The following is a 53,315-nucleotide window of genomic DNA, read 5'->3' as shown; positions in this document are numbered from 1 at the left end:
TTTTGCATCAGCATTGCGCTGATCTCGTGCCATTGCTTGCGCTTGAGGGAACGTCCATTATGCGGGACCCATAGCCTCTCGTTATCCAGCAAGGTAACCCATGTCCCTTTCGTTAGCGGGTCGTGCTGATAGGTGCGAATCAGGAGCACTTCAGTGGATTCCAAGTCGCTGTGGCGCGTTTGGGCTTTTTCTTCCGGCTGCGTGGTGCCGCCTTTCGATAGCCCATGCAACGCCAGGCGTTCAAGCCGGGCTCGCATGACCTCCACCTGGTGCAGGTGCCGGGCCATATGCTCGCCCTCCTCTTGCGCGGCATAGGTCGCTTCGATCAGCTCGCGAATCTGGCTTGGCAAACGAACTTGATTAATGCCCTGCCAGACTGCCAGGCTGCGGCAAAGCACATATGGTGCGTAAATCTTCGACGTCGCGCCAAATGCCAGTTCGGGGGATATGATTGCCTCTGCCAGATCGGGCGAGAGTATCCAAGCCTCGCACTGGGCGCCGTATGGGCGCCGGGTTTCCATGTGTCGCCATAAACGCCCCAGCCTTTGCAGAAGCATGTCGGTAGGGGCGATACGGGTAACCAGGAAATCGACGTCGATATCCAGAGATTGTTCGAGCACTTGCGTGCCGACGAGAATGCGCCCCTGCCGTGTGCGGGCCTCGGCACCGCCTTTGCCAAAACAGTTAACCCATGCATCTTCATTGGCGGCCCGATCGGTTTTGGTAAAGCGCGAATGCAACAGGCCGCACTTCACCTCCATTCCACTGGTGCGTGCGGCGAGCTTCCGGTAGAGATCCTGCGCCTCCTTTACGGTGTTTTCTATCCACAGTACTTGCTGGCCTTCTTCAGCCCGACGCAAAACCTCATCAATAGCGTCGGTTTCGAAGCGATGAGCAATGGTTACTGAAATATCGGGAATTCGTTCCACGGATATTTCTGTGAAACCACCATCCTTAGGCTGTGCGGTAATCAAAGGGTAAGGACTCAGAGGGCAAGCATTACCCTGTGGCGCGATGCCCAGCAATTTGGCCCTGCGCTCCTGCGTCAGCGTGGCGCTCAGGATAATGACGGTGCATCCCAGTTGGCGCAGCGCTCTAACGAGCGCATCCAGAATCGTGCCGGTAAAGCTGTCGTATGAATGCACTTCATCCAGTATCACCACTTTGCCTGCCAAGCCGAAGGTGCGGACAAAGCCGTGTTTGACATTCATCACCGCCATGAGGGCCTGGTCAACCGTACCCACGGCAAATGGCGCCAGAATGCCACGCTTTCCTTGCGCAAACCAAGCGCCGCCGGGGTTACCCTCCTCGCCCATTTCGAACTGCTTCAGCCATGCGTTGCCGTGGACCAGCAAGGCCTGCTTATGAGGCGAGTCGTCCTCCAGAATTTGGCCCAGGAATGCATTGACCCGCTCATGGATTTTGTCCGAAGTAAGTTGGGTAGGCAGCGCGAAATAAATGCCCGTGGCCAGTTTTTTTTGCAGTAATTGATAAGCCGCATACAGGGCAGCCTCGGTTTTTCCCAATCCCATCGGGGCTTCGAGCACATACACGCCAGGCTGATCCGCCGCCTCGATCAGCCTGATTTGAGCGGCTTTAGGTGCAAAGCCGAATACTTCGAGGAAACTTGAACCGGATTTCAGCTGTGGCTGCATAAATCCGGCGGAATCCAATGCTTGTTCGATTTTGAGCCGCCAATCGCCGTCGGGGTCTTCAAATAGCGAGCCTGATCCGATCCAGTCGGAGACCGTGGTGAGCCCGGCGAGCACGCGCGCCTGCAACGCATCCTTCACGATAGGAAAATTGGTATTCAGTGTCTGTTTGAGTTGCGCCAGCAATTCGATGCGTTGCGCTTGCCAGGACTCGCCGCCAAATACTTCGCTGACAGCTTGGTAAGCAGCTAAATTTGGCGAAAATCCATGATGCTGGCCCAGGATTTCCGGAATATATTTTCCAACGTTCCGAGCTTCCGCTGTCGCTTGGCTGACGCCGCCGTGCCCTCCCCAGCATTTCTCGGCCTCAGCGTTATGCGCCTTCACCGATGAAAGCACGGCATCATCTTTTCGAGAAAGCGCGGAATAAATTTTCTTCTGAAAAGTCGGGCTGACCTTTCCGATATCATGGGCAGCAGCGATCAATTCAGCGCCATCTGGAAACAATTCCGCCCGCAACCAATTCGGCATTCGCATCATCATCGCCCGCGCCACTTCACCCACGATGTTGCAATGGCTCAGCACCAGCCTTCCGGGTAATATGGCGCCTTCATCCGTTTTTCGTGACTTTGCCAGGCAACGGTTTAAAGGCAAAGGTAAGGAATCAGATGATTCAGATGATTTTTGAATACGGGGCCCACGCATTTATTCGTCCTGCAGGAGACAAACGGTCGGGCTGAACGCGAATGGGAAACCCGGTCGTTTTGCCCATCTTGACACCAGGTCACATCTCCAAAGCATGAATGGATCCCTTGAATAGAATTCAATAGCATTGAAATACGCCTCCCATTTTCAGCGAGAGGGACCATCCAGCCAGTCTGCCACGCTTTTGCGAAGCCTCATCTTACGTACTTCGAAGATAATGACTATTGGACTTTGGTACACCTGCCGAGCTAAGGGGGATAGAGATAATGCTGACTTGCAAGCTGAACGGCGGAGCAGGAGCTGCTATTGCTATCGAGGTGGGAACAAGGTAAGCGACAAAGTGAAGCAAACCTAGGCAATACAATGATTTTTGGGTGTGATAAAATCAAACGCGTTTTCAGTTGAAGGCTTTCCTTTTGTATCGTCATATAGCGGGAACGCAGGGGGAAAGTTCAATCAAACTTTGTCTGGAAATAATGAATAAAATCTATTGCCCGGATGGTGAAATTGGTAGACACAAGGGACTTAAAATCCCTCGTAGAACGAGTATCCATGCGGGTTTCAGCGATTACTGCCCAGAAAATGCACCGACTTCCTTATTTTCTCTGTTAAAAACCCTCGAATTTCGAGGGAATTAGAACGCCTTCTCAGATGGCCCTGCTCATCCTCTTCTTCATCGCATTCCTCGCCCTGGTAGCGATAGCCCCGCACCAGTTCATGCAGATACTGTTGGCGCTGACATGGTTCGGCATGGGGCTATCGGTCATCTATACGCTACTGGCGGGCCTCTTGTCGTAACTCCTTTACTCGAACGTTAAAGCCCGTCATGAGCTTCGTAATGCGTTCCTCAACGGCTTTCACTTGTTCATTGGGCGCGTCTTTCTCAATCAGTTCCGATTTCATCTTTCGCTGCTTGGATACCAGTCGCTCGATCAGATTGGCGCGCACAACAAGCCGATGCTCCGGATTCTCGGCTTTAAACTCATCGATCGGCAAACGATCCTTCCGCCTTCCTTTAAGTTCAGCTTCTAGTTCATTGATTCGTTTAAGGTTGGAGTAGAAGGCGTTGCCTTGGCTAGATGAGTTTTCACTGTTCCCATAGAAGCGCCCGACCAGCGGGATCTTGTGCGGCGGCAAATCCTCACCGGTCAGCACAGCCGCAACCGATTGCTGCGCCTTCCCTGATTCGCGCCCTACTCCACCGGTTACCTGCCCAGCAAGATAATCAATTTGATCTGCAGTTGGACTGAATACACCCGGTACATACTTATTTCCGCCGGAGATAGTATTGATCGCTTCCGCTATCCATTTTGCCGGATCGCTGGCGGTATTTTTGTTTCGAGAAAATCCGGGTGTCGGGGATAGCTTGTTGAAATCCTCCTTGGCTATCGGCTTCCCGGTCCAATCCTTGTTTTCGGATAGTGCGACAAGCGAATCGATCGCGGTAGGCGCGATGGTCTGAATAGAGAATCCCGCGCTACCGATTGGATTGAACGCTTCAGCGAATACCGCGGCGAGTCGCATAGTATGGTCTGCCGGCTTCTTGAAACCGCCCATGGCAAACTCGGTACTAATGCGCCCTATGTTCGGGATAGCGTGAAAGCCGAGCGGCATTGGAATGGTTACATACTTCTTGTCACCTATCGGAATGATCAGGCTGCGCTCGCGCACGAACTCAGGCGGCTCGTCATCATCGAATCCAGCGGCAGCGAGTGCAAGCGCTTGAACCGCGCCGAGCGTGATCCCACCAGCGATGATTTGCTTCCCGGCCTTATTGAAGCGGAATGTTTTAATATCCCCTTTTTCCATGGTCGTCATGGTCTCGCCGATGCGCGCGGTTCCTTGCATGGCAGCATTGAAGAATGCATACAAGGCCCCGGCTTGCTGGCCAGAAGAGCCTTTCCGATTGAAATTAACTGAAATATTTTTTGCAATGCTCGCCGCCCGCGCCTTGCTCAAGCCTTTATCGATCGCTACCTTATAAACCGACAGCCGCATTGCCCCTTCCAGCGTTTGGTTGTAATCAGATAGCCAGTCGAACAACCACCCTGCCCGCTTCTGAGCGATGGCCAGCGGAACTTTCAGGGCCCCGCCGGCGGTAAATATCTTTCCCAAACCGCTATTCATCCAGGCAGTCGGATCCAGTTCGCGCTTGATTGCATTTGCCCGATCCTCGCTGGTTTTGAACAGGTCGCGGTAACCGGTCATGCCGCCTTCTTTCTGCATCTCATCCCATAGGGCGGCCATGGTAGACGTTGACTGATTGCCTTTGCGTTCGCCCCGGGAGGATGCATAAATAGCGCGAATGGCCGGGAGGATATTGCCGAGCACCGCAGCCTTGTGTCCGGCGATAGGCGTAGACGAAAGATTGAGCAAAGAAGCCTGCAAGTCGCGCGTCAGGTTAACGATACCAAAGACCGGATTGTACTGAGTGTTGATCGCGGCAAAGTAGCGCGTGACCTTGGCAGATACGCCCATCAGCCCCTCGAGCTGCGAAGCATCCAGATTCTTGATTGCCTGGGCCATGCGCATAGCTCGTTCGTCGTTCTCGTTGAAGATCACGGCTCGCTCAGTTACCCGCCCCTTGCTATCGACAATCTTGGATACCACTACATTCGCTCGTTCTTTATATCGAGGGTCGGCGCGCTCAACCACCTGCCCGGTCTTTTCGTCGTAATGACGCTGGGGAACGTTTTCTGTGGTCCAGAATTCATCATTCGGATTCAGTTTCGCCAACCCGTAGAGCGAAACGGCAACCCTGTTCTTTTCCCCGCGCACAATCGCCCTCTCACGCTGCAAAGCGATGTTGGCCAGAATATCAACCACGGCACGTTTCGAACCGGTCCGATGCTTTGCCTCTTTCCCTTTAATGGAAAAGCCCTGCCCGATACCCATGCCGCCATCTTTATCCTCGCGCATGAGCGGCACATAAAACTTGAACATCTGCGCCCAGCTATCGGCCTCTGCCTGGCTGATGAGCCCATAGGAAACGTACAGGTCGCGGGTCTGGGAAATGATGTCATCGACCTTCTTCGCGGTCTGCTCGAGCTTACGTTTCTTATCGGCTGGCAGATTGGCAAAGTAATCCCTGGCCTCCTGATTCGTCATGCCCGAGCCGCCGTCGGGCATATTGGGGTCACGTTGAGCGATAAGCGCGTTAGCCTCTTGCGCGTGCCGAGCGTGCAGGTACTTATCCAGTTCATCGATCGACAGGCCGCGCAGCTTCAGCCCGGCGATGAGCGGCTTGAGTTCGCTGTTTACGAAATCCTTGGTGCGCTTCGCCGATCTTCCATGGAATAGCTCTTCTTGCAAATAGGCGTCAAACTTCTCGGCGAGTTGCTGTCCAGACTCACGCACGGACTCCATAACGCGCTTCATGTCGATATGTTTATTCTGGAGTGAGTAGATTAGGTTATCGAGCTTTGAGGGCTCTGGCGCGTCCCATGATGCGTTGCCGCCGGGCTGGGGTGGCATGCGGCTGAACATCGTGCCATCCGACGCATCCCTATAAACCTCCGCCTGTTTCTCATCGAACAGCGATACCTCGTTCTCCGCCATGCCCACAACTTCCGCCCCGGCCACCAATTGCTCTACCATGGCATCAGTAAATGTAATGTCGAACTTTTCCGAGATCCACTGCTGAATGAAGCGCACGAGCTTCTTCCATCCGTTGAGCGCCCTCACCCTGTCAATGGACATATCGGCGAGAACTTCCTCGACAGCCGTTTCCTTGGACATGCCAGCATGTGCTTTCATCATCCTATCGGCGGCATCGCGCACGCGCTTATTCGTGGCGTATATTTGCCGCATGATCGGATCAACGTCCGCACCGAACATCTTTCTCAGGCCCCGGTGACGCGCCTCATGCATGGTAACCATAGCCACTTCAAACGCATCATTTAGCTGATCGGCAACCAGCCAGATTTCATCCGTTGTCGGGAGATAAACCCCGCGCACGCCTCCTGCTTTCTGAGACTTGATCTGTTCCTTTATTTTCTGAGGGAGATCATTCTGAGTAGCGGCAATATTGATCTTCTTGAACCCGGCTTGTTGCAAGGGCTCAATGAATTTCTTGACGTCAGAAACAGAAAGGCCACCTTGTTTGGCGGCCTGTTTGGATTTAGCGGATGCTGCTTTTAGTCGATTACGGGTTTCTGCTATTTGAGCTGCATCGCGGCTGAACTTCGGAGATTCGCTTTTCCTCGCGCTCTTTTCCTTATACGCCTGCAGGCGAGATTTGAATGACCTTGTATCTACGCGACTGAAAGAGACCTTTCCTCCCAAGGGGTCGGCCTTGAAGACACGCCAGATAGATTTACGTAGTCTTCCCAGTTCGGCTCTTTGCCCACTTTGAGAGATTCCTCCATTCCCAGATACATCCTGTCCACTTGCCCCGTGTTCGCTGCCCAACGGTGGACGCCCTCCGGCAAAGGACCAAAGGCTTCGTGATATTTCCCCAGTAACTGGGTTAATTGAGAACCGGAATATTTCATTGAATGCTCCATAAGCTGTTGGCAAATAGCGCTGCATCCTTGCAGGCTCACCGAAATATAGTACAGCAAGCCGCGCAAAAAGTTCAGCTTTTTTAACCGAGTCGGACAAACTGTTGTCGCCAAGAGGGTAAGATAGAAATTCCGTATAAGCGCTTTTATCGTCGTAATGGCTAATGACCTCCTGAGCTATATCGCCAGTCTTTAAATCCAGTCGTTTACTGGATGCGCTCAGCGTCCGGTCGCCCGACAAGACATCAACGGCATGGAATAGCTCTTCTGCCAGATACTGGGCGCCCTCAGACCTTGGGTATTTCCAGTCCCTCGAAACCTCCAGCGTACGACTTTCTGGCACAAATCGAGCCGGGTTGCCAGCCCTGAGTTTCACATAAGCAATTTGCAGCCCAAGGCGCAGCCCGGTTATTTCTTCTGCATCGGCCAGCGCTTGCTTTGCAGTCCCAATCTCATGCCCGAGTGCGGCGAAGCGTTCAAATGACGAACTGGCGGCCTGAGTCTCAAGCGCCTTCGGCTTCACCGCCTCCGCAATCTTCCGCAAAATCTTAGCTGATTCCATATCAGCCTTCTCGAACGCCTTGGCGTGCAGGCGGAAATATCTATGCTCGACAGTTGATGCCTCCCGCTTACCTTCCATTACTTCTTTGGCGCGCTCAATTGCTTTGGACAAGTCTTTCCCGCCCTGTTTTGCAGGGGCGCGGCGTTTGATTAACGATTCCAGATGGGCGCGAATAGGATGTGATTCTTGCGCATTTATTTCGCTAGAAGAATCTGCACTTCCCGGTTCTGGATGAATCACTGGATGACGCTCAACCACAATATCTTTATCGAACGAGGGAAACGTTCTATGCGTACGCGGTGCCTCAGTGTTTACCCAATTTCCGGCGGCATCCTTTTTTACTGTTTGGACAGTAACAGACCAGTTATTGTCGCTCTGATTGAACGATAAGACCCGCTCATGATTTCTCCAATAACTATTTCTGATGATATTGCCGGGCCGGAAATGATCTTCCAGGTTTGCTCTAATTTCCTTCTTCTTAGGCTTTAGAGCCTTCTTTGCAGGCTGTACAGCTCCGGCTTCCTCTGATACGCTTTCATTCCCTGCGGGAGATTGCGCCTCACGTGATTTATCTTCGATAGAAGGTTGTTGCGTGGGGCGGGTTTCCCTTGCAGGACCGATGGCTTGCGTTACGGGGATTCCCGTATCGGTCGTAACTGATTGATTTTTATTCGATGTCGGAATCACGACATCGGCCTGGGTTTTAATTCCATCGAATTCTCGGGAATTAGCCGCCCGCTCAGCCATCGCCTCACCAACCGGCCTGACCTCAACGGATCCATGCTCCCCCGCCACGCCAGCCGCAGCCTGCTCCACTTCCGGCCTTCCATCGGTAGCCACGTCCTGGATCACGGTGCCGTTCGCGTCCCGCGCAGTGACAACCTGATCCGTTCCCGGCTTCTCATCGATGCCATAGCCCAGCGCCTCGCCCATGCGGTTATCGAGGGCGGCTTGTAGCGTAGCGTCATCGCGATACAGAAGAGTGCCCCGGCCCGGTATCTCGGCGGCTTGAACGCCTTCAGGCAGGGAATGCGGCATAGGTTCGCCGGGTGTCAGCAACACGCCAGGCTTACGGCCTTCTGCGAGGGCATCCATTTGCGCGTTGAGCGTTTCGATGCGCTCGGGAGTGGGGGCATCAACCATATTAATGGCGTCGTTAACATGGCTTGGCTCATCAAACACGCCATCCTGAATCGCATCAGAAGCCGCCTGCCGCGTTTCCCGTATTTCGTCTGCCTTATCCCGTCCGGTAGAAATGATGCGGTCTACGGCTTCGCTGGCTGATTCTGGGGCATCCGCAACGGAAGGATCAACGCCTTCAGTCGCGCGACGATTCAATTCAGTTTGAGCCGCAGCCTTCGCGCGTTCGCCGCCACGGTTCGAGGTGTATTTTAGGACGCCATCGGAGACTTCGGTTACTGGTTTGCCGAGGATTGTTTTAACGTGCTCAGCATTTTCCTGTCGGCGAAATACCGCGCCCGTTCCACCGCCAAGAACCCCGCCGCCAATAGCACCCATGGCGCCACCGAACAGCGTTTCATCTATATTCTCTGGCGTAGTCGGGTTTTCGAATGAGGCAAGTTGCTCAACGGGATTCTGAACAAGCTCTTCAGCGCCTTCGATTGCGGCACCCTTCACTATCCCTTTGCCGATCGATCCCTTCAGCGTGGTAGCCGCAAACTTCTCAGCCAGCTTCGCCCTGCCCTCTTTCGTCATCGCAGCAAGTGCCCAATTCTGCGGACCAAAGCGGGATTCGATAGCGCCTACGGTTGCAGCGCCCAGCGCAGCAACGGCCTTGGATTTAGCTGAATCCTGATTGTCTGGATCAGCCAGAATCTGCTTGTCACGGATTCCACCAAAGGAAGGCAGAGCGGCAATAGCGGCAGGTCCAAGCCATGACACAACCTGTCCGGCAGCGGCAACCAGTGGCGCAGCGGGACCGGCCAATGGAGATAATGCGGTGATGCCCTGCCCTACTGCCCTTGCCCCGACAATACCGGCCATCGATGAGGCGGCATTGCCTGTTGCTTCAGCCACGGCGGTACCGGGCTTGTCGGCAATATCCTCAAGGCTATTTACTGCCGTGGGATTGGCGTCGATGATTCCCTGCCCAGCGCGCTTGAGAGCGTTATCTTGGCCGACTCCGGGGATGAAGTCGGCCGCGGCTTGGCCAGCGCCTTTGATGCCAGCGCCGGCTGCACGCTTGGCAGAGGCGATAAAACCGCCTTGTTCATTGGGTATGGCCGGTTTCTCGGGTTCAGCAGGCGCTCCATACTTGGACGAAAAAAAACCGCCCAGGTCGGCGGTTTCATCTTCGGTTCTGATAGCGGAATTTCCAGCGCCACCGTACTTTTTAGCAAACAGATTGCTGAACTCGTCTAAACCTTCTGGCATATCATTATCCTTTTATCTACTAAACGCTTGATCTCAATCTAAGCGTTCCTCGCCACAATGGCTTGAATCTCAGCCTCAAGTTTTTCTCTGTCGCTTGGCGTAAGGTTCGACGCGGTAACCTCGTGATGCAATTCTTTCAATCGAAGTTGATCCATGGGGTTAAACCTTGCTTGGTGAATCTGCTCTTGCTGTGGGGTGCGGCGTTGCGCAATCCCGCCGGGACTTGGATTCACTGCCGGAGACTCCCTTGATTCCCCAAGCGGCGCGGCGTTGGCTTGCGGTGCCGGTCGAGGCGTATCAAGTCTGCCCTGAGGTTTTGCCGTCGGTTTGCCGCCGCCGAAGCGCTGTTGCAACTGCTTTGCCCATTGGCTCATCGCCGGTCCATTACCAAGCGGAGCGGTGCGTATCATGTCAGTTAGCGCATGTTGCTCTCGTGCCGTTAAGTCGCGGCCGCCGAGCATATCCGATACTGCTTGTTCGGCATCAACCGAAAGGCTTGAATATGTCATGCGTTTCTGTGGGTCAACGAACGGCTTTCCATCATCGCCCGTAACAGAACTTAGCGCGTCCAACGCGGAATCTCTGCGCTTGATTGCAGCGTCTATTTTTTCCGGTTTGTCGCTACCAACGCCCATGCGATCATAACGACCTGCCCGCGCCGCGGCTTCATTGGTTTTTGCTCCCAAGTAGTAAGCGCCCATCGCCCTATTCTTTAATGCGCTCGCGTCATTGTCGCGCGCACTGGCATCATAGTTCCGAACCTGAGCATCAGATACACCCCTTCGCCCCTCTGATTCATTCCGCTTCAGTTGGTGTTCGAGGTATTTCTCAGGGTCAAAGGTCGTTTGCAACAGGTCTCCCAGGTCCATTTCTTGCTCACCCACGCCAGCAATATTTATCTTCCACTTATTGCCATCTATTCTTGTAGGGCGATCTGCCAACTCTATGCCGCCCCTCTTCAAAAAAGGGATGGCTTCGTCCACTTGCCCGCGCATCAAATGCATAACGCCATCCGCCAAGCCGCTCTTTTTCGCTGAGTAAGCACGCTCCAGCCACGGCGTCATTTCTTTGCCGATACCCATTTGATGAAAGACCATGCTGATCTGGTCTAACTTGTCGGCATCAAGCGTGCCACTTACCATCGCCTTCATCAGTTTTTTCTGCGGGCTGAGTTGTTCTGGCTCTTGAGCCTGCTGGCTTTGTTGTAGCTGCTGGCGCTGTGCCTTTTGCTGGCGGTCAAAATCCCCTAGGCTCATGCTTGACGGCTGCTCGCTGTTAAGCGACTGCATCTGCCTGGGAGTTCCTAGCCCCGCTTGCGCAAAAGCCGCATCTGGTATTCTTGCCACACCTCCTTCAGCAAACCCCTTAGGCTTGGACGATGAAAGCCCGCCCCCCATATTCGCGTTTTTGAATATTCCGCCATTGACATACCTTGAGTCCAGCATTGCCAGCCCGCCACTGGCGAAACCTCTAATTCCATAATCTGGGCGCTGCTCTGGCGGAAGTAGAGCCGATGACTGCTGCGGGTCAGCTATCTGCCCGCTTCCGTCCGTCTTGAATTGAAGCGCCGCCCCCCCTCCTGCCGGAGTGAGCAGATCGCCAACCATTTGCCATCCGTTCTTTATCTTGTCCTTATCGAACTGAAATTTCTCCTTATCTAATTCATATCTTTTATTCTCCAAATCCATCAAACCGCCTTGGTGTTTGATATTCCGCCCAATCTGGAGCCCGCTCGCCAGTCCGTTTGCCATTCCACCTGCTAATGCGCCAAAATTCATGGTTTATTCCCCTTTAGTGTTTAGCCAACATTGACAGCCCGCCCCTGGACCCACCCGCGCCCCGCCCCGCCGCCCTGCCCTTGCTTTTTTCCAGCATCATCAGGCCGCCAGCGTTAAGTCGATGCACCGCATCTTCTCCGATCAACCCCACGGCTTCCTTGTTCAGCACCGCCTCACCATTCGATAAGCGGATAGGCTGAACGCCTTCGATACTTGCCGGAATGGAATCGCTTGTCCCGGTACCCGGCCCCTCGATCATGCCGCCTTCTGCGTACCCACTGCGCCTCAGCATGCCCAATCCGCCAGAAGAGGCGTTTGGTCTGGAGAGCGGTTTCCCGGACAAGCCGTGCGCTGAGTTGTTTTTGATCACGCCGCCCTTGCGCAACATCATGGCCGCCGCACCGCCGGCGGTTCCGAGCAGACTTCCTATTCCCGCCATTGATTGAGCCTTCATCTGCTGGTCCTGGCTCCAGGCGTTCAGTTGATTTCCATACAGGTTATTCATCAATCCGCCCGCTGAATTATTCCCTGCTTGGGCGCCTCCAAACCAATTCACCGCAGCATTGGTGCCGGCATTGTTTATATTCGCGCCAGCGGCCATATTTCCAACGGCAGAGTTTCCGCCGTTCAGAGCGAGCGAGTCCGCAGCAATTCCCGTATTTGGCATATTCCTCCCGAACTGCGCTGCGCCGGTACGTAGTGCCACCCCCTGCTGTTCAGTGGCGCGCCGTGCGCCGTTCATCGCGCCCGCTGCATCCCTTGCCAAACCAAGGTTAGTTTCATTTTGTATCGCTTGGAATCGGCCAGAATTGGGATTGATCCCCATCCGCTCCATTCCGCGCTGGTTTGAGTCGAGCGCACCTTGGTAGCTCTTCCTCACATCTCCAGCCGCTTGACTGGCCATGCGTTCCTGCCGCTCCGGTGAGTCCCAATTGTTAGCATCGTCCACCATTTTCTCTTCGATGGGAGCGAAGAGGTTTTTGTATATATTCCACTGACTTTCAGCGCGCGCCGCGTTCGTGTCCGCAGAGTCGATCTGCTGCTGCACCACTTTCTCTATTAATGGATCTTGTTGCGCCGCACGGTCTTTATTCCAAGCTAAAGTGTCCCGCGCAACTCCCGCCATTTCTTTCGATATTTCTGCGTTTGCCATTGCGGACTGCCCCACAAGTGGATCGGCCTTCGGTGGCTTCGAACTACACATAACTATTTCTCCTTTTTTAGGCATAAAAAAAGCCGCTAGTGGCGGCTTGGTGGTTTTTTGCGAGTTCAGTATCGGTACGGCCTTGAAACGTTGTTATTCATGCTGTCCCAATGTTGCTGCTGGCGCGTTTGATCTATGGATTGCTGCATTTGCTGTTGCTGCATCATTCGATCTTGATGCATGCGCTGCGCTTCCATTTGCTGCATTTGCTGCTGCTGCATCTCTTGTGTTCGCCGCTGAATGCTCGGATCAAACCCGTAGTTATTCCCATAAGATTGCGCGCTTGATGCAACAGGTAGCGCGAGCGCTACAGCCACCGCGGCGATTGCAATGATATTTCCCATTCTTCTCCTCCTTTGGTTAAATTCTGCGCAGGACAGGAATTATAAGGTTTCTCTGCAATCCAACTCCATTGGACTGAAGTACGTCCACTCCTGCTGACTGGGGCTCTTTCACTCAATATATCGTGGCTCCATAAGCCTCAAATATCTTATCTTCGTTCGCCTGAAGCATAGGCGAAACAACCAATGCTTTAAGATAATCCGGTTGGCCGATAAACCAATTCATGAATTTTTTTGACGCAAGAAGTTCGGCCCTACCTTCAGCCGTTTGGTGCGACGGAAACATATCTTCTATGTAGTCACCAAGCGAACTCCCACTCTTGCCACCATATTTATCCGCAAAGAACTCTCCGTAGTCTTTTCCTGTTCGGTTAGTTGGCTCTGAGCGTGCCGCAGGAATGGAGCGATCATATCTATAATTTTTGGCAACTCTCGCAAATCGCGCCCATTCACCCTTAAGTTCAGATAACTTAGGAAATTGCTTGCGGCAGCTTCTTATAAGAATGCCCATTCCTGCTTCTGTTTTTGCTTCTCTGGCAGCCTGATCGCGACATTCCTCAAAGGAACTAGGCCCCCACAAATTAAACCCCGTAAGCAAGAACACACTTAGCGCCCCCACACAAACCAATAAGCGCCGCATAGCAAAGCCCCCGCTGTTGAGTCTGTGTATTCTATCAGACCCAACAGGGAGGCAACTTAAACCTTAGTTGTGTTTCGATGCGCTCGTTGATCTTGGCTTCTTTAGAGCGGCGCCGCTGACCTCTGGCATTTCATCTTTCCCGTATTTCTCCGCGAGCCAGGTGATGCCTTTTGGCGTTACCCTCGTCTGGCGGAATCCGAAGCCGTCATTTTCCCCGGTCTTTACTTCAAACCTGCCGGCATTAATGTGCTCTTGGTACGGTAGCCAGACCCCGCGCATGAAGATCACGCCATCCTGCTCAAGCTGCTTCGTAAATGCACGAGGCCTCCATCCGATGATCTTGGCAACGTCTGTAATGCACTGGCTTGTTCTTGCGTCAACGTATCGTTCTACAAAATCGAGGGCGGGCTTGGCGGCTTCCAATTGAGCCACGGCAACTTCTCGGGCTTCGTACTGCTCCGCCCAGGCTCTTGCAGCTACTGCGGGCTTAGTGAAGTCTGGCAGCGATGGCGCATTCGCGGTTTTCTGCTCAAGCTCAGTCATCCGGTCGAATACTTTGGCCTGTAAGTCGTAGCTGTAGGACATGGCCATCAGGCAAGCCTCGCGCTTAAGGAAGCGATAGCAGGGCTTCTCACGATTCAGGCTGTCAAAATAGATGGACGAAAAATTTCGTTCATCTTTTCCAAGGACTTTAGGAACCTTCACCAAGAAATCCGCATGCCGCAATTCAGCTTCTTCCGGCTTACGCTGGCCGTTGATGAATTCCACAAGCTCAAGACTGGACATTGTGACGTCGGAACGTCCTTCAACTTTAATGAGTTCGTTCATGCCAGCACCTTTTTCAGTAATTTGGCCTTAAGCGTTTCAATCATGCCCAAACAGGACAACGTGGATTTTCCCGCTATTCCTATAGCCTCTGTACTAAACGTCTTGTTGCTGTTTATTTCGACATAAGCGAGGCCAATATTCTCTCCGCGCTCAGCTCGGCGCAGCAGCTCTCGCATCGAATCGACATAATCCGATTTGGGCGCTAGTGTGGAGGCTAGTTTTAAACTAGGTGTGGCGAGTTTCAGGGCAGGTTTTACGGCTGGCGCGGTTGCGCCTTTGGATTTGGACATGGTGAAACTCCTTGTTAAGCGGTTTGAGTTTTCCGCTCCCGACGTCAATCGGGTGGGCGGAATCGCATGGGTTGACGTGCCGGAACAAGGGAACCGGTGAGCATTTCTGCTCCCCACACGACCCGCCCATAAAGGGGTAGCCATGCTACAGGCGTAAAAAAACCGCTTTCCAGCGGTCGCCCGCCCTGTTTCCGAGACGTCAATCTCGACCGCTGAATGTTCAGCGGCAAGTGAACAATACATATTTGCATTCCTTATGTCAATGATTTTCGGAAATAAAAAAAGCCGCTTCATTGAGCGGCCTCGTGCTTTCAGACTCGGTACGTTTAATCCAGCACTTTCATCAATCCGTTTTCCACGTGTGAATACCCAAGCGCTTGAAAGAACCGGCCCGCTGTATTCACGGTCTTGACGGTAATATTGATTTCACGTGCTCCCAACTGTTTCAAAGCGCTTTCCACGTAAGCAACAAACTTGATTGCCGCCCTACCTCGGCGGGCTTCGGGCAACAAATACAGCGTGTCCTCAGTAGCGATGAGAGTTTGGGTATGTGCGCTCTTATCCAGATACATGGCGCAGTCGCCCAGCAATTCCCCATCCTTTCTCAGCGTGAAAAGAATGTAGCGCCCAGCGCGTTCATACCTAAAAAAGGTTTCATAATCCGGGTTGAAAGGTAGCCCATGCCGGTGCGCTTCAGTCTCATCCCAATGACATTTATGCAAAGGCTTGATCTCATCCGCAATATCCTCGATCCGCTCTACGGCAAAGGTGAATTCCCGGTACTCGGCAGGCTTGATCCGCTCGATAACATCGAAGGGAATAAGGGAAGGAATCTGGTTTGCAACCATGCAAATATCAGCGGCCAACTCAGGCGTGAGAGTCTGCCCAACATGAGCTTTTAAAAGTGACACAAGATCCATTAGCTATCCAGCCTCGTTAGAATGTCCTGAACCGAAGTCCGGACTTGGTTGACGTACTGATAAAGCGCCTCGCATTCGGCTTTCGTGGGCGTTGCAGAGAACTGTAAATCTTGAAATGCAGGTGGCGTAATCTTGTTTCCGCGGCGGCCAGCGATGGTTTCAAGGAAGGTTTTGAGCCAGGCCGGTGCGTCTACCGGGATGCCGGGTTTTTTTATCTTGTCGGTTGAGGTGATGCCGGTGGTTAGGGCGGCTTCGACTATCGTGCCGTTGTTGACAAGCCCGTATGCGGATACCGCGTCATTGGTGTTGGTTGTGAAGGACGAACCGACGACAGTTGTCGTGCCACTGGCATTCGCTATGTCGTCAATGTTGACGTAGGCTACCGTACCAACAATTGCGGTCGCTTCTACCGTGCCAGTTGCGGCGCAAATATCATCTGCATTTGTGGTAGCGGAAAAGCCAACGACGGTCGTTGTGCCGCTCGCGCTGCTGGTATCGTTTGCGTTCGATGCGGCTACCGATCCCGTTACAGTTGTCGTGCCTGAAGCCGACGCTGTATCATCAATGTTGGTGTAGGCGACTGAGCCAGTTACGGCTGAGCCAACTACGCCGCTTGCCGAGCAGGCGTCATTGGCATTGGTCGTGGCAGACGTTCCGACGATAACCGGTGAGCCTGTGGCGGATACGGTGTCGTTTGCGTTTGTGGTGGCCGAACTGCCGGTAACTGTGGTCGTGCCGTATGCCGCCGATGTATCGTTAGCGTTGGTTGCTGCGACGGATCCGGTGATAGTCGTTGTGCCTGATGCTGAAGATGTGTCGTTAACGTTGGTATAGGCTACCGTGCCAGTTACCGCCGCGCCTGCGCTTGCGATACTTCTTATGTATTGCGGGGCCCAGATATACGGAGTCTGCGTATCTTCTTCGTTTGTGCCGTAGGTTGTGCCAAAGCGGGTCGCAGTTTTGCCGCCTACGATGTCTATTATCGCCGTCGCACTCGCCGTTCTACCGTGGAGCAAGAACTTGATATTCGGCGCGAAATGCATTCCGAGAATGGGCGCCCCGTTGGCAAGTTCAACAGCTTGCGCTGCCGTTAGTCCCGACCCTGAGATAAATGATACCTGCCCCCAGCGACCTTTCCACATCCGATTTGCTGTTAAATCAGAACGCGAGCCGATATAGGGGCCAACAGACGAATCAGAAGAGCCGAAGTTCGCCGTTCCAGTGGACTCTATCGCGGACGAATCCCCCAAGCCAATCTGCCCCACATACATTTGCCCAGACCGCCTGGTGGCATACAGCCAATTCCATTTGTCATGCGCAACCGGGGTTGTCGTGGCTAGTTCTGGATACCCACTTTCAACCTTTAGCCCAGCCCCCTTACCTGCGGCAGTGTTGTAGACAAATAGATTGAAGCTCGCTGGATTTCCGTACAGTCCTGTGGAAATTAGGTATTTTATATCAGCCGTACTTTCTGGATATACCAGCGCTAACCAAGTCCAATCGGCATTCGGGAGCGAGAAATCGGCGTGATCCGCTAATGAGTGGTATCGAGTTGTATTACTCGATCCGAGATCTATTGCCATTTAAGTTGTCGTGTAGGTGAGCGAGATTGCCCAGACCGCCATGTCGCCTGTTGCGTTTGTTCCGGTAGTTCCATTCTCGCGACCAATGCGAATAGCAATTTGATCGCCACCTGCAAGCGAATCAAGAACAGCGGGCGAGTAGGATATTTCTTTAAGAACTCCTGCTGTTCCTGGAACGGTGTTGTCCGCCGATTTCTCGATGGCAGCAGCCGTTCTTGAAACTATATTATCCCCAACAGAAGAGGCCGCAAACTGAGTCCGGATTGCAACGACTCCCGTTGTTGCGGAAACCATTGAATACTGCCATTTTACCGTAAGGCCAGAAGCGAAATTATCTGGCATGCGGAAAGAGAAAGTAATGATTTCATCATCCGTTCCATCAAGGGTGAGGTATGGAACGTTGCCGATCCACAACAGACCAGGCGGAAATGACGCATCCTTTACTCCACTTAAAATCGGGAGGATAATTTCTGAGGTCGCCATTTTTAACTTCCTAAGTTATTACGGATAGCAGTGATAAGATCGTCAACAGTCCGGTCAGGATAATCCTGTTTGGCTGTGGCTTTAGCCTTTAAATCAGCAAGCGACGTGGCGGTGCGTATCCCATTCAGAATCTGGTTTTGGAAGTCTGCATGAGCGTTAAACTCATTCAGCACTACCCGCATGAACGCCCGAAGCACATCCTCTGGGTTCGTGAACATACTAGCGATGGCGTCGCGCTGCGTTTCTAGCTCAGCCAAATCAACAGCGTTTCGCGCAGCTTGATCCATGAGAGTCACGGTATCGCCGGTAATGATCCAGTATTTGGACTCAAAGCCTTCAACTGCCGCCAAATTAGGATTGATGATCCACTCCCCTGCTGGGTAATTCGGCTCATGAACGCTGCGCCGAAACTCATTGGTTGTGCGGTTCAGTACGTTTGCCATTACGGATTGCCTTCGCTGATCGTGAAACTGGTCACACTTACCGGCTGCGCCGCAACAATGCTTGTCGTGGTCAGATTCAAATCGGAACCGCTTGTGCCAACGTTTCCATCAAGCACATGAGTCGTCCCGTCGGATTTCACGATGCGAAACCATGATGCCGTCCCGGTAGCATCCGCGCTTGAGTCGTCGGCGATTGCATTGAGAGTCAGGACACCGCCAGAGGCCGCAGGCGCGAATGTGGCGTTGCATGTCAACTGTGCAAGCAGCGTCGTTGCTGTGCCGCCTGTTGCCGGTCTGGAGCCGCTGTATATGCGAAGCAATGCACTTGCCCCTGCCGCCGTGGTGATAGCGTTCAGCATCGTATTTCTGAGTGTTGCGTTATATCCTAAAGCCATTTTCATTTCTCCAATAAAAAAGCCGCCCAAATGAGCGGCTGGTGTTTCAGTTTGCGAATTTGTGCAAACTGAGTATTTGCGCAAGTTTCCTGTTACGCGCCCTTCAATCCATCCATAGTCTCAGCCAGCACCACGCCTGTAACTTTCACGTTACCCGATAGCACAACTTCAACATTGTCTGCCTTGTAGCCACCTGGCAGCCGGAAGGCGCGGGTATTCGTTACCTGCTTGGTAAACTTCAGCACGCCATCCGCCCATAGTTGGAATTGCAGCGAGTCGATAACCAGTGAAGGCGTAGATTCCATCGCATCCCCGCATAGCTCACGCTCACCCAATTCCGCATCTGCTAATCCATCATCCATTAATCTGCCGTCGATCAGCGCCTGATTTGCTGCAATAGAAGCCTCAAACGATGCGCCGGATGAAGCGGATTCGGCTTCGGTCATATCAAAATCAGCATCGATCTTGGCCGCGCCATAGTTGATAGGCGGCGCCGTAATGAACTTCTTGCTCTTCCATTCGTAGGCGAGCTTTGTCCCGACGTCGCCTTCCCACTGGTAGATTTTCTTGTCGGCTGCGACGTAAAGTTTTCCGGTCCAGGGATCAGCCCATATCGCCGTAATCTTCTGATTAACCTTGATGAATGAAGCAGATTCAGCCTTGTCGATCACGAACATGAGCGAACTGTCATCAACCGTATATCCGCAGTAGTAACGATTGTCGGCAGAGGCGGCAATGAATGTATTGGGGTTAAGCTCAGCCCATTCCTTTTGCGTGAACAGATCCTTGGTCACAATGTCCGTATTGATGCCAGCGATAACCAACCCTTGCGGAGCCGGGTAGCCTACGCCGAATGCAAAACTCGCCATGCCGCGCTTAGCCATGCACGGCCATGCAACGCCCAGCTTCTCCATGCCTCCGCCCATCGTTACCGGGTCCACGCCGGTAATGCTGAACGGATTGCCTTTCGTCATGCCAACAAGGGTTGTCCCGGTAACTCCGATTGCAACAATGTCCTGATCGTAGGTCTGCCGGTAAGCGGTCGGCCAGGCATAGGGCTTGAATGGCTCCGAGAAGCAGACTTCATTTCCGGTGAAACCAGCCGCGATTCCGTTGGCAAGAATGACGATACCCTTTAGGTCTGCCGGCGGCATGAGCCAGGTGGTAGAGGGCAATACTTCGCCCAGCGCGACAGTCTCATCACTCGCCGTATCGCTGTAAGTCGCGGTGATTGCAGCAATGGTGACAACGTAGTGGTACTCAGTGCCACTCGAAGTGGTCAGCGTGCGATAGATGCGTTTGTTCATCCCGTTGGTGTTATGTGGGGCCTGCCGCGTCCACGTGCCGCCGGATGAATAAGTCTGTGTGGTCGATAGGATGACCCTGACTTTCTTGGTGACAGAATCAACGTTATTAAGGGTGAACGCACCATTGAGGTCAGTCATGCCGGTAACACCAGAAAATGTCACAGTCTCGCCAGCGCGCAGCCCATAAACCTTATCAAGCGTGATCTCAACGTAACCAGCAGACGGCGTATCTTTGACCGCACCGGTTACCGTGCCCGAATTCGGCGGCGCAACATCCATCCCGCTTAATGCCCAGGTCGCACCCGACTCTTTGCCGGTAGCCAGCGTAGAAGCCGGAGAAGGCGCCGATTCCTCGCCCCATGGCGTAACGAAGGTATAAACGTATGCCCGAGTAACATCAGCGCCGGTACCGCCACTGGCAGACACGGAAGGCTTTGTTATTGGAGGCGTCACCCCAAGCACAAAGCAGCCTGAAGGGTATGGGCCTATGCCAGCAGTCGCGGTATCGTAATCCGATACCCGGGGTTCGCCGTCGCCGGTGTAGTAGAACCGCCTTTCGGTATTGGCTGCGATGGGCGAACGAGCAACATCTACATCCTTATCCCATGCCAGCCATTTTTCATTGCCATCTTTTTCCATCCGGAACATGGATTTGATGTCGTTGGCGATAACCGGCGAAGCGATCAGAAGAGGTCCGTTACGTGGACGCAAGTCGCCAGAGGTTAGAATGCAATTGGTCGCTACTTGCGCCTGATTCGGGCTCAGCAGTTGCTTGGCCAGCCTCGGCACAAGGCCGGAAAAACCGGCGATTCGGAATGCTGCCATAGACAAAACTCTTATTTAGATGCAATGGGATAAACAGCTAAAACGCCTTTTTTATAACCCTTGTCTTACCCTATACCTTGTGATTTAAATCGCTTAGAACGCCTGAAATTCAGCCTGTTTTTTGTGCATTTCTATCGAAATTATGTGATGCGCGACCTTGGCCGTTCTCGTCTACTCTTTCGTATTTTCCAGAGGTAAAACCGAGTTCCCGCACTATTCTTTTCAGTGCGCGACGGTCGCTGATGACCATGGGATGCTCGTCTCTCGCAACGTGCCCCTTGACGTCATACGCGCTCGGCTCTTCTTGCTGCGCGATAGTGGCAACCCAGACATAAGGGCCCGTTATCGATCGATCATCAACGCGACGGCGTACCAGCCAAGACGGTTTCAGGATTGCTTCTACTGTGAGCAAGCCATCGACGATGACGAAGTTACCGGGCAGACCGTTCACACCCGACCATCCTTAGCTCTCCTGTCCATCCGATCAAAGATCGCGTAAATCTTGAAGTAACCGCGAACGACAACGATGGCCGCCCAACTCATCCAGGCCATCAGAAAAACATCGAATACTCTTATCGGAAGCCAGTTGGCATAGGAATAGAAAACCATAGCCATCAAACTGCACATAACAGCAGTCACGAACCATGGAACGAAATTATTCACGCCAACCCCAAGCACTGCTTATATTCAGCCTCGCGACGAATGGTCAGCCCGCGCATAACCTTTCCTTGGAACCTATTAAATGACTTGATGCGCCTACAGGCTTCCTCATAATCGCCCTGATTCAGCACGTCAATTAATCTGTCCGGCTCCGGTAGCTTCGGCTTACCTTGATCGTCAACCGTCCGTTTGTCGGCTTTGCGGCACACTGCGCCCACGCCCACGTTATAGGCGAGGCTCACATATGCATCGAACTCGTGCTGATAAAGCGGCACGGCGACGCACTTGCGCACACCGGCGGCATAGACGTCCTCGATCTCGTTAAGCAGGCGGATCATGGCGCGGACTGGCGTTGTTTTATCTCCCAGTCGGACGCCAGCAGTAGAGCCAAATCCGTTAGTAGGCACGTCCCCAGCGACCGGCGGCGCGGCAACCTCGACATAGCCCTCATGCTGGGCGATGCCAACATACAGGCTTGCGCTAACCATCATCAGCGCCACGGCAGACCGAACCTGCGTCACAGATGGTTTAATCATGGCCCGCTCCATAATTAGGTAGATCAACTGTCTGGCCTGCCAAGGTATGCGTGCAATCTGTCAGGAATTGGATGCGGCCATCAGTGATGAACGAATGGCAAATCGTCTCTACGTGCGGCAATTCCTTCTCGCCGGCAGCGGCCCTTGTCATTGCCTCTTCATCGCTAACCGTGAGCTTAGTTCTGCGAACCAGTATTGATGGCGTGATAGTTGGTCGCCTCACATCTCCATTCCAATCCCATCGCGGGCCCTTCCCTTCGCCATGTTGTATCCCATGCGTCCTATCGCAGCCGGGACACCAGAACAGCAGTTTGCCGTCATCGCCTACAGTCGAGATAACCTGATTTACAGATGGTTTCATGACTGCTCCTTTGCCGCGTCCAGTGCCGCCTGGATTTGCGCGTCCGCAATCCCCTGGTTAATGAATCGCGCAGCAAATGCCCCGGCAGCGTAGAAAAACCAGCCGAGATACTTGAAAGCAGACGCTCCATCAGCGACCAGTTCAGGGGTTATGCCCAAGATCCCGGTAGGCACGAACGAGGCCGATTCGGATATGCTGATCAGGATTGACGCGACAGCGGCCAGTCGTACGCTCCAGGCGCCCTTTAGAATCGCTTCCCAGTTCTCAACGAACTTCATTTTCCATCCAGCATGCAATCGAGCTTCAGATTCAGCGATTCCTTCTCATCCCCGGTATCAATGCCCTTGCACGTCGGGACATTGAGTCTGACCGTAGGCCTTGATGTCTTCGCCGGTTCCTCTGCCGGCTCCCGGGTTGCATGGGCCCCTACAGTCGGCAGTATCACCACGGCATCGGTCTTATCCGGCACTACCTTCGGCTCAACACAAGCCGCGGCGAAAACGGCTGCGACTATAATCAAGTATTTCATCGCCCCCTCCTGTTCCAGTGATCAATGATCCTGTCGAGCTTCTCGTTAAACTCCTTCATGGTTTCCCGCTGCTCGACCCTTGCCGACTTAATCTCAGCGCTCAAGCGCTCATTGGTGCGCTCCTGATAAACCTCGCCGCGCTTGAGCGCCGCAATATCGTTCTGCACCGCGTTATAGGTCGCAACGCCAGAAGCGAGCAGACCGGCTACCGCGATAATCCCGCCGAATGACAGCGTGTAATTCGATGGGCCGCGCCTTCTCCTTTCCTCCTTTTCACCTTCATCACAGCCCATTTCGTATCCTCGCGCTTTCGTCTGTTTCGTATGCTTTTTGGCATTCCATACCGCAAAGCGGGGTAATTGATCGCTCAAAGCAACTCAGGCAGTAACCGTCATGCTTTAAAACAGGTTTTCTTGCAGCCCGCGCCGCCTCGCGATGAATCTCTTCCTGTTCGGTAGCGCGGTCTGATACGTCCATGATTTACAGCAGCGCGAGTACAGCAATTGCCAACAGGGCGATGCCGACGGCGACGCCAGTCAGTATTGCTACCGAGAGCTTGTTCCGCACGAACCATCCGTCAACCTCTTCCTCGGCTTTGTCGTAGCCATCCTGCACAAACTTCAGCGCTTCTTTTGCTTTGTCATCGAGTGCCATTGCCTTGCTCCTATAAAGTAAAGCGTGCGTCTTGCGGTAACGAGTCATGCAGACTCCCAATAAAAAAGCCGCTCAGTGGCGGCCTGTTCGTGAAACGTAATGCAATGATTTATAAATACTTTACTCCGTAATAAACGGCATTGAATATCAGGCAGGATAGGAACCAGAAGAATAAGTCGGTGCGGCCAACTCTGGTAATGTCCCAATCATGCTGCTCAAGTTCACGCTCTGTCGCGACCGCCATTACAAGGATCGTTGCGCCCCAGACCGGAACCGGGAATGTGAAGGCGAACATAAGGCACAAGCCGTAGAACATGTGGGCGCTTTGATCGCGCAATCCTGTCCAGAAGGTTTTGACGCGGGGTGGCGTGGATGTGCAATCAGCCATTAAGTAATTTCTCCGGGCGATTCGCAAGTTGCGCCGCCGCCAGCATCACCTGTTGCGTTTGCTCCCCCTGCTTCACCATTTCATTCCTGAACGATTCGGTAGCTGCTACGCCCTTGCGCGACTCATTGGCGGTGTTAATCATCAAGGTTGGCATCCATGCGATAGCGCAACCCCAATTGTCGATTTCCGTACCAGTATTCACGTCGTTGCCACGAACCTGGATATACCAAGGGCAGCGGTATAAAACCGGCTTGCCGTTCTCGGTTCTGGCCTCTTCACACTTCGCCCCGAGCGGGCAATCTGCGATTTTGGTTTCCATTAGTTCTTGCTCGCTAGGATCATGTCGATGTATTGCACGGCCAAATCAATCGCGGTACCTGTGAATGTGTGAGTGTGCGAGCCACCGCCTCCGGTCGCGGTAGTCGCGGTGGTTAACGGTGCATCGTTCCCAACTACCAGAACATCCGCTGTACCTCCGTGCCCCTGCAATCCCTTTCCACTGTAGTGAACATGCGAGGGGATTTGCGCCTCGGTAAGTGTCGTTGCCCCAACCACGCCGCTTACTGCTTTTGAAGCAAACGCAGTAGTAAACGCAACCGATCCTCCCGAACCCCCACCTGCCGCACTTACTACGCGCAGTGCTTTATTGTTATGCGTCGTTAACTGCGTCCAGCCGGTCGGTGCAGCGGCTTGAAAAAATGACATGACCGTGCCGGTCGGAATTTCATAGATGCCGAGGGTCGCCCGCATCGCGGCCATGTCCGTATCATCCAGAAGCGTCCGGGCAGCGGCAGTCAAGCCAGCCAGTGCCGCCGCGCCCGATCCCGTGAAGTACGGCAGTTTGTCGGCGGCAGAAGAAAGCGCCCCCAACGCCACCAAATTGGCATTCGACAGCGTTTCCTGTAGTGCGATATTGGTCAGGCTGGCCACAAAGTAATCACCAGCGTTCCATGTTCTTGCAGTCGTTCCATCCAGTCCGCGCCCGCCTACGGCTATCGTCATCGCGTCACTGTTTCGCGCATCGATCTTCACGACCTCACGATTGCCCGAGGCATCCTTGAATGTGCCATAGAAGTAATCTCCAGCGGCCAATGCCGGAAAGAGCAGTCCCTTGCCAGCCTCGACGGTGAAGCTTAGCCCGCTCGTGCCAGATGGGGCTGAGCCGACTATAGCTTTCCCAAAATTACTAAATTTATTCAAGGTCCTATCCTCGTCTCAAAATAGATGTCTGCAACGGCGCTCTGGTAAAACTGCGCGCAGTCCGCGTCCCGGCTTGTCCGGTCATAATGGTGAATTGCTGATTGTGATAGGTGGCAAGCGAAGGGTTCGAATATGGCTTTTTAGGCGACAGCATCAGTCGAGACAGGGCGCCGTGTATGATCGCCTCCCTGAATTCGTTGAATATGGAACCATCTATCCCGGTAGCGTCAGGCGAGGGCTTTAGCGCGACCGTCATGATCAACGTGCCATCGACATCAGGCGCCGGAATAAGCATCAACGAAGTCATACCGCCAAAGATGTACTTGGGTGTTCCTTCTTCCGAGCGCCAGTCAGGATTGCTTATTCCGTATTCGCCCACGCGGGACTGAAGCTCGTCACCGTTGAATGCTGCGTAGGTGATGACGTGCACTACTGTTTCATCAGGCGGAACAAAGTCATATTCGGCTGTACCGGCGACAACCGCTATATCTGGATGGGTGGCTTTATAGGCTAGAGACTGTTCGCAGAAGGCAATAGTGGCTTGGCGAATTGCGATGTTGGCAGCGGGAATAGGGCAGCCCGGAACGTCTGGTAAAACGTAATCCATGAACTGAATCCATGGGGCGATCATGCCGGAGCCTCTGCGCCAAAGAGGTTAGCGAATGCGGCGGCCCGACCTGAATTTACATGCTCATCGTCGGCACTCTCGGCCCGGAAAGTAACGTAATCGGCAATCAACTGAATGTATTCAGCCGGCAGCGGGAACGCATCAGTCAGCGTCTTCTCGCCAGTCGGCAGGTTGGAAAAGTTACCAACGAACAAATCCGGCCTACGCTTGACCACGACGAGCAGCCCATGATTGACGAACGCAAGCAGCGTCTCGTCGGTATATCGCGCGCCGTCCGCGTCATTCAGTGGTATCCGAGCAAGGTCAACGACCGATTGATAAGTGAAGGCCATTACTCGGCTTCCATCGCATGTTTCGCGGCAAGGTCAATCACTCTGTGCCGCAGATCGATTTCACTTTTGCGCTTGTCGAACTTCTCGCCGTATTTCGTCTCAGCGAATTCGAGCAGGGCTTTCTTGTCCATGGCGTGGAAGTTGACGACTGGTAGTGGCTCTTCGGCTGGCTTCTCGTCCTGAACCAATCCAATCTCGTCGCTAGGCGCGTTCTCAGCCCCTACAGGCGATTCTTTTACTTCTGCCCACGTATCGGTATAGACCAGCAGTCTTTCCGCAACCTCTGCCGTCACATTGCGCACCTGCCCCGGCTCCCATCTCAAGCCAACGCCGCGTATGCTGTCGGTCTTGATACCGGCAGCGGTATATTTAACTTGTGGCATCTTTGCTCCAAAAAAAAGGCGCCCCGAAGAGCGCCCCAATAACAGCCCCAGGTAAAACTTACTTGACGCCTTCGCCGATACCTTTGGCAATCGCCGTCACCGCAACAGCAGCGAAAGCGTTAGCAGCAATCGTCAAAGTGACGGTGATAAACACGTCCTTCTCAAACTTGATGGGCTGAAAAGACATCTCCTTGCGCCCAGCGGCCGCCAACAGGGTTGTGGCGGTTGCGGCAAAATAATCATCAACCGCAGCCGGTCCATCTGAATCGACAGGCGCATACCCAACTTTCGCGGAGATTGTGCCGGTTCCGGTGTCCAGATCGCCGGTAACAAAAGACAGGTCTGTCAGCAGCGTGCCAGCCGGTATCCGGACCGGACGGTAGACATCGCCAACCGCTCCAGTAGTGGGCGTAACCGAGCCATGGTGAATCACGGCATTGCCGTAACCGCCCATGTGCCGGGCTTTGGTATTCAAATCTACTGCACTATAGGTTGCAGGCATTGATAAAACTCCTTTCGAATTAAGGGACTAGGGGGCTATACCAGCCCCGCCATGTCATTACTGGTTAGAGAGGAACCGCAGAGTCAACCGCGATCACGCCGAAGTCGGTAGGAACCTTGGAACCGGTACCGTCATCGACCGAGAAGCGCACCTTGCTCTTGCCGCACACTTTCTCACCCATGACCTCCAGATTGCTCTCGAAGTTGTACCAGTGCTCTTTCCAGCCGAACTGCATACCGGAAACCTTAGTCTTGCCGTAGGCGACACCCAGGGCTTGCGCACCGAGCAACAGGCCGCGTTCGACAGCGTAACCGGCGGTCAGCGAACCACTTACAGCCTGGCTGGTTTCGGTAGCGGTCGGCGCATTCGCGGCAGTAACGATACTGGTGTTCTCGCCGGGCATGAAGCGGATTGCCCGCTCATTCTTGATCACCAGAATGCCATTCCACATGCCGACTTCACCGGCGAACAGCGGATGACGGCTATCGAGATACGCAGCACGGTTCACGGCGTTTTGCTGAAATGCGCGCAGCGAGCCTTCGCTCAGCAATACCGAGTACTGATTGGGCGTGGCAAGGAATACCCACATTTTGGAGGTCTGAGCAGCGCGATCACCGGCGAGCTTCACCGATTGTAAAGGCTGGTCCATGTCATCCAGGCGCTTGCGGAGCAGGTCAAGATGAACCAGTTTCAGTTGATCGGTAGAGGCGATGGAATTGAGTTGCTGCCCGCCAGCGGTCAAGCCCGCGCCGTTCACCACGAAATGGCGGTTATAGGTCGGGGCCTTTACCGCATTGACCATGATGTCCGTAAACTTGGCGCTCGATTGAACGGGAATCGTCCAATCGGAGCCGGTCTGCGAACCGCGCGCGCCAGCAAGGTGCACCAGAGTTTCCTGGTTATCCAGCCGCGGGAAGTAGCCGGACAACTGGGCAAGAGCAATTTCACGCAACTGGTGCTTCGTGCGTTGTTGGCTCATACTGCCGCCCGCATCGATCACTTTACTGGAAAGGTTGATCTTGATTTCCATCGAAGAGAAGGAAAGCGCGTCACCCTTGCCTTCACGGTTGACATCGCCCATGAGAGGTTCGCCGCTGATCGTATCAACCAGATCCAGCGAAACGATGTCGCCCGCCGACTTCATCAGGTTATCGATGCGAACGATCGGCATCCCCGGTTCAGTCTGGCCTGCCACCTTTTCCATCGCGGAATTGGGCTCGACAGGACCGACGAGGTTTTCAATTGCAGACGCGCCTTTCAGCGTATTGGCGAAAAGTGCCGCGCTATAGTGTTTAATGGCAATCGAACTGCCACTTGCTACATTTGTTTCAGCCATTTCAGTATTTCCTTAGTCTAATTCGGCTCTCATGGCGGCAGCTTTCTGTGGCGACATTTTCATGAGCCTGGCCGTAAGTTCATGCGGCTTCAGATTCGCGATCTCGTCACCTTCAGAAACAGGCGCGCCACCTTGAATATCCGAAAGGGTTGTAGGTTTCCGTGCCGGCGCAGCGTCTAGCTTGGCTTTCGCCTTAGCCTTGGTCTGCTCCGGCTCATCTGCTTTCTTTGGTGCAGAGGCGTCAGGCATAATGGCGCGCACTCGGCGGGCTACTTCCTCGAACCGCTCAGCGTAGGGCTTTCCGGCCCATTTGCTGGTATTCCGAAGAATCTCGTCCTGCTTCATGGCTTCGTCCCAAGCTTCCGGATCGTTGCTCTCCCAATGTGTCAAGTCAGGGTTATTGTCCTTGGCTTCAGCGACTTGCTCGGCAACGCTCAATTGCTTAACGCGGTCGGATTCCTCCTTCTCGCGCTTCAGCTCTTGCAGCGTTTCGTTCAGCTTTTCGCCTTGCTCACGACTTCCTTTGAGGACAGAGGTAATTACTTCGTGGAGTTCGGGCATATCGTTCTTGAGCGTGGCCAGATGCTTGGCTATGGCATCATCTGCATTCGCCTCATCCTTGCCGGTCGTGGCCGCTTCCCTAGCCTTCAGCAGCGATTCCAACTTCTCGGTTGCCTTCGCGTTTTCCGCTTGGGCAGACTGCAGTTGTTCACGCAACGCTGAATTCTCCACTCGCAATTCCTTGTGCTTCTCGTAAGGAATAATCCCCTTGCCGCTCTTATTCAGAACGACCGGCTCTTCTTTGTCCGCGTCGTTAGCCACGCTTTTCACTTCCGGTTTGGACTCATCCTTTGCCGCTTGCTTGCCGAGAATTTCGTCGACTTTGCTGGGGTCGTTCTCCAACTCTTCGATTTGTTCCGGCGTAAGGTTTGCAATTTGCTCATCCGTAAGCTGATCTACTTCCATTGCCTTCATCTCCACTTCTTAACGCAGTGAGCGCGCCCTTTCGGGGTTGATAAAAACTGCGGTATCGCCGTTAGCGCGGTTTGAGAAAACAAACTTCATTTACCTTGCCGGTAAAGGGAGTTCGTCTCCATGAACGCAGAAAGGGGCTTTCGCCCCCGCTCCTGTTACGCCAGTGACTTTTCTTCAAAAGTACGTTTCAGCAGTTGATGCCGGCGCTCAGCCAGCAGATAGCCTTCCAACTGCCAGAGTCTGTTGAACGAATCGCGGTAGGCAATCTGCCTGCCGATCTCCATGTCGAAATTGCGAGCATCCACACAGGCAGACTCGCCGCGCACCGAAAAACCGTTCTCCAAAGTAATGTTGCAGACTGTCACTGTCGAATTAGGCAGAATCATGTAATCCACTTTCTCAATTCGCGCCTCAATACTCTCTTTCGTCACTTTCTCGTTAGGCGTTGCCGCGATTAACTGCTCTAACTGTGCGTCGTTCATCTTTGCTTTCTCCTTAATGTGGCTCCGTCACGCCCGGAGCCTTAGCGTTTTCTGCAAATCGTGGGCAATAAAAAAGCCGCTCAAGGCGGCCTAGTGTTTTGTTTGGAAAGATTATTTATGTATTAATGCGTATCTCGGCGTCGTCGTTACATCATCCACCGCTCCGATATTCGGCGGGTTATAAAAAGGCTTACCGCTAAAATCCTTGCCGCCAAAATATGTTCCTGCGCGTTTTAAAGTAGCGCAGCGCGGCCGGTAATCAGCATCCAGTTCAGGGTCAACGTCAGTGGTTGAGGCATGCAACGTATGCCCTTGGGTAGATCCGAAGCCGTGGTAGCAATTGCCGGACTCGCCCGTCCATGCGGCTGCACTATTTTTCACTGCCGAAGCTGCACTGCGTGTGGCTGTAAAAATATTATTGCGCACAAGGTTGTTTGTGATCTCAGCGCCGCCAACGAGGTATGCGCCTGCTTGCGAACAATTGAGGAAGCTATTGTTAAATACATTTGCCGACTGCCCGCCGTCCTTGTTGCCGAATGCGACCCCGGTAACGCATCCATCTACCACGTTGCCGTAGGCTTTGCAGTTGGTAGCATCAAGCACCAATATGCCAAAGCCGCCGCTGTAATAACCCTCCGCGCCAGTGCCGCGAATATTGTGGAATTCGTTGCAGAATGCCTCGCAGTTATCGCAGCCGTGGTCAAACAAGACGCCATTGCCGTCGATAGTGGACGTGCCAATACCATCAGCAAAGTTGTTAAATACCCTGTAAGTGCCGTAGAACAGGTTTACGAAACCGCTTATTCCATACAGTTCGTAAGCCTGATTGCGCGTCACGATGTTGGAGCCGAAGCCGCTGGTGAGCGATTGAGCGAAGCCGCCAAGAACTATCCCTCCGCCCAATCCACCGATTTCTGACTGATCCCGAATCACGTTGTCGCAAATCCTGACTCCTGTATTACGACCTGAGATATTGGCGTATATCTCCATCGTTGCCGCAAAGCAATTAGCAAAGGTATTGCCGTAGACTTGCACGTCGAGCAATTTGCAGCCGGAGGGAGTGTCAGAAGGCAAGCCAGTGGAGGCGATAAGGACAATGACCGCGCGCGCCGCAGACACCCGCGTAAATCTGTTATTGCTTATCTTGATATTATTGACGAAGGTTACGGCGGTAGTTGATGTGGCCCACCAAGTTATTCCACCGCCACCAACCGAGCCAGACCCCCCCACGAAATCATTGTTATCTATAACCGTATTGACATAGTTCCATGTATCGAAGCTCTGCATACGCAGCAGGCCGCCTGTGGATGCGCCGCTCGCGTTCAAATAGTTGTTGAGTATCCACACGCCTGTCAGCGCGACATTACCCAAGACGATGCAACCGTAGTCGCCGGCATTGATTCGCAGATTGCTGATCGTTGTATAGTTCCGCGCACAAGTCAGGTTGTAAGTGCCTGCGGAGAATGTAATGCTGCCGAGATCAGCGGCATAGTCTCCGCGAATGGTCGCTCTATGCGCCGCTGTCCCGAGGTGCGCCCCGACGGCAATAATGGCTGCGTAAGCGTGGGCGCCGCATACATACAAGGTGTCGTCATTCACTCCATATACGCCCGACGCTCCCCATACTATCTCCGACCATCCACCCCATGCTGTTGCATACGTTGTGCCGTCGCGCGTGGCTGAGTGGCTCGTGTCGGGCCGGACGTACCAGGCGGTCATTTAGGCGCCCACGAAGTGCAATGCGCGGAAATACTGCAATGCCAGCGTATCAACCCCGTTTGCCCGTTGGCCAGTTATCTCAACATCAACCGCCGCGGAAAAGTCTATTGCGTACGTAGCAGGGGCGCCCGAGCCAGCCGTTACATAAGTGTTATCGTATGGCTGAATCTGTGCAGAAAGGCTATTCCGGTTCGCCAGAACGATCAAAGGCGCTTCCTTCGCTGTCGTGGTGCGTGTGGCTGTGTAGATTGTAGAGCCGCCTACCTTGACCTTCAGGAGCTTGTTATTCGCGCTATTCGTGTGTGTCCAAAGTGGTTCGATCTGAAGGATGCTGTTGACACCGAATATGCCCGCCCGAATCGTAAACGAGGCCAAAACTTCATCTGCAGCAGTCGATGCGCACGATACAGCAACAGCGGAACTCGACAGCACTTCAACCGGCTGAACGACTGCCGGATAATCTTCAGCGTCACCCGCCGTTATAAGCGCGGCTTCAGTTGCGGAATCGAATAGTGCGATCGTACCTTTGCCGTGCCTATGGCCTGCCACAGTTTCATCGTTTAGAAATCGAATCATTAGATTGTCCTTTCAGATAACGCTTTATTGACGTGTTCAAGCGATAACTTCTCTGCCGCAAGTTGAGCATCTATCTCGACCTTCTCCGCCTTAATGTCCAAATCGCGCTCTTTAAGGTCAAGCTCGCGAGACTTGTCATCAATAGCTTGCTTGGATTCCGCAAGTTGAGCTTGCAATCCCTGTACTACCTGCCCCATCTGCTCCATCTGTGCCTGGAACTGGGCTTGCTGCTCTTGCATGGCCTGTTGTGCCTGCTGCTGGAGTTTCTGCACTTGCTCATCAGCCCCACCAGTGCCCGCCATCATCCGCAACTGATCGGCCAACTCATGCCGGTTCGGCACATCAGATAGCTCGAGCATGGCCGGATATAGCACAGCCTGGAACTGAGGTGGCGCGGCAGTAACCATCTGACTAAAGGATTGCAACTGCTGTGCGCGGTAAGTCGGGGTAGCCGGTATATCTTCCAGCACCACCTTCACCTGCGCGGCCGCTATGTCGTTTTCTACCGCAGGCCCGGAATCGGTCATGATCTGCCTGTTAAAGTAAACGACTTTTTGTTTATTACCTTGCTGAACCGCAACCTGAGTTGGCCTGCCCAGCATATCCTGCTTCACAAAAGCGATAAGCTGCTCGCCAACGATACGGCGGGCGTAACGGAAGTTATCATTGGGCTCAGCTAAAACAGTTGATCCTTGTTCAACCAGGTTATTAATGGCGACGCCACTGGTGGCTTGAGTCGATGCACCCAACATTGCTCGGTATATGCCGCCAACCGACTCAATGCGGCTTTCACGCTGTTGCATGAGCTGGAACACTTGCTGAGCAAGAGCATGTTCCCGGGTAACTTTAAAGCCGTTCGCGCTCCGTCTCTGTGCGTTCAATACGGTCATTGAACGCAGTGACTGCATGTTCTGCGCGACTTCCTGATATGAATTCTGGCTCAGATCCAGCGCGTCATTGTCCACCTCGACTTTTACCGAATTCAGGACCTCGTAGAGCAGAATATCCAAGTCGATAATCTGATCCTGCGGCCCCCGCATGTCGCGTATTAGGCCGTAGGGCGTCCGGCTTCTATCCTTGCGGAAACACCAGAATGGAACGTAAGGGAAATTGGTGTGCGGAAGCGGTGTTGGCACGTCCATAAGTTTGTGCGGCCCAAGCCAGATTGATACGCGCACTCGAGGCAATAACGCTTTTTGGACCTGCACCAGCCCTTGAGCGACGGCGGCTTGATGGTCTAGCCTATCCTCGATGTACTCAATGGATTGGCCGGTAGGCAGCGCCAGGACGTGCGAATCTTCGTAATGCCGATACCACAACTCTGATAGGCGAATCATGCCGGAAGAGTGATTCAGATAATCCTCTTGATTCTTGCCCCAAGTCTGCTCGACCTCGTACGCCCTGGCCATGTTGGTATCGGCACCATCGTACACATCAAGCGAGGTCCAGCGATTCCATGAGTTCTGAATGATCGCAACCTCATCCGGAAACATCTTCAAGGCCTGCTCGCGGTCAACCCACTTATCACGGCGGAGGTAACGGGCGTCGGATAGGTCAGGTTCCTTGGCTGTCCAGTCCCAGTGGATTTCGTTTCTATGGACTTCACGCACCCGATAGGGATACTTGAGCGGATCGAACTCGCGGGACACCTCAACCCAGCCAATACCGGCGCGGATCATGCTCGAGTAGGCGTCGGACATTGCCCGATCGGCGCGTGACTCGGTTTCTACCTCTTTGATCTTGGCGGACAAGCCTTCGGCTATCTCGGCTTGCTGCTCGTCGTCTGAGGTAACCTTGTAATCGGTGCGTGAACGAGCCTCAAGGCCTAATACGGCATTGATCGTCGGCTTGATCAGGTTGCTGTCTTGCGGAGGTATGCCGGCTTGCTTCAGTCGCTCAATAACATCCTTGCTGGTCTGCATTCCATCGTAGTAATCGCAATCGGTATCCGAGTCGACCCGCCACTTGGGAGCGTTTCTTATATCGCGGCATATCTTGTCGTACGCCTCGATCGATATATCCGATTTGATTGGAGCTTCAGCTGTCATAGATTGCGCCCCCTCAACATCGCAACCACCCATCCGTGCAGCCCACGAAACCGATGGTCAGTACGGTAGTGGCAATCGAACTCGCGCCATACGTAATAGATAGCGATCCGCTCAGCGATTACGACAGCCCATATAGGCAAGCAAACAATGGCTAGTGCGATATAAATCACGCTCTCCATCCCCCCATCCGAATGCCCCTTGCGCTCGATGCAGGCTTATCTTCTTCAATCGCCACAGCGAAATAGCGAAAAGCATCAGCTGCGTGGCTATGGAAATCATGCAACGGCCGACCACTGAATTGCTTCGAATCCGGATCAACGTCGTATCTATATCGCCTCAAGCTCTGTAATCCTTCTGAGCATTTCTGCTCGTCAAAGTAGCACCTGTTGAAAACGGTCCTGGCAGCGTTGATGCCGTCAAACACAGAGAGATTCGGTACTATCTGAACCTTGCGGCCAACAGAAGTCATAATCTCTTCCACGCTTCTTCCGGTAGCGAGAGATCGGGCTCGTGCGTCATGTGGCAAGTAATCTGTCCCGTAGATGTAACCCCGATTTTGTAACACGGCAACGTAGTGCTGGATTGATTGTTGGCTGTTCGTGTAGAAGTCGATAAGCCTGAATTCGCCACCGATCGTTTGCGCGAACCATATACTCGTGTTATCCGCCCAACCCAAGTCAAAAAACGTGTGAACTTGCTTCGTAGAGTCATAAGGTACATTCCTGATCCTTCCCTCTTCCTGCGCCTGGCGTAGTTCCTTCGCGTAAATCGCTCCATCGAGCGTTACCCGGCAATTTCCTTGCCAGACGTTCTGATAAGCGTCGGGATCACGTTCTTTCAGCGAATCCTTCTCTTTTCGCAGCGTCTCGGGGAACCAGGGGTTATCGTCCCAATTAATCTTAACCACGACTGAATCTGGTTGTGGCTTGACCACAAACCGCTGATGCGTCTCGTCTGTCTCCAACTCTGGGTTGTACGTGAGCCATATTTCCGAGCCGTCTTTGCGGATAGTCGGGATCAAGGTATCCCAACTCGACTTGCTGACCGTTTGCGCCTCTTCGACCCAAACCCGATCAATACCCTCAAATGATTTGATCTTGGTAACGTTGTTGCGTAGGCCAGCAAATACGAACTCAGATCCATTCGCGCCCTTGATCGTGGCGTTCTGTATCTCGTAGAACGAATCCAACTTGAGCGATGAAATCTGAGACTGCAGCAGGTGATGCACAGACTCAACTATGGAGTTCTGGAACTCTCTGGCGCACAAGATGCGCAAGGGTGAAGCCGCGGCTTGAATCAGTAATGCTCTGGCTACGCCCCAGGACTTCGCGCCGCCACGACCACCGTAGAGGCACTTATATCTCGCCGGGTGAAACAGGAACTCGAGTTTCTCGGGAAATTCGGCTCTATGTGCGGTCATCGCCCCATATCCCGAGTTGAGCCCAATCGCTCAACAAGTAAGACCAGATCATGAGGCGGTTATATAGCGGATAAAAAATGTCTGCCCACCACTCGTATTTATCACCCCAGGAAGCCTCAAGGACTTTCGATGCGGCATGGCCGAGCCAGTAAAGAGTCCAGCCAATAGGCCATGCGATGATGTATTTGACGGTCATCAGCAAACGCTAGATTGATTGCGCCCGAACTGTGTATCTTGACTTGTCCCGCACTGCGGTTGCCCCGCCACTCCGCTTAATGGGTGTTGTTGCAAGCGTTCCCGGCAAATACGCTCATTGGCTTTAACAAGTTGCTCTAAAACTGATGGACGCACTAATGACGAAACTTGATCCGTTTTCTTGACCTGATCCACTTTCCGAAATACCAACTGCAGATGATCCGCAATAATCTTCCACTCTTCCGCGCTTGGCGGATTATCCGGCTGCATCTCGGCTCGGCCTTGTAGCCAATAGCAAAATTGTTCTGGTGTCATTTCTTGATTAATTTTTAATCTAAATATAAAAACCCGCATGAACAGGGCGTCTGGTTAACGTTATCCACCGGGTGCATACCGTAGTTATCCACAGATTTTGTGGAAAAGATTGCATGCTTAGGTATTGCCACCCCAATTTAAATCGCTCATATCGCCTCTACGATTGAGGCTTTTGAGTTGGAACGAATGAAATCTCGATTTTCGAGAGAAGCGGCTTGTCGGGATCGCCACCTTCATGTTCGTTCACAACGCGATCCCCGTACTTCTTCGGCGCCAACTTTGAGGCGTACCATTTACGCGCATCAACTCGCAGCCGGGAACGCTGCACAACCTCGTTATCCGTTACTTCGGAGCCATCATCTTTAACGCGGATGTCAAAACGGTTGTCGTCGGCAATCTCAATGATTTCCTCGGCGTAGACATCAGCACAGCGCTCTTTCGCGCGCGCGTATTGCTGCATGAACTCTTCATCGCTCGCTAGCCAATTCCAGAGAACTCGTTGGCTTATTTTCAGTTCAAGGCACATTGCGCGGGCTGATACGCCCATTGCGATGCCGGTACAAATCTTTTCCAGTAAAGCCGGCGTCTTGATCGTTGGTGCGCCTACTTTCCTTTTGGCGGGCTTCTTCGGCGCGGGCTTGCGAACGGATTTAACTGCCGGTTTCTTTACTTCGCTCATGAGTGCTCACAGACTGTATGCCCGCATTGCTCACACAGATGCTGATGCGAGGCGAAATCCAACCCATGCCAATAACCGCGACCATGACGACGTGCGGCACGAAACTCCAGCAACCATATCGCCAGCATCAAGCAGAGTCGGATCATGACGTTCTCGACACACCACTTTTGCCCTTGGAGATATTTGACGCGGTTGAGAAGGACACGGAGAACTATTTGCAACGTCGTACCAGAGTACGCGCCCTTATTACCTGGATACTTCGAGGGATCATCCCTATCAAACCGTTTCACGAACCGCAGATACTGAGTTTGATACCCATCAAGAGCGCCGAGCGTGTAAAAGTGCCCAGCGTCGTGAACGACGAAACCGCAGTCCTTCGGTACGCTCACTGCTTATTACAACCTTTCACTGCGGCACGTAGCATTACCTCGCACGCGGAACGTTCGTATATTTCTGATCTGAGCGCTCTATTCAATGTCAGCATGTCGTCTTTGGTGGACACTTTGTCAACTGCGTAGGCGTCTTTGCATTCAGCAGGAAGCGTGACTTCGCAAAAGACCGGGACTGGTCTGTCTACAATCTTTGTCTCAATGATTGGCTTTCCTGCGCACCCGGCAAGCGCTAAAGCCAAGATTGCGCTATTCAGCCGCATGTCGTGCCGCCACATATTCGATCTGCTCCCGTTCAATTGCCTCGCACTGCTCGGCTTGAGGAACTACAGGCAGCGCTTTGATAGCTACAGCCGCAGCCTTGTGCTTCGCGACCAGCGCCTGGGCATCACGCATTGCGGCGCTTGCCGCCTTTTCGCGCTCACTCACGGCATCTGTGATCACTTTCACGCCTTGCCGCACACCTTCGATGTCAGTGGCGCAGTTACCATTGGCGGCTTCAAGTATTGAGTTACGCGATTCCACCTTCTCTTTATCAGACACAGCCAGCGCAACCTCGGCGCCGCTCTTCCAATGCATGATGACCCCGCCTGAAATGTTCCCGACGGCAAAGACAGCGAGGAATGCAAGGATCAGTCCCATTGCTGGATTACAGTTCGCTGCGATGGATCATGGACTGGATACGGCCCAGACTTGAGTCGATGGAATTAATGCGCTGATTGAGTTGTTCCAGAAACTCTGGCATAGGCGACAACGCCGGCTCAGATCCGTTAACGCTGCCGTTGGATACAGAATCAGGCCGAAGCACGCCAAAGAAAGCTTGCTCCAAACTGGTGACGAGCATTTCGAGCCGCTGGGCCTGATGATCTAGACTCTCCAATACGCGGCCGCTGCATTTTTCCCGCATTACGGCCTCTTCGTTAAGACCGCTATCCACCCGAATCTTCGTTGCACGCAAATCTGCCATTCCGCCCCTGGAGTTCATTTTGTTTTCGTCCATAAAAAAAGCCCGCCGAAATTGGCAGGCCAGAAATGAAAAACCCACCGGGTTAGGGGTGGGTTCCGTTTAGTTAACCCAGTGGGTTAACAAGATATAAGGTGGTAGAGAATAAAACTCGATACTAGGGATTAATGATAAATCATGTACCTGAAGGAGTCAAGCAATTGTTTTGAAAGAGGTTAAAATATTTTATATTCCCTGTTTACGCCCCGGCAGCCAGCAACATCCTGCCCTGCATCTCATCCCACAAAACGCTCATTGCCTGTGCGTGAATGGCATCCAGCGCGTCATACCCCCTGTTACGAAACGACGCGGCTTTCAGTAATCCGGTAGACATTGATTTCTTAATCTCGCGCAAACCGCCCTTCTCGCCACAGTACGATCGGATAATTTGCTCGATACCTCGGCGACTATGTATACCGGTCCCGAAGTTGGTTGCCATGTGCCGCACCAGCAAGTCAAATCCGCTCCGGTCACGCCCGAACTGAGCTTGGACATAAGCCATGTGCAGCGAGGTCAAAACACGCTCACAAAGGGCCAGGATGAACGCAGCCTGCGCGTGCTTATCATGAGCAGTCAACTCATCGTTATTCGAGCCTGAGGCCCCACGCATCGCGTTAACGGATGAGATTTTAACGATCGGTCTGCTCGTTGTTTCATACGCCCACTTCAGGGCATGCTCCGGGCTGCGAAATATCATTTAAATCCTCCGTTCTTAGCCCTCTTGACTATCTCTTTTATTTTTATCGATCTACTCTGGCGGTAGTAATCGTCTTTGCGTACTGACTTGGGTTTCTCGGCCTGTTGCTCATGTCGGCGGTTTAGCGCGATCACACCATCCATGATGTTTTCTGGGTTTCCGTATCTCCACCCTTCGAGGATCGCGGGGAATTTCATCGGCCACGCATCCTGTTAATCACTCGGGAACGCTGAGCCTGGCGCTTGATGGATCGCTCTTGGTTGCGCTTGGGTGATCCGGAAGGGCCTGAGCCGAGCCGTGCAATGCCGTCATTTTTTGCAATCATTGGATCAAAAATGCTTGTCGCTGATAAACCAAATGCAGCTGCTAAGGCCAACTTTCCTTTTCCGATCATTTCACCAGCCCCTTTTTTATCAAGATCAACAAAGACCGCATCAAGCCCTCCAAGAAATATAGTTTCACTTCCATGTACGTCATCCCTTCCGGAACAGGCGCGCGACGGTCGTACACGTCATGGCATGAGCTGCAGCCATAGGCGCCGAGGATGTCATTTGCCTTCATCCACATCCCCTTCCCTGCTGCTGATCCGTTGCCATGGCACCATACGGTTGTCTCAGGGTTGAAATTGCAGATGCCCGGGATCCGGATTTGGCAATCTTCGTTCCTGGCTGATTCGGTTATCTTGCTCACGTCTCGTCCACGAAAGATTCGGCCATTTCCTCAATCTGCTCTGCATCCATGTCCGACCAGTACGTCTCCGCGATGTACGAACAAAATGCCTTCGCTGTCTGGTGAAAGACGCCCTCGTCCATCGAGTCGAAACTCAGGCTCCGCGGCACCCGGTGAAACGCCATGCCGTAGCCTGGCAGCCTTATTGCTACCTCATCACAAGCAATATTCGCCTCGAGCTGCAGCCTCTTCAGCACGTCATGCGCATCGCTGTACTTGAATTCCCCGATATTCCTTACGCACAACTGGCCGATCCGGTGAACCAGTCCGTTAAATTTTGGATTGCGCAACTTGCTGAGATCGGCGCCAAGAACATCGCCGACCTTGTAACCCTTCTGGCGCAATTCGGAAGCGGCCCAAGGATCAGCTGGGATGAGTCCACCTTTGATGACGCGGAGCATTACGCGCTTTTTCTTCTTGCTTGGCTGTTTAGCAGGAAGGCTCATAGCGCCCTCACCTGCACAACAGCCCGAGCGCTCTCTGAATACCGTTTACTGACAAACTGATCAACGATCTGGCTGTCATCAGCCCAGACCAATGCATTGCAAGCGTCATTGATGGCCTTAGCTATGTTCTCGGCATCAGGGCGGCTTGTCGGGTAAATCTCGCCATTGAGCGCGCTCAGCCTCTTTTTCTTAGGCCAACTGGCGGGCGGGGCGACATACAGGCATATCGAGACCGATACAGCGCCATCGATTACAGAGACTCCCTGCATTGCCTGGGACGCGTATATCCGCACAAGGCTTTCGTAATTTGCTGTCTTTTTGGGAGTGTAGGCCGTGACGTAGTTTCCGCGGCGGGCGAAACGTGGACGGCCCTTGGCAATGGGCGTACCGGGGATAGTGAAGGCAATTTCAGTCATTTCAGCTTGCACTCGTACAATTTGCCGTTGAGCTTGACTGCGCCGTAATCCGCACAATCAGAAGCAACCACACCTTTCGTAGTATTTACGCCCACAGCAAACGAAAAGGTACATCCGGCTATCGCGAGCAACACAAAAACAATTCCCTTCTGAAAATCAGACACTCTCAATCTCCTTCTCCGTTTCCTCAACTTCTTTCAGGTCGCCGGGGCGGATGGGGAAGAGATATTCGTCTGGAATGCAGTTCACCCTAAAACCGTTTAAAGGGATAGTGGGGGCATCCACTTTCCACAACCTGTCCCACAATTCATAAGCCGTATTCACGGGGCGCCACAACAAGCTAGTCCCAATAAATTCCTTAACCGTTACAAAATGACCTGAATAGGGCCCTCGCAGCACCATTGCTAGATCATTAGGCTTACATCCCAACATTTGCCACCTCCTTCACCATTCGTTTCAACTCTTCCGCCGATCCGCGAACTGCGATCATCTGATCCCCTTGATATAGCGCGTACCGATTTCCATTCCTGCTGATAATGTGAGTACCGTGCCGATATGCGTCTTTCGGGCCGCTGAATTCCCGTCCGTTGGTTATTGCGTAGTCGGAGATTCGTTACCATTTCACGCCTCTATCCGATTAACCATGGCGATGCGCTCGCCTATCCAAGCCATGCAAGGAACAGCCATAGAGTTACCCAATGCCTTGTACTTCGGTCCATCGGCTGCAGGCTTTCCGTTGTGGAGGATGTCCAGGTAGTCATCAGGGAATCCCTGCAATCGGGCGCATTCCCGCGGGGTAAGGCGGCGTACTTGCATTGACTGTCTTATGTAACTGGTTTGCTTCATACCTGGTTGTGCGGCAAGGGCGCCTACAACCGCCATTTCACGAACCTCGTCCCTTGTGTTTTGAGCAAAACAAACCGCTTGATGTCCTCCGCCGTTTTGATGCGAATTGGCATGCCCCATGCTTCGCAGAGTTGAAGCAACGTTTCCCACCCCGAATCCATTCTGCCCGGATGCTTTGCAGTCGAAGGCGATGGCATGCTGCGAGCCCTGATCCAGCGTGAACATTACATCGCCACCGATGCCGAGGCCGTTCTGACTCTTGCCGCGAGTGGCGTTTTGAATTGCTACCGGAACCAGCGGCGTACCGCGCCCCGTTCCATCCTTGCTTGCGTCAAAGCCTTCGCCGCGTAGGGAATGAGCGATGAGGTTATATTCTTGCGATGCGTTATCAGCGTATGGCCTTGTGGTGAGCGGCCCAGCCACCGCTATAACCGGGTCTTGTCCTCTTGTGTCGCCTGATCGCTCGACGCCCCGGCCACTGCTTGTAAGGCATGGCGCAGTGTCGTGGGCAAATCCTTTCCCCTTTTCTCTGCTCGGCGCAGGATTCCCCGACAGGCTGTGGCGCTCAAAAAGTACCGCTGCGGCACGTCTCCAGTCTCCAAGACATCCGACAACGAAGACGCGACGGCGCCGCTGGGGAACTCCAAAGTGCTGAGCGTCAAGAACGCGGTAGGCGAACCCATACCCGAGTTGCCCCAACCCTCCAAGGAAGGTTCCAAAATCCCTTCCTCCGTTACTGGACAGTACGCCGGGGACGTTCTCCCATACCAAGAAGCGGGGGCGATACCTTGCAGCAATGGCAAGATAGGTAAGCATGAGGTTGCCACGCGGATCATCCAGTCCTTTTCTGAGTCCGGCGATACTGAATGATTGACAAGGGGTTCCTCCCACAAGGACATTGATGATTGCATCAGGCCACTCCTTAAACTTTGTCATGTCGCCCAGGTTCGGGACTGTCGGGTAGTGATGGTCAAGTACCGAGCATGGGAATTTTTCTATCTCGGAAAAGAAGGCGGCTTTCCAACCAAGCGGATGCCAGGCCGCGCTGGCCGCTTCTATTCCGGAGCAGACGGAGCCGTAAATCATGCAACCTCTGTATCGACGTTCTGCGCCACTTTAGAGGTCAGCATGGCTTTAATCTTCGCGATATTCGCCTTCGCCTGCTCCATTGACACACCGCTTTTATCCTCAAGCGCCATAAGCGTGTCTTGATTTACGGCGAGACTTTTGGCATGTTCCGACCCCAATCTGCCGAGCCGTACAGCCTCATTTATCGCGGCATCCCTGCCCTGCTTGTCATGGCCTAGCGATGGGAACCACTTTGGTTTGACGCCAGAATTTCTATTCGCTTCGGTTAGCCGCTCATATGCCGCCTTAAATGCCATGCGAGCCGCTATCTGGTCTCCGGTATCAAGCAGTGGGCGCGCAATGTGTAGCGCCTCTGCCATTTCCTCAGTCATAACGACGCTCGCATCCTCGTCTCGCGGGATCATCGCCCACGCTTCATCTGCAGAAGGCCTGCCATCCGGGCGCATTTCGTTCAGGATTGAAATAATGCTTGCTGGTCGTGGCGCAAATTCACCGCGCTTGATGTGGGCAGAAAACGCATCCCTCACGTCCGGGAATTCATGCTCGGAAAGCGCGTTCCACCAGATCCCGATCACGTCAGGATTGACCGGTTTGTCATAAACCGCCATGGTCGCGATCATCAGTTTCGCAAAATGCTGTTTGTCGTTATCACGCACGGCCGAATTCTCCTTCGATGTAGGTGGAGCCAACCGGAACGCCATTAGCCCAGGCATCAACAGCAGCCTCGGCATCCGCCTTTTCTTTGGCCTTTCTGTCTGCAAAGGAAATGACAGGCTTAACCCGCTCTTTCCGGATCCAGTTACGCCAAGTAGCTTCCCAATCCGCCTTTACCCCTTGCCGCCCAGGTTGTGCAATCCAGTGGTCTTTAAACGAAGCTCCTATTTCCCGGATGTCCAGAACGGATAAATCCTTACGGTTTTTCGCTGCCCATTCCCCCCAGGACTTCGGCAACATCCAGTCAGCAGGCAACCGCGATCCTCGCGGTGCATCTGCTTTTGGTTTTTTAGGGTTTGAGGGATTCAGTGAATCGGGATTAAGGGAAGGGGAATCAGGAATCAAGGAAGAGGGATTCAGGAAGGGGGAATCAGCCGGAGCAGTTCCGTTTTTATCGCGATTAATCGCGAGTCCACCTACCGCGTTGATTGTATTGTCATTTTCATCAAGATCAGGTATCTCGCTGCCCGCTTCCTTCTCATTCTTATGCGGGTTCTGATGCTTAACGAAATTGATAATCTTGATGTAGCGTTGACCTTGCACAGAGTAAATCCGTACAAATCCAGATTTATCCAGATTATTCGCGATTACTTCAAAGTCGCAGTCGTCGTAAGGCAGAAGTTGGGCTTTCAGTCTCTTCGGCCTATGCTCAAGACATCCCTTAAAATCGGCTATCGTCCACATTCCGATAAAGGCGAGCCGATCTAGGGGCGGTAACTCTCCGAGAACATCATTCTGAAAAAACGATGGCTTAATATTTCTGGCACGAGCCATGCTAAACCTCCACCTTGTCTTTCTTTATGGTTTGTAAATTTTGGCTCACGCTATCGCCTCCTCTTGCTCGAATGCGAACAGATCAGGCATCGACATTTCTTTCTCGATGGTTTTTAGGTACTGAACCCCATCAAAGAAATAGGATGTGTTGAGTTCGCTTGCGCGGCCTTTCCTGCCGAGTTTTATTGCCCGGTAAGGAACGGTCATTAAGCCGCCAAACGGGTCGTAGACGACCTCGCCTTTGTTGGAGTACCGTTCTATCAACCGGTCAACAATATCGAACTGTAAGGGGCATACGTGATTCTGTAGGCCTCGCTGAGTCTGAGCGCCATTGAGCGTGATCATGCGGTTTACGTCATGCCAAACGTCCTGATGATGGCTGCCGGGCGCCAGGCTCATGAAGGTAGAAGGCAGAGCGGACATCGCGTCCAGTTCTTCCCCGATCCGCACATGAAACTGATGGTCGTAGATGTTCCGCAGGCTGTAATCCGTGAACATCTTTGCGAGTTTGACTGGTCCGTAGCTGGCCATCTCTTCCGCGGTCAATTGACGGTTACCGCTCGAGCGCCAGAACGCGTGAGCATCCGTTTGCCACCGGGCCCGGGTGTAATCGCTCTTGCTCTTCGTTACCGGAACATCTGCATATCCACGCGTCCGATCGCTCTGCGGCTTCCTGAACAACAACACATACTCAGGCGAGCCCACACCCATCTTGGTACCGTCCTTGCACTGCTCAGACCAACCCAGTCGGTATGTTTGATTGTTCTCGCGCACCACATCGGTTACCACCGTGATCATGCCCATGTAGTCGAAGCCGTGCTTGCGCGCATGCATGATGGCTTCGCAATGAAAAGGGCTTACAGTAGGGACGCCGGCGCCGGTCACATTACCGAACAGGATCCGGTCTTTGACGTGGCAGGCATACATGCGGCCGGGCTGCAATACCCGAAGAAGTTCCGGCGTGAGAAAATCCATCTGCGCCCAAAAGTGATCGTTGTTCGCGGTATGCCCGAAATCGTTGTAGCTGGGGGTGTACTCGTAATGATTCGCGAACGGGATAGAGGTAACGATCAAACTGACCGAGTTCTCATCCTGCCGGCGCGCCTCAATGACGCAATCGTTATTCGCTACCGTGAAATGCTCTCCGCGCACTTCCAGGCGTTCGACGCCTATGGTTCGGGTGAGAATGTCGGCCATTGAGAGATGGTTCAAGCCGTGTTCCTTGATGATTTCCGTCATGTTTGCCACCATGCTGTCGTGCTGCTTCCACTTCATTAGCAGCGATTTGAGGATTTCCCGCTCAGCTTCGGAATGGATAATGTGAATCTCGCAAGCGTGGGTTTGCAGGAAGCGTTTAATGCGGTGAATGGCTTGGATAAAATCGTTGAACTTGTAGCCAATGCCGAGGAATATTGCTTTGTGGCAATGGCGCTGAAAGTTACACCCGGATCCTGCTATCTCTGGCTTTGCTGAAAGGTATTGGAATTTGCCATTCGAGAAATCGACAATCGCCTGTTCGCGCTTTTCCAGGTCTTGCGATCCGTAGATGGATACAGCTTCGGGTAGCGCCTTCTGGATAGCGTGACGCTCAGCTTCCAGATCGTGCCAAATAATGAAATGGGCATCGGGCGAGGCGTTGATGATCTCCATCATCTTTTCGATACGGTTATCCAGGCTATCCCGCTTTTCGGTAGCGGCGGCCTGTAGGCCGAGCGCGGCATCCTTGAACATGATCCCCTGGCCATCCTTCTCGAACCCGCCGGAAATAACCTCAGTCCGGACTTCGTGATAGGTCACCTGCAGATCAGGCTGATCGTAACCATCGTCCGAGAATCCGAGATCGGACGGACGTTGCAGGAAGATCGCCCACGAGTTCAGCCACATCCAGAATTCTTTTTCTTTATGTGGATAGAGCGTAAGGTTGTTAGCCTGCGTGCTGTCGCGCTGAAAGAACCGGGTCAAGGCCTGGCCAGTGTCCATAACGCCGAGGAAGCCTGCGTAGTGAATCAGTTCTTTGTAGCGGTTAGGGGAAGGTGTCGCTGTGGCAACGAACTTATGCTTTACCCCGGCGAACAGTGGCAAGAACTCTTGATATGTCTTGCTCCCGTAGCTGCGCAGTACGCTGGCTTCATCCAGGCTCACGACAGAGAACAGCCGAGGATCGAGTTTTCCATCCCGAATGCTTTCGTAGTTCGTGAGGTAGAAATCGCCCTCCCCCATCTCTTCCGGCCGGCGAATGAATTGGAAATCTATTCCAACCATGGCGCCGTCGCGTTTGAATTCTTGACGAACCCCAAGCGGGCAGACGATCAGAGCTTTGCCCCCGACGCGTTGCCGGGTGAGGCGTACGATTTCGATCTGTTGCAGGGATTTGCCCAAGCCGAAGGATTCAAATAGCGCCCTGTTGCCGCCCTTCACTGCCCACTGAACGCATGCGCGTTGGTGCGGCTTCAGGATCGGATGGATTTCGTGATCCCCAATCTCATTGCCATCGAATGAGGCCATCGGAATTTTCTTGCTCAGGAAATCGATGTAATCCTGATGCTTCATTGCAGCGATTCCTGAACCGGAATCCGAACCGGGTGAATGCCTCGGTCCTCGTTAACCTTGCAGCTGCGTATCGTTTCGAGGCGTTCCAGCCTCTTTGCTGCGATCAATTCGTTTACGCGAGCTGAGACGGTCCCGACTTGGATATTCCCGCCGTGGATCGAGATGTAAACCGCTTGGATTTCCGACAGGCTCCAGTCACCGCCGCGCGTTTCAACGATGTTGCAGATGCGATCCGCCTGAGTCGCCAACTGCTTTACCGGCAATGCGCGGTAAGCCGCGATTGAGCTATCCTGTACGGCGGTCTTCATAGTTCGTCCCGAATTTGTCCCGAGATTCTTCCGGCAATCATTCTCGTTCTGTTGATGTATGCTTCCTCTATCGACTGCTGGCCGTGAGCAAATACTGTAATGATTTCATTGATAAATTCAGACCGGGGCATACCGGCTCGCACAGCAAGAAGGCTGATGATTTCCAAGGTTTCGGGGTCTGTCTGGAACTCCAGACGCTCGCCACGCTTTCCTCTCACCGAGGTTCTGCCGGATCGTGCAAATTTGGCATCCATGTTTCAATCCTTAAAAAAGTCCCCCTCCATTGCGGAGAGGGAAAGCCGTCCGGCACAAGAGGGAGGGAAACGGCCGGGCGGGTAATGGGCGGAGATTCCGGTTATGGTAGAGTTTGAGTTCCACATCAAACTTCATAAAAGGAATCTCCATGGACAGAGTTTTTGTTTCATCCACCAGCATTCGTGCGGTGGGCTATGATCCTAAAACCAGAAAACTCGAAATCGAATTCATCAATGGCGGCATTTATCGCTTCTCTGGCGTTCCGGATACGATTCATGCTCGTCTAATGGCATCCCATTCAAAAGGTCAGTACTTCGCCGCGCACATCAAGGATGTTTATTTGCCCCTGAGGATTCGTTAAGCACTTCGTCAATCAGCGCAATACTTTTTCTGGTGTTTATGACAAAGGTTTTATCTGGCGCAGCACCATCTGCCGCAGTCAGACCATCAAGCGTTACGAGTTCGTATCGCGCAGTTTCTAGCGCTGCCCGTTCTTTATCGTTCACGCCACCTCCTTTGATTTGGAGGGGGAGAGGAAGATGTCTGGGCGGATGACTTTGAGATACATTAGGCGTGCCTTCGGTATGCCATCAGTCTTCCACTGCGACACAGCGCCTACAGTGACCTCGCACAAAACAGCAACAGCGGAAGAGCCGCCGAGCGCATCAATGATTTCGTTATCTGGAATGTTCATGGATAAATCTTAGCACACTAAGAATCATGATGCAAGCGCACTAAGATATTTTTTGTTTACTATACTAAGATGAAAACGCTTGCCGAACGCCTGAAGTTTGCCTTGGATAAATCAGGCAAAAAGAAAACAGATATATGGAAGGGGTGCGGTCTATCGTCCGGAGCTATCTCACATTGGTTTAATAACCCGGAAACAGAGATAAAAGGAAAGAACCTTTTGTGTGCGGCCAGGATACTGGGCGTTCGCCCTGAATGGCTGTCGAAAGGAACCGGAGATCACGCTCTTTCTGAAAGCGAGAAGCTCATGAATCAGATCTCGGAAGCAATGTATTCGCTGCAAGAAGATGATCTGAAACATGTTTCAGATCTATGCGTTTTCTTAATGAAGAAATCCGGGATAACCCCTACTGAAAACTCAGCTGATACAGACGAAACCCAACCAATAAAATCGAAACAAAATAAAAATAGAAACCCGAAAGATAAAGCGCCGGCCAGGAGAAAAGGGGAAATAGATTACGACGGGCCATCCGATTATCAGCACGTCTCCGATATGGAGAATCAACGCAGAAGGAAGAATGACTTATGAAACCCCCGTTTGTACTCACCGACGACACCATATCCCATAGCACCGTCGAAGCTCTTCAGGACCTGCTGAATGATGCAAAAATGGGGAAGCTAATAGGCATTGCCTTTGCTGCCATGTATAAAAAACCGAGACGAAGTTACGTTACGAATACTGCCGGAGAGTTGCATAGGAATGCGACCTTCGCAGTCGGGATGCTTCTGGTGCTCGTGGCAAAACTGCTGCGGCAAATAATCAGCAAGTCTCCGATTAATGACTAGACTATCAATTGTTTCACCGTTAAGAGAGGGAAAAATGTTAAAAGTGGCGGCAGCCCTCGTCATATTTATGATGTGGCCGCATTCTGCGTCGAGCAATCCATCATCGGAATGGATCTACATAACGAGTTCCTATGATGACGATATGTATTTTGTACACGAACCATCCATGATCAAGGAAAAAAATCGTTTTGAGTTTTGGCAACTGATAAATTATGCCAACATCCAGAAGAATGCGATTGGAATCACGTATTTCTCGACGAAATCACTATCGATAATAGACTGCCCAAAAAGGACGAGCATCCTTAAAGAACTGGTTTTTTATTCAGAAACAGACGGCAAAGGAAAGGTTGCAGACCGCGCCACACCCAAAAGCGAAAGCGAAGGCAAGTCCGCAATAATGCCAGGCTCTGTAGGAGAAAGCGTATTCCACGCGGTGTGCGGGAAGAAAACAACAAAGACCAATTCTCAAACTAAACCAAGCGTCGAAGAACAGGTTGCTCAAGCAAAAAACCGCAACCACTACATTACTCATTGGGAGGCAAACGATCCTGGTGCATGGGATGAGGCTCTAAGACAGGACGAAATCTTGCGGAATAACCCGAAATGGATTGAAAAATCCTATGATGCCCGCTTTAAAGAGGTTGTGCGTCGGGTTCGAGCAATAATGCCGGAGGCGACCACTCCATCAAGCGAGCTTCCTGGTTATGTCGAGTTTCATGGAGAACTCGATAAACCTTCTCAGAAGTGAGCCACTGTGCTCCTTGCCGCCTTCCTCGCTACCGTAATCGGCATTTCCGATGGTGATACGCTCACCGTTTTGACTCCGGATAAACAGCAGATCAAGATCCGCCTCGCTGAGATTGACGCACCCGAGAAACGTCAGGCGTTTGGCACACGCTCCAAGCAATCACTTTCTGATCTTTGCTTCGGCAAACAGGCAGAGGTGAAGCCTCAAGCAAAAGATCGGTATAAACGAACGGTTGCCCGGATCAAGTGTGATGGCGTTGACGCCAACGCTGAGCAGGTCAGCCGAGGTATGGCCTGGGTATATCGGCAATACGCCAAGGATCACGATCTATATGTTCTGGAGCATGGCGCAAAGGTAGAAAAGCGCGGTTTATGGTCCGAGCCCTCCCCTATCCCACCATGGGAATTCCGAAAAATGAGACGTCATACTTTATCTCGAGTAGTGCAGTACGTTTAACCTGCCGCTATGGACGAATCAACAACCCGCCTCCTTGCCAACTTGGACGCTATCGACAAGATAGTGCGCGAGCTGCCGACTGTCGGAAAGCGATCTGAATTAAAGGTTAAAACGGACGAGTTGCTGAGGCTCACCGAAATGGCGCGACGAGAACTGCATTTGCTGCATGTTGCTACGGAGAACCGGAAGCGCACGATAGCGCCGGGTAATCATTCGAATGCCAGGACCGGAAAGAGGAATTAATACCCCCACTCAAGTTCTGGTGTACGTTAGTCCAATATCATGATTTCCCTTAATTTGTAATATGGGAAGCGGCCACACCTGGTAGGCAGGTGAGCGGCCATTCCGCATTACAACTTCACGAACGAGGGAATCAAAATGTCTCAGAATGTAACGTATGAAAAGATAAATAGCGATGATTTGCTATATGTTGTGACTAGCCGTGGCGCAGTTGATTTTGAGAAAGGCTGCGTGCTTCTTCAGTTATCGGTAGCAACGACTGTGGAGGCTCTACCCATACCAACTCCAATGATGTTTTCGATTCATCCCGAAATTGCCCAGAAAGTGATTTCAAGCATTCAGGCGTCACTGGCGCGCCTTCAAGCCACTCAATAATTACATTGTTTTCCATATTTCACCTCAATTAAGTTAAGCGCTCAACCAGGGGCTTTATAGCAGTAACGGCGCCAGTGGGTATTACGATTCCCGCTGTCGCCTGCATATCGAACTCCACGTCCGCGACATTCGCCACGAGCACCTTCACGTTTTCGTCATCCTGGATCAAAAATCCGACTGACACACAATCGCAGCAGTTCTGTTTTCCTATCTCGGCCAACCCGGACCAGCCATCAATCACTCGTCTACTGTCTTTCCATTCGATCATAACTAATCGAACTGCCTGTTTCTGCATCTGCTTGTCCTCGGCAATTTCCTGATCCATCCCATAAGCCCCTTCTAAACATCATGGGACTATTGTAGCAGAATGATCTTAGTGCACTAATATTTCTCTTGACTCATGTATCTTAGTTTGCTAAGATTCTCCCATGCCTCACGAACAAAACGAATTGCCTTCCATGAGTCGTCAAGCGCGGGAAGGTTGTAGCAGAAATGAAAAACCCGCCGAAGCGGGTGAGGAACAGAAGGCGGAGCTTGCTTACACCCAACTTTTCAGCGAGCTATCGAGAATAGGTGATGTGGACGCAAGCGACTTAACCAGGTTGATGCCATGCAAAGCGTCTTGTTTGTTGTGGTAACCCTCTGATCCATCAGCAATAGTTTTATGGTTATCAGCGTTGAGCCTCCAGTACCACTGACTGTTTTTGTCACTTTTGAAAAGGTAAAAATACATGAATATCGCTCCTGTTAATTTTGTTGCAGGTAAAGGAACTCAGTTCGTGCAGGAAGGAACCGAGGTTGTCATCTACCGGGATGACATGCCGCTCACAAGAGTTCCCTCCTCTGATCTCCTTGAATATGCAAAGGCACTGTGCGGAATAGAAGGTCATCTGTGGCCGGATAGTGTTGCTTCCGGTACTGATGAGCAAAGCAAGGAATAAGGGGCGTTATTCAACCCATTTCTGTCCCAGGAGCCGCAATCCTTAACTGCGGTGGCGTGCGGAGAAAATTAGAGCCGCTGACAGCCTGGAAAGACAGGCAGCCCCGGTAAGGGCATTTTTAGAGTGTGTTTACCGGGACTGGATGGTTTTGCGGCGGTTCAAGACGGTCCCTATAAATGTCTACCAATCGCTCCGGGTTGCAACCAATGCATGACTTACGCCGGACGGAAAGAATCCGGCGCCCCTGATGAGATGCTGAAATGCATCGAAACGCGAAAGCGTAGGAGCTAGGGCTACGAAGCTTTGCCGCATGACCCCTATAACTGCGGACGGATGGCCGACAGGAATCAGGTAAACGCTGCCGAAAACCCACGTTTGGGCCGCCATCGGAATGCGTGACAGCCGGAGAGACGGCAACGAATAAGGAGATAGCCGTGAGTTGGATTCTGATTGCTGTAATTACAACCATTCACCTTCAAGGTGGAGTCAAGGCTGTGAGCGTAATGACTCATGACTTCGAGAGTAGAGCGGTCTGCGAGCAGGTGGCGAAGCAGATCAAGTTGGAGCTTGCTGGCGCGGATGTGCTGGACCGAGTTAGAGCAAGCATTCTTGCGTTAAGAAATAAACAGGAAAAAATCATGCTGATTGAATCACTGTTTTTCGTTGGAACATGGTTCGCGCTATCGGTTGCCACAGGGCTCTTGTTCGGAGCGGTCGCAGCGAATCAGGATCGGGATACTTGGGAAGATTAGCCTGGAAACAGGCTTCTTCGGAAGCGGCTTTCAGGTGGCGTTGCATTGCTACCTGGTACATCCAACTACCAGGCATCGCTGTTGGAACCCTGAGAGTCGTTCCCGAAGAGTGTGAATGCCCAGGCTGATGGGACAGAAGGAACCTCGGTCGGATAGGACAAACGGGTCGCAACCGTACCTTGTAACGCCGACAAGCCGGAAGAAGTCAGTGCCGGCCACACTCTACCAGTTACTACAGGAGGGGAAGATGGAAACTGAAAAGGAAAAAAAGATGAAAAAGGCCGTGGCTGTGGTCGGCTTCTTGCCCGTAGGCAGCGGCGACGGATATGGCTATGGCGGGGGCGCGGTTCTCACCATCGGCGACAAGTCAATCCATTTTGGAGAAAGCTACGAATCTTCAAAGTTGGCTGAAGAAGTGGCGCGTCGTTGGAATGCAGGTTCCTCATCAGAGCCGGCTCAATCGTGAGCGCTCTAGAAGCCCTCAACTGGCACACGAGGGCGGCAGAGGCCAGCGATGAAACGATTCTATCGCAGCGCAGCCGGTTCGAGTTGGTAGAAAAGCGCCCCGCTCCGCTTGAAATGACGGATACGCAGCGGCTCGACTGGTTCGGCGAGTATTGCGATGAGTACGAGTACGTTGAGCCGACCAAAACAACGATAGGCCATCACGTGATTATCTGCGACGGTCAACGCACGATTGATGCGTCTTTCAGGGACGCGATTGATTTGGCTGCGGGCAAATTTAAGGAGGCGAACGAGTGATTAGTCTTGAGAATTACGACTTAAAAAATGAGCAGGACGTATTCAAGCTCGGCCACGAACTGGGCAAGCAACTTTCCTGTGACGTCCTTAATCCGCTCAGTTGCGCAATGGGTCCCGAATTGAGCGTAATTTTTTATGCCGCTCTGCTTGCAGCGCCTGCCGGGAGTATGTATGCGGCTTTAGACCAGGATGGGGCTGATGCGGTTATGAACGAAATCACTCGCATTTCCGGGCAAGTCGCCGACGCGCACACAAAGAACAGACATTAAATTAGAGGAACAGTCATGAATGCAAGACAAATCAGCGAAGCGGTAAACGCGATGCAGAAGGCGCGGACGCTTCTTGCTCAAAGTGAGTTGCCTTATGACGGGCAGATGGTCGGCGTGATTACCGATCTCGCCAACTCTGAGATGGTTTTCAAGATGGAACTTGCGCGGGTTGATGTGCGAGTCGAAGTCCCGCAATAACAGAATAAAACAACAAGGAGAAAAACAATGAACACAGCCCTATCAACCCGCC

At 52.8% G+C, this 53,315-nt stretch carries 72 protein-coding genes (2 of these 72 cut by a window edge); 17 read left to right on the top strand and 55 right to left on the bottom strand.

What is annotated here, in order from left to right; translation table 11 throughout:
* Positions 1 to 2,357, bottom strand: partial view of a CRISPR-associated helicase/endonuclease Cas3 gene (locus tag BUA28_RS04995; protein WP_072767006.1) — the 5' portion only. Its footprint begins 247 nt before the window's first position; the window shows 2,357 of its 2,604 coding nt (coding positions 1-2,357); the start codon lies at positions 2,355 to 2,357; the stop codon falls past the left edge of the window.
* A 651-nt stretch (positions 2,358 to 3,008) separates the two neighbouring features.
* On the opposite strand from BUA28_RS04995, the gene BUA28_RS15805 reads away from it, so the two are divergent.
* The gene (locus tag BUA28_RS15805) at positions 3,009 to 3,155 is read left to right on the top strand and encodes a hypothetical protein (RefSeq protein ID WP_178297899.1); all 147 of its coding nucleotides are present in this window, start codon (positions 3,009 to 3,011) and stop codon (positions 3,153 to 3,155) included.
* On the opposite strand, the gene BUA28_RS04990 is transcribed toward BUA28_RS15805, so the two are convergent.
* The 33 genes from BUA28_RS04990 to BUA28_RS04835 form a co-directional block, all read right to left on the bottom strand.
* Entirely contained in the window at positions 3,132 to 9,815 is a 6,684-nt protein-coding gene (locus BUA28_RS04990) for an LPD38 domain-containing protein (RefSeq protein ID WP_072767005.1), read from the bottom strand. The two genes, BUA28_RS15805 and BUA28_RS04990, sit on opposite strands and share 24 nt — an antisense overlap.
* Before the next feature lie 38 nt (positions 9,816 to 9,853).
* On the bottom strand, positions 9,854 to 11,593 hold the full coding sequence (locus tag BUA28_RS04985; protein WP_072767004.1) for a hypothetical protein: 1,740 nt from the start codon (positions 11,591 to 11,593) through the stop codon (positions 9,854 to 9,856).
* Between the two features lie 13 nt (positions 11,594 to 11,606).
* Positions 11,607 to 12,797, bottom strand: coding sequence for a hypothetical protein (locus BUA28_RS04980; protein WP_072767003.1), 1,191 nt, complete (start codon positions 12,795 to 12,797; stop codon positions 11,607 to 11,609).
* 65 nt (positions 12,798 to 12,862) lie between these two features.
* A complete protein-coding gene (locus BUA28_RS04975) occupies positions 12,863 to 13,141 on the bottom strand; it encodes a hypothetical protein (RefSeq protein WP_072767002.1) in 279 nt (92 codons plus the stop codon).
* Between the two features lie 112 nt (positions 13,142 to 13,253).
* The gene (locus tag BUA28_RS04970; RefSeq protein ID WP_143148442.1) at positions 13,254 to 13,742 is read right to left on the bottom strand and encodes a hypothetical protein; all 489 of its coding nucleotides are present in this window, start codon (positions 13,740 to 13,742) and stop codon (positions 13,254 to 13,256) included.
* Between the two features lie 99 nt (positions 13,743 to 13,841).
* Positions 13,842 to 14,606, bottom strand: a complete 765-nt coding sequence (locus BUA28_RS04965; RefSeq protein WP_072767000.1) for a phage antirepressor KilAC domain-containing protein — start codon at positions 14,604 to 14,606, stop codon at positions 13,842 to 13,844.
* Positions 14,603 to 14,896 (bottom strand): hypothetical protein, encoded by a 294-nt coding sequence (locus BUA28_RS04960; RefSeq protein ID WP_072766999.1) that lies wholly within the window; start codon positions 14,894 to 14,896, stop codon positions 14,603 to 14,605. The genes BUA28_RS04965 and BUA28_RS04960 overlap by 4 nt, the downstream gene beginning before the upstream one ends.
* Positions 14,897 to 15,222: 326 nt before the next feature.
* Positions 15,223 to 15,816 (bottom strand): GNAT family N-acetyltransferase, encoded by a 594-nt coding sequence (locus BUA28_RS04955; RefSeq protein ID WP_072766998.1) that lies wholly within the window; start codon positions 15,814 to 15,816, stop codon positions 15,223 to 15,225.
* The gene (locus BUA28_RS04950) at positions 15,816 to 17,399 is read right to left on the bottom strand and encodes a hypothetical protein (RefSeq protein ID WP_143148441.1); all 1,584 of its coding nucleotides are present in this window, start codon (positions 17,397 to 17,399) and stop codon (positions 15,816 to 15,818) included. Before BUA28_RS04950 ends, BUA28_RS04955 begins: the two co-directional genes overlap by 1 nt.
* Positions 17,400 to 17,882 (bottom strand): hypothetical protein, encoded by a 483-nt coding sequence (locus BUA28_RS04945; protein WP_072766996.1) that lies wholly within the window; start codon positions 17,880 to 17,882, stop codon positions 17,400 to 17,402.
* A 2-nt stretch (positions 17,883 to 17,884) separates the two neighbouring features.
* Entirely contained in the window at positions 17,885 to 18,325 is a 441-nt protein-coding gene (locus BUA28_RS04940) for a hypothetical protein (RefSeq protein WP_072766995.1), read from the bottom strand.
* The gene (locus tag BUA28_RS04935; protein WP_072766994.1) at positions 18,325 to 18,720 is read right to left on the bottom strand and encodes a hypothetical protein; all 396 of its coding nucleotides are present in this window, start codon (positions 18,718 to 18,720) and stop codon (positions 18,325 to 18,327) included. Before BUA28_RS04935 ends, BUA28_RS04940 begins: the two co-directional genes overlap by 1 nt.
* A gap of 92 nt (positions 18,721 to 18,812) precedes the next feature.
* Entirely contained in the window at positions 18,813 to 20,852 is a 2,040-nt protein-coding gene (locus tag BUA28_RS04930; protein WP_072766993.1) for a ubiquitin-activating E1 FCCH domain-containing protein, read from the bottom strand.
* A gap of 109 nt (positions 20,853 to 20,961) precedes the next feature.
* The gene (locus BUA28_RS04925; protein WP_072766992.1) at positions 20,962 to 21,303 is read right to left on the bottom strand and encodes a hypothetical protein; all 342 of its coding nucleotides are present in this window, start codon (positions 21,301 to 21,303) and stop codon (positions 20,962 to 20,964) included.
* Complete coding sequence (locus BUA28_RS04920; RefSeq protein WP_143148440.1) at positions 21,300 to 21,515, bottom strand: hypothetical protein; 216 nt, start codon at positions 21,513 to 21,515, stop codon at positions 21,300 to 21,302. Before BUA28_RS04920 ends, BUA28_RS04925 begins: the two co-directional genes overlap by 4 nt.
* A complete protein-coding gene (locus BUA28_RS04915; protein ID WP_072766990.1) occupies positions 21,512 to 22,048 on the bottom strand; it encodes a glycoside hydrolase family protein in 537 nt (178 codons plus the stop codon). The genes BUA28_RS04920 and BUA28_RS04915 overlap by 4 nt, the downstream gene beginning before the upstream one ends.
* The gene (locus BUA28_RS04910) at positions 22,041 to 22,409 is read right to left on the bottom strand and encodes a ubiquitination-like system serine protease family protein (RefSeq protein ID WP_072766989.1); all 369 of its coding nucleotides are present in this window, start codon (positions 22,407 to 22,409) and stop codon (positions 22,041 to 22,043) included. Before BUA28_RS04910 ends, BUA28_RS04915 begins: the two co-directional genes overlap by 8 nt.
* Positions 22,406 to 22,687 carry a DUF7940 domain-containing protein gene (locus BUA28_RS04905; RefSeq protein WP_072766988.1) on the bottom strand — a complete coding sequence of 94 codons (282 nt, stop codon included), beginning with the start codon at positions 22,685 to 22,687 and terminating at the stop codon, positions 22,406 to 22,408. Before BUA28_RS04905 ends, BUA28_RS04910 begins: the two co-directional genes overlap by 4 nt.
* Positions 22,684 to 22,938 carry a hypothetical protein gene (locus BUA28_RS04900; RefSeq protein ID WP_072766987.1) on the bottom strand — a complete coding sequence of 85 codons (255 nt, stop codon included), beginning with the start codon at positions 22,936 to 22,938 and terminating at the stop codon, positions 22,684 to 22,686. The genes BUA28_RS04905 and BUA28_RS04900 overlap by 4 nt, the downstream gene beginning before the upstream one ends.
* The gene (locus BUA28_RS04895) at positions 22,935 to 23,309 is read right to left on the bottom strand and encodes a hypothetical protein (protein ID WP_256598238.1); all 375 of its coding nucleotides are present in this window, start codon (positions 23,307 to 23,309) and stop codon (positions 22,935 to 22,937) included. The genes BUA28_RS04900 and BUA28_RS04895 overlap by 4 nt, the downstream gene beginning before the upstream one ends.
* A 109-nt stretch (positions 23,310 to 23,418) precedes the next feature.
* The gene (locus BUA28_RS15800; RefSeq protein WP_178297896.1) at positions 23,419 to 23,592 is read right to left on the bottom strand and encodes a hypothetical protein; all 174 of its coding nucleotides are present in this window, start codon (positions 23,590 to 23,592) and stop codon (positions 23,419 to 23,421) included.
* A gap of 109 nt (positions 23,593 to 23,701) precedes the next feature.
* Positions 23,702 to 23,980, bottom strand: a complete 279-nt coding sequence (locus BUA28_RS04890) for a hypothetical protein (RefSeq protein WP_072766986.1) — start codon at positions 23,978 to 23,980, stop codon at positions 23,702 to 23,704.
* A complete protein-coding gene (locus BUA28_RS04885) occupies positions 23,973 to 24,299 on the bottom strand; it encodes a hypothetical protein (RefSeq protein ID WP_072766985.1) in 327 nt (108 codons plus the stop codon). The genes BUA28_RS04890 and BUA28_RS04885 overlap by 8 nt, the downstream gene beginning before the upstream one ends.
* Positions 24,299 to 25,180: a hypothetical protein gene (locus tag BUA28_RS04880; protein ID WP_072766984.1), complete on the bottom strand. Its 882-nt coding sequence runs from the start codon at positions 25,178 to 25,180 to the stop codon at positions 24,299 to 24,301. The genes BUA28_RS04885 and BUA28_RS04880 overlap by 1 nt, the downstream gene beginning before the upstream one ends.
* A 4-nt stretch (positions 25,181 to 25,184) precedes the next feature.
* Positions 25,185 to 25,787, bottom strand: coding sequence for a phage adaptor protein (locus BUA28_RS04875; RefSeq protein WP_256598237.1), 603 nt, complete (start codon positions 25,785 to 25,787; stop codon positions 25,185 to 25,187).
* A gap of 20 nt (positions 25,788 to 25,807) precedes the next feature.
* Positions 25,808 to 26,140, bottom strand: a complete 333-nt coding sequence (locus BUA28_RS04870; RefSeq protein ID WP_072766983.1) for a DUF6682 family protein — start codon at positions 26,138 to 26,140, stop codon at positions 25,808 to 25,810.
* Positions 26,140 to 26,523 carry a hypothetical protein gene (locus BUA28_RS04865; protein ID WP_072766982.1) on the bottom strand — a complete coding sequence of 128 codons (384 nt, stop codon included), beginning with the start codon at positions 26,521 to 26,523 and terminating at the stop codon, positions 26,140 to 26,142. Before BUA28_RS04865 ends, BUA28_RS04870 begins: the two co-directional genes overlap by 1 nt.
* Positions 26,524 to 26,581: 58 nt before the next feature.
* Entirely contained in the window at positions 26,582 to 27,025 is a 444-nt protein-coding gene (locus tag BUA28_RS04860; RefSeq protein ID WP_072766981.1) for a hypothetical protein, read from the bottom strand.
* Positions 27,026 to 27,089: 64 nt separating this feature from the next.
* Positions 27,090 to 28,361, bottom strand: coding sequence for a N4-gp56 family major capsid protein (locus tag BUA28_RS04855; protein ID WP_072766980.1), 1,272 nt, complete (start codon positions 28,359 to 28,361; stop codon positions 27,090 to 27,092).
* Between the two features lie 12 nt (positions 28,362 to 28,373).
* On the bottom strand, positions 28,374 to 29,327 hold the full coding sequence (locus BUA28_RS04850; RefSeq protein WP_072766979.1) for a hypothetical protein: 954 nt from the start codon (positions 29,325 to 29,327) through the stop codon (positions 28,374 to 28,376).
* A gap of 164 nt (positions 29,328 to 29,491) precedes the next feature.
* Positions 29,492 to 29,818: a Gp49 family protein gene (locus BUA28_RS04845; protein ID WP_072766978.1), complete on the bottom strand. Its 327-nt coding sequence runs from the start codon at positions 29,816 to 29,818 to the stop codon at positions 29,492 to 29,494.
* Positions 29,819 to 29,929: 111 nt separating this feature from the next.
* Positions 29,930 to 31,537: a right-handed parallel beta-helix repeat-containing protein gene (locus tag BUA28_RS04840; protein ID WP_072766977.1), complete on the bottom strand. Its 1,608-nt coding sequence runs from the start codon at positions 31,535 to 31,537 to the stop codon at positions 29,930 to 29,932.
* Positions 31,538 to 32,113 (bottom strand): hypothetical protein, encoded by a 576-nt coding sequence (locus BUA28_RS04835; protein WP_072766976.1) that lies wholly within the window; start codon positions 32,111 to 32,113, stop codon positions 31,538 to 31,540.
* A gap of 762 nt (positions 32,114 to 32,875) precedes the next feature.
* On the opposite strand from BUA28_RS04835, the gene BUA28_RS16395 reads away from it, so the two are divergent.
* On the top strand, positions 32,876 to 32,935 hold the full coding sequence (locus tag BUA28_RS16395) for a hypothetical protein (protein ID WP_371915208.1): 60 nt from the start codon (positions 32,876 to 32,878) through the stop codon (positions 32,933 to 32,935).
* 1,392 nt (positions 32,936 to 34,327) lie between these two features.
* On the opposite strand, the gene BUA28_RS04820 is transcribed toward BUA28_RS16395, so the two are convergent.
* The 4 genes from BUA28_RS04820 to BUA28_RS04805 form a co-directional block, all read right to left on the bottom strand.
* Positions 34,328 to 35,581 (bottom strand): PBSX family phage terminase large subunit, encoded by a 1,254-nt coding sequence (locus BUA28_RS04820; protein ID WP_072766973.1) that lies wholly within the window; start codon positions 35,579 to 35,581, stop codon positions 34,328 to 34,330.
* Positions 35,568 to 35,777 carry a hypothetical protein gene (locus BUA28_RS04815; RefSeq protein WP_072766972.1) on the bottom strand — a complete coding sequence of 70 codons (210 nt, stop codon included), beginning with the start codon at positions 35,775 to 35,777 and terminating at the stop codon, positions 35,568 to 35,570. Before BUA28_RS04815 ends, BUA28_RS04820 begins: the two co-directional genes overlap by 14 nt.
* Positions 35,777 to 36,130: a hypothetical protein gene (locus tag BUA28_RS04810; RefSeq protein WP_072766971.1), complete on the bottom strand. Its 354-nt coding sequence runs from the start codon at positions 36,128 to 36,130 to the stop codon at positions 35,777 to 35,779. The genes BUA28_RS04815 and BUA28_RS04810 overlap by 1 nt, the downstream gene beginning before the upstream one ends.
* 118 nt (positions 36,131 to 36,248) lie before the next feature.
* Positions 36,249 to 36,770: a terminase small subunit-like protein gene (locus tag BUA28_RS04805; RefSeq protein WP_072766970.1), complete on the bottom strand. Its 522-nt coding sequence runs from the start codon at positions 36,768 to 36,770 to the stop codon at positions 36,249 to 36,251.
* 65 nt (positions 36,771 to 36,835) lie between these two features.
* Between BUA28_RS04805 and BUA28_RS04800 the strand changes: the two genes are divergently transcribed.
* Positions 36,836 to 37,288, top strand: coding sequence for a hypothetical protein (locus tag BUA28_RS04800; protein WP_143148439.1), 453 nt, complete (start codon positions 36,836 to 36,838; stop codon positions 37,286 to 37,288).
* 120 nt (positions 37,289 to 37,408) lie between these two features.
* Here the strand turns inward: BUA28_RS04800 and BUA28_RS04795 are convergent, their stop codons facing one another.
* From BUA28_RS04795 to BUA28_RS04725, 13 genes are all read right to left on the bottom strand, one after another.
* Positions 37,409 to 37,801 carry a hypothetical protein gene (locus BUA28_RS04795; protein WP_072766968.1) on the bottom strand — a complete coding sequence of 131 codons (393 nt, stop codon included), beginning with the start codon at positions 37,799 to 37,801 and terminating at the stop codon, positions 37,409 to 37,411.
* 7 nt (positions 37,802 to 37,808) lie between these two features.
* Positions 37,809 to 38,144, bottom strand: coding sequence for a hypothetical protein (locus tag BUA28_RS04790; protein ID WP_143148438.1), 336 nt, complete (start codon positions 38,142 to 38,144; stop codon positions 37,809 to 37,811).
* A 217-nt stretch (positions 38,145 to 38,361) separates the two neighbouring features.
* Positions 38,362 to 38,859: a hypothetical protein gene (locus BUA28_RS04785; RefSeq protein WP_072766966.1), complete on the bottom strand. Its 498-nt coding sequence runs from the start codon at positions 38,857 to 38,859 to the stop codon at positions 38,362 to 38,364.
* Positions 38,860 to 39,249: 390 nt separating this feature from the next.
* On the bottom strand, positions 39,250 to 39,549 hold the full coding sequence (locus BUA28_RS16390) for a nuclease domain-containing protein (RefSeq protein WP_072766963.1): 300 nt from the start codon (positions 39,547 to 39,549) through the stop codon (positions 39,250 to 39,252).
* A complete protein-coding gene (locus BUA28_RS04765; RefSeq protein ID WP_072766962.1) occupies positions 39,546 to 40,034 on the bottom strand; it encodes a hypothetical protein in 489 nt (162 codons plus the stop codon). The genes BUA28_RS16390 and BUA28_RS04765 overlap by 4 nt, the downstream gene beginning before the upstream one ends.
* Entirely contained in the window at positions 40,031 to 40,450 is a 420-nt protein-coding gene (locus BUA28_RS04760) for a RusA family crossover junction endodeoxyribonuclease (RefSeq protein ID WP_072766961.1), read from the bottom strand. Before BUA28_RS04760 ends, BUA28_RS04765 begins: the two co-directional genes overlap by 4 nt.
* Positions 40,447 to 40,614 (bottom strand): hypothetical protein, encoded by a 168-nt coding sequence (locus tag BUA28_RS15795; protein WP_178297894.1) that lies wholly within the window; start codon positions 40,612 to 40,614, stop codon positions 40,447 to 40,449. Before BUA28_RS15795 ends, BUA28_RS04760 begins: the two co-directional genes overlap by 4 nt.
* Before the next feature lie 457 nt (positions 40,615 to 41,071).
* Positions 41,072 to 42,382 carry a DNA (cytosine-5-)-methyltransferase gene (gene dcm, locus BUA28_RS04750; protein ID WP_072766959.1) on the bottom strand — a complete coding sequence of 437 codons (1,311 nt, stop codon included), beginning with the start codon at positions 42,380 to 42,382 and terminating at the stop codon, positions 41,072 to 41,074.
* On the bottom strand, positions 42,379 to 43,041 hold the full coding sequence (locus tag BUA28_RS04745) for a hypothetical protein (protein ID WP_072766958.1): 663 nt from the start codon (positions 43,039 to 43,041) through the stop codon (positions 42,379 to 42,381). Before BUA28_RS04745 ends, dcm begins: the two co-directional genes overlap by 4 nt.
* Positions 43,034 to 43,873, bottom strand: a complete 840-nt coding sequence (locus BUA28_RS04740; protein WP_072766957.1) for a hypothetical protein — start codon at positions 43,871 to 43,873, stop codon at positions 43,034 to 43,036. The genes BUA28_RS04745 and BUA28_RS04740 overlap by 8 nt, the downstream gene beginning before the upstream one ends.
* Before the next feature lie 45 nt (positions 43,874 to 43,918).
* On the bottom strand, positions 43,919 to 46,423 hold the full coding sequence (locus BUA28_RS04735) for a DNA methyltransferase (protein WP_072766956.1): 2,505 nt from the start codon (positions 46,421 to 46,423) through the stop codon (positions 43,919 to 43,921).
* Complete coding sequence (locus BUA28_RS04730) at positions 46,420 to 46,731, bottom strand: hypothetical protein (RefSeq protein WP_072766955.1); 312 nt, start codon at positions 46,729 to 46,731, stop codon at positions 46,420 to 46,422. The genes BUA28_RS04735 and BUA28_RS04730 overlap by 4 nt, the downstream gene beginning before the upstream one ends.
* The gene (locus tag BUA28_RS04725; protein ID WP_072766954.1) at positions 46,728 to 46,985 is read right to left on the bottom strand and encodes a hypothetical protein; all 258 of its coding nucleotides are present in this window, start codon (positions 46,983 to 46,985) and stop codon (positions 46,728 to 46,730) included. The genes BUA28_RS04730 and BUA28_RS04725 overlap by 4 nt, the downstream gene beginning before the upstream one ends.
* Before the next feature lie 149 nt (positions 46,986 to 47,134).
* Between BUA28_RS04725 and BUA28_RS04720 the strand changes: the two genes are divergently transcribed.
* Positions 47,135 to 47,347 carry a KTSC domain-containing protein gene (locus BUA28_RS04720; RefSeq protein WP_072766953.1) on the top strand — a complete coding sequence of 71 codons (213 nt, stop codon included), beginning with the start codon at positions 47,135 to 47,137 and terminating at the stop codon, positions 47,345 to 47,347.
* Here BUA28_RS04720 and BUA28_RS15475 read toward each other — a convergent pair.
* Together BUA28_RS15475 and BUA28_RS04715 are read right to left on the bottom strand one after the other, a co-directional pair.
* Positions 47,313 to 47,492 carry a hypothetical protein gene (locus BUA28_RS15475; protein WP_143148437.1) on the bottom strand — a complete coding sequence of 60 codons (180 nt, stop codon included), beginning with the start codon at positions 47,490 to 47,492 and terminating at the stop codon, positions 47,313 to 47,315. The genes BUA28_RS04720 and BUA28_RS15475 overlap by 35 nt on opposite strands.
* Positions 47,489 to 47,680 carry a Cro/CI family transcriptional regulator gene (locus tag BUA28_RS04715; protein ID WP_072766952.1) on the bottom strand — a complete coding sequence of 64 codons (192 nt, stop codon included), beginning with the start codon at positions 47,678 to 47,680 and terminating at the stop codon, positions 47,489 to 47,491. Before BUA28_RS04715 ends, BUA28_RS15475 begins: the two co-directional genes overlap by 4 nt.
* A 69-nt stretch (positions 47,681 to 47,749) precedes the next feature.
* Here BUA28_RS04715 and BUA28_RS04710 point away from each other — a divergent pair, with 69 nt between their 5' ends.
* The 6 genes from BUA28_RS04710 (at position 47,750) to BUA28_RS04685 (ending at position 50,341) form a co-directional block, all read left to right on the top strand.
* Positions 47,750 to 48,265 carry a helix-turn-helix domain-containing protein gene (locus BUA28_RS04710; protein WP_072766951.1) on the top strand — a complete coding sequence of 172 codons (516 nt, stop codon included), beginning with the start codon at positions 47,750 to 47,752 and terminating at the stop codon, positions 48,263 to 48,265.
* Positions 48,262 to 48,522, top strand: coding sequence for a hypothetical protein (locus tag BUA28_RS04705; protein WP_072766950.1), 261 nt, complete (start codon positions 48,262 to 48,264; stop codon positions 48,520 to 48,522). The genes BUA28_RS04710 and BUA28_RS04705 overlap by 4 nt, the downstream gene beginning before the upstream one ends.
* Positions 48,515 to 49,270 (top strand): surface-adhesin E family protein, encoded by a 756-nt coding sequence (locus BUA28_RS04700; RefSeq protein ID WP_178297892.1) that lies wholly within the window; start codon positions 48,515 to 48,517, stop codon positions 49,268 to 49,270. Before BUA28_RS04705 ends, BUA28_RS04700 begins: the two co-directional genes overlap by 8 nt.
* A 6-nt stretch (positions 49,271 to 49,276) precedes the next feature.
* The gene (locus tag BUA28_RS04695; RefSeq protein ID WP_072766948.1) at positions 49,277 to 49,726 is read left to right on the top strand and encodes a thermonuclease family protein; all 450 of its coding nucleotides are present in this window, start codon (positions 49,277 to 49,279) and stop codon (positions 49,724 to 49,726) included.
* Positions 49,727 to 49,735: 9 nt separating this feature from the next.
* Positions 49,736 to 49,969, top strand: a complete 234-nt coding sequence (locus BUA28_RS04690; protein WP_072766947.1) for a hypothetical protein — start codon at positions 49,736 to 49,738, stop codon at positions 49,967 to 49,969.
* 135 nt (positions 49,970 to 50,104) lie between these two features.
* Positions 50,105 to 50,341, top strand: a complete 237-nt coding sequence (locus tag BUA28_RS04685) for a hypothetical protein (protein WP_072766946.1) — start codon at positions 50,105 to 50,107, stop codon at positions 50,339 to 50,341.
* Positions 50,342 to 50,369: 28 nt separating this feature from the next.
* On the opposite strand, the gene BUA28_RS04680 is transcribed toward BUA28_RS04685, so the two are convergent.
* Together BUA28_RS04680 and BUA28_RS16385 are read right to left on the bottom strand one after the other, a co-directional pair.
* A complete protein-coding gene (locus BUA28_RS04680) occupies positions 50,370 to 50,666 on the bottom strand; it encodes a hypothetical protein (RefSeq protein WP_072766945.1) in 297 nt (98 codons plus the stop codon).
* Positions 50,667 to 50,879: 213 nt separating this feature from the next.
* Positions 50,880 to 51,074 (bottom strand): YegP family protein, encoded by a 195-nt coding sequence (locus BUA28_RS16385; protein ID WP_072766944.1) that lies wholly within the window; start codon positions 51,072 to 51,074, stop codon positions 50,880 to 50,882.
* Here BUA28_RS16385 and BUA28_RS04670 point away from each other — a divergent pair.
* The 7 genes from BUA28_RS04670 to BUA28_RS04635 form a co-directional block, all read left to right on the top strand.
* On the top strand, positions 51,073 to 51,282 hold the full coding sequence (locus BUA28_RS04670; RefSeq protein WP_072766943.1) for a hypothetical protein: 210 nt from the start codon (positions 51,073 to 51,075) through the stop codon (positions 51,280 to 51,282). The genes BUA28_RS16385 and BUA28_RS04670 overlap by 2 nt on opposite strands.
* 434 nt (positions 51,283 to 51,716) lie before the next feature.
* Positions 51,717 to 52,034 carry a hypothetical protein gene (locus tag BUA28_RS04660; protein WP_143148436.1) on the top strand — a complete coding sequence of 106 codons (318 nt, stop codon included), beginning with the start codon at positions 51,717 to 51,719 and terminating at the stop codon, positions 52,032 to 52,034.
* A gap of 247 nt (positions 52,035 to 52,281) precedes the next feature.
* Positions 52,282 to 52,500 (top strand): hypothetical protein, encoded by a 219-nt coding sequence (locus BUA28_RS04655; RefSeq protein ID WP_072766940.1) that lies wholly within the window; start codon positions 52,282 to 52,284, stop codon positions 52,498 to 52,500.
* Complete coding sequence (locus BUA28_RS04650; protein WP_083569873.1) at positions 52,497 to 52,796, top strand: hypothetical protein; 300 nt, start codon at positions 52,497 to 52,499, stop codon at positions 52,794 to 52,796. Before BUA28_RS04655 ends, BUA28_RS04650 begins: the two co-directional genes overlap by 4 nt.
* Positions 52,793 to 53,065 (top strand): hypothetical protein, encoded by a 273-nt coding sequence (locus BUA28_RS04645; RefSeq protein WP_072766939.1) that lies wholly within the window; start codon positions 52,793 to 52,795, stop codon positions 53,063 to 53,065. Before BUA28_RS04650 ends, BUA28_RS04645 begins: the two co-directional genes overlap by 4 nt.
* A 15-nt stretch (positions 53,066 to 53,080) precedes the next feature.
* Positions 53,081 to 53,263, top strand: coding sequence for a hypothetical protein (locus BUA28_RS04640; RefSeq protein WP_072766938.1), 183 nt, complete (start codon positions 53,081 to 53,083; stop codon positions 53,261 to 53,263).
* A 27-nt stretch (positions 53,264 to 53,290) separates the two neighbouring features.
* Positions 53,291 to 53,315, top strand: the 5' end (the start) of a protein-coding gene (locus tag BUA28_RS04635; RefSeq protein ID WP_072766937.1) for a hypothetical protein. The gene runs 1,022 nt beyond the window's last position; 25 of the gene's 1,047 nt are visible here — the first part of the coding sequence; it begins with the start codon at positions 53,291 to 53,293; the stop codon falls past the right edge of the window.

The organism is Nitrosospira sp. Nsp11, from assembly GCF_900142705.1.
Taxonomy (GTDB): Bacteria; Pseudomonadota; Gammaproteobacteria; order Burkholderiales; family Nitrosomonadaceae; genus Nitrosospira.
Note: the sequence above shows the minus strand (reverse complement) of the source record. Positions and strands in the feature narration are given on the sequence as shown.

Excerpts from the sequence above, each read along its gene's own strand:
- BUA28_RS16385 (WP_072766944.1), bottom strand. The coding sequence starts at position 51,074 with ATGTATTTTTACCTTTTCAAAAGTGACAAAAACAGTCAGTGGTACTGG.
- BUA28_RS04760 (WP_072766961.1), bottom strand. The coding sequence starts at position 40,450 with ATGACTGAAATTGCCTTCACTATCCCCGGTACGCCCATTGCCAAGGGC.
- BUA28_RS04960 (WP_072766999.1), bottom strand. The coding sequence starts at position 14,896 with ATGTCCAAATCCAAAGGCGCAACCGCGCCAGCCGTAAAACCTGCCCTG.
- BUA28_RS04885 (WP_072766985.1), bottom strand. The coding sequence starts at position 24,299 with ATGGAAACCAAAATCGCAGATTGCCCGCTCGGGGCGAAGTGTGAAGAG.
- BUA28_RS04950 (WP_143148441.1), bottom strand. The coding sequence starts at position 17,399 with ATGGCAATAGATCTCGGATCGAGTAATACAACTCGATACCACTCATTA.
- BUA28_RS04975 (WP_072767002.1), bottom strand. The coding sequence starts at position 13,141 with ATGGGAAATATCATTGCAATCGCCGCGGTGGCTGTAGCGCTCGCGCTA.
- BUA28_RS04685 (WP_072766946.1), top strand. The coding sequence starts at position 50,105 with ATGTCTCAGAATGTAACGTATGAAAAGATAAATAGCGATGATTTGCTA.
- BUA28_RS04945 (WP_072766996.1), bottom strand. The coding sequence starts at position 17,882 with ATGGCGACCTCAGAAATTATCCTCCCGATTTTAAGTGGAGTAAAGGAT.
- BUA28_RS04705 (WP_072766950.1), top strand. The coding sequence starts at position 48,262 with ATGAAACCCCCGTTTGTACTCACCGACGACACCATATCCCATAGCACC.
- BUA28_RS04860 (WP_072766981.1), bottom strand. The coding sequence starts at position 27,025 with ATGCCTGCAACCTATAGTGCAGTAGATTTGAATACCAAAGCCCGGCAC.
- BUA28_RS04850 (WP_072766979.1), bottom strand. The coding sequence starts at position 29,327 with ATGGAAGTAGATCAGCTTACGGATGAGCAAATTGCAAACCTTACGCCG.
- BUA28_RS04855 (WP_072766980.1), bottom strand. The coding sequence starts at position 28,361 with ATGGCTGAAACAAATGTAGCAAGTGGCAGTTCGATTGCCATTAAACAC.
- BUA28_RS04785 (WP_072766966.1), bottom strand. The coding sequence starts at position 38,859 with ATGATATTTCGCAGCCCGGAGCATGCCCTGAAGTGGGCGTATGAAACA.
- BUA28_RS04900 (WP_072766987.1), bottom strand. The coding sequence starts at position 22,938 with ATGAAATACTTGATTATAGTCGCAGCCGTTTTCGCCGCGGCTTGTGTT.
- BUA28_RS04670 (WP_072766943.1), top strand. The coding sequence starts at position 51,073 with ATGAATATCGCTCCTGTTAATTTTGTTGCAGGTAAAGGAACTCAGTTC.
- BUA28_RS04820 (WP_072766973.1), bottom strand. The coding sequence starts at position 35,581 with ATGACCGCACATAGAGCCGAATTTCCCGAGAAACTCGAGTTCCTGTTT.
- BUA28_RS04800 (WP_143148439.1), top strand. The coding sequence starts at position 36,836 with ATGCCAATAACCGCGACCATGACGACGTGCGGCACGAAACTCCAGCAA.
- BUA28_RS04905 (WP_072766988.1), bottom strand. The coding sequence starts at position 22,687 with ATGAAGTTCGTTGAGAACTGGGAAGCGATTCTAAAGGGCGCCTGGAGC.
- BUA28_RS04965 (WP_072767000.1), bottom strand. The coding sequence starts at position 14,606 with ATGAACGAACTCATTAAAGTTGAAGGACGTTCCGACGTCACAATGTCC.
- BUA28_RS04805 (WP_072766970.1), bottom strand. The coding sequence starts at position 36,770 with ATGAGCGAAGTAAAGAAACCGGCAGTTAAATCCGTTCGCAAGCCCGCG.
- BUA28_RS04985 (WP_072767004.1), bottom strand. The coding sequence starts at position 11,593 with ATGAATTTTGGCGCATTAGCAGGTGGAATGGCAAACGGACTGGCGAGC.
- BUA28_RS15800 (WP_178297896.1), bottom strand. The coding sequence starts at position 23,592 with ATGGCACTCGATGACAAAGCAAAAGAAGCGCTGAAGTTTGTGCAGGAT.
- BUA28_RS04735 (WP_072766956.1), bottom strand. The coding sequence starts at position 46,423 with ATGAAGCATCAGGATTACATCGATTTCCTGAGCAAGAAAATTCCGATG.
- BUA28_RS04890 (WP_072766986.1), bottom strand. The coding sequence starts at position 23,980 with ATGGCTGATTGCACATCCACGCCACCCCGCGTCAAAACCTTCTGGACA.
- BUA28_RS04840 (WP_072766977.1), bottom strand. The coding sequence starts at position 31,537 with ATGACCGCCTGGTACGTCCGGCCCGACACGAGCCACTCAGCCACGCGC.
- BUA28_RS04720 (WP_072766953.1), top strand. The coding sequence starts at position 47,135 with ATGGACAGAGTTTTTGTTTCATCCACCAGCATTCGTGCGGTGGGCTAT.
- BUA28_RS04715 (WP_072766952.1), bottom strand. The coding sequence starts at position 47,680 with ATGAACATTCCAGATAACGAAATCATTGATGCGCTCGGCGGCTCTTCC.
- BUA28_RS04640 (WP_072766938.1), top strand. The coding sequence starts at position 53,081 with ATGAATGCAAGACAAATCAGCGAAGCGGTAAACGCGATGCAGAAGGCG.
- BUA28_RS04955 (WP_072766998.1), bottom strand. The coding sequence starts at position 15,816 with ATGGATCTTGTGTCACTTTTAAAAGCTCATGTTGGGCAGACTCTCACG.
- BUA28_RS04870 (WP_072766983.1), bottom strand. The coding sequence starts at position 26,140 with ATGGCCTTCACTTATCAATCGGTCGTTGACCTTGCTCGGATACCACTG.
- BUA28_RS04655 (WP_072766940.1), top strand. The coding sequence starts at position 52,282 with ATGGAAACTGAAAAGGAAAAAAAGATGAAAAAGGCCGTGGCTGTGGTC.
- BUA28_RS04930 (WP_072766993.1), bottom strand. The coding sequence starts at position 20,852 with ATGGCAGCATTCCGAATCGCCGGTTTTTCCGGCCTTGTGCCGAGGCTG.
- dcm (WP_072766959.1), bottom strand. The coding sequence starts at position 42,382 with ATGATTTACGGCTCCGTCTGCTCCGGAATAGAAGCGGCCAGCGCGGCC.
- BUA28_RS04910 (WP_072766989.1), bottom strand. The coding sequence starts at position 22,409 with ATGAAACCATCTGTAAATCAGGTTATCTCGACTGTAGGCGATGACGGC.
- BUA28_RS04835 (WP_072766976.1), bottom strand. The coding sequence starts at position 32,113 with ATGATTCGATTTCTAAACGATGAAACTGTGGCAGGCCATAGGCACGGC.
- BUA28_RS04990 (WP_072767005.1), bottom strand. The coding sequence starts at position 9,815 with ATGCCAGAAGGTTTAGACGAGTTCAGCAATCTGTTTGCTAAAAAGTAC.
- BUA28_RS04710 (WP_072766951.1), top strand. The coding sequence starts at position 47,750 with ATGAAAACGCTTGCCGAACGCCTGAAGTTTGCCTTGGATAAATCAGGC.
- BUA28_RS04690 (WP_072766947.1), top strand. The coding sequence starts at position 49,736 with ATGGACGAATCAACAACCCGCCTCCTTGCCAACTTGGACGCTATCGAC.
- BUA28_RS04790 (WP_143148438.1), bottom strand. The coding sequence starts at position 38,144 with ATGAACTCCAGGGGCGGAATGGCAGATTTGCGTGCAACGAAGATTCGG.
- BUA28_RS04935 (WP_072766994.1), bottom strand. The coding sequence starts at position 18,720 with ATGGCTTTAGGATATAACGCAACACTCAGAAATACGATGCTGAACGCT.
- BUA28_RS04730 (WP_072766955.1), bottom strand. The coding sequence starts at position 46,731 with ATGAAGACCGCCGTACAGGATAGCTCAATCGCGGCTTACCGCGCATTG.
- BUA28_RS04795 (WP_072766968.1), bottom strand. The coding sequence starts at position 37,801 with ATGGGACTGATCCTTGCATTCCTCGCTGTCTTTGCCGTCGGGAACATT.
- BUA28_RS04740 (WP_072766957.1), bottom strand. The coding sequence starts at position 43,873 with ATGGCTCGTGCCAGAAATATTAAGCCATCGTTTTTTCAGAATGATGTT.
- BUA28_RS04980 (WP_072767003.1), bottom strand. The coding sequence starts at position 12,797 with ATGTGTAGTTCGAAGCCACCGAAGGCCGATCCACTTGTGGGGCAGTCC.
- BUA28_RS04915 (WP_072766990.1), bottom strand. The coding sequence starts at position 22,048 with ATGATTAAACCATCTGTGACGCAGGTTCGGTCTGCCGTGGCGCTGATG.
- BUA28_RS04810 (WP_072766971.1), bottom strand. The coding sequence starts at position 36,130 with ATGCGGGTTTTTATATTTAGATTAAAAATTAATCAAGAAATGACACCA.
- BUA28_RS04845 (WP_072766978.1), bottom strand. The coding sequence starts at position 29,818 with ATGAACGACGCACAGTTAGAGCAGTTAATCGCGGCAACGCCTAACGAG.
- BUA28_RS15805 (WP_178297899.1), top strand. The coding sequence starts at position 3,009 with ATGGCCCTGCTCATCCTCTTCTTCATCGCATTCCTCGCCCTGGTAGCG.
- BUA28_RS04680 (WP_072766945.1), bottom strand. The coding sequence starts at position 50,666 with ATGGATCAGGAAATTGCCGAGGACAAGCAGATGCAGAAACAGGCAGTT.
- BUA28_RS04815 (WP_072766972.1), bottom strand. The coding sequence starts at position 35,777 with ATGACCGTCAAATACATCATCGCATGGCCTATTGGCTGGACTCTTTAC.
- BUA28_RS04725 (WP_072766954.1), bottom strand. The coding sequence starts at position 46,985 with ATGGATGCCAAATTTGCACGATCCGGCAGAACCTCGGTGAGAGGAAAG.
- BUA28_RS04765 (WP_072766962.1), bottom strand. The coding sequence starts at position 40,034 with ATGAGCCTTCCTGCTAAACAGCCAAGCAAGAAGAAAAAGCGCGTAATG.
- BUA28_RS04940 (WP_072766995.1), bottom strand. The coding sequence starts at position 18,325 with ATGGCAAACGTACTGAACCGCACAACCAATGAGTTTCGGCGCAGCGTT.
- BUA28_RS04700 (WP_178297892.1), top strand. The coding sequence starts at position 48,515 with ATGACTAGACTATCAATTGTTTCACCGTTAAGAGAGGGAAAAATGTTA.
- BUA28_RS04875 (WP_256598237.1), bottom strand. The coding sequence starts at position 25,787 with ATGGATTACGTTTTACCAGACGTTCCGGGCTGCCCTATTCCCGCTGCC.
- BUA28_RS04865 (WP_072766982.1), bottom strand. The coding sequence starts at position 26,523 with ATGCCACAAGTTAAATATACCGCTGCCGGTATCAAGACCGACAGCATA.